We start from the raw sequence: 55444 nt of genomic DNA, 5'->3' as shown, positions 1-55444 counted from the left end.
CCGTGCTCGCCGAACTCGCCAAGGGCATGGGCGGGACGGGCGGGACGGGTGGCGGGGACCACTCCGGGCACAGCATGCCGGGCATGACGGGCATGACAGGCATGACGGGAAGCGCCCCCGCCACCGGCCCGTCGCGCATGCTGATGGGTGCCCGCAGCGAGCTGCTCGGCGGTGACGCGGGCGATGTCGCGCATCCGTTCCACCTGGTCAACGGCCGCCTGCCCGCCGCCCCCGAGACCTTCGCCGCCAAGCCCGGCGACCGCGTCCGCATCCGGCTGATCAACGCGGGCGGCGACACCGCCTACCGGGTCGCGCTCGGCGGCCACGAGCTGACGGTCACCCACACCGACGGCTTCCCCGTCGAACCCGCCACCGCCCAGGCGCTGCTGCTCGGCATGGGCGAGCGCTACGACGTGCTGGTCACCGTCAAGGACGGCGTCTTCCCGCTCACCGCCCTCGCCGAGGGCAAGAACGCGAGTGCCCTGGCCGTGCTGCGCACCGGCGGCGGCGCCGCACCGGAGGCTTCCGTGCGCCCGTCCGAGCTGGACGGGCGGCTACTGACCGCCGACCGGCTCAAGGCCCACGCGAGCGTCCGCCTCCCGGCCAGGCAGCCGGACCGCACGGTGCGGCTGGAGATGACCGGCGGCATGGCCGGGGCCGACTGGGCGTTCAACGGCCGCCGCTACGACCCCGCGCAGCGCTACCCGGTGGCGGCGGGGGAGCGGGTGCGGCTGGAGTTCCGCAACGCGACCGACATGTGGCACCCCGTCCACCTCCACGGGCACACCTTCGCGCTGCCGGGCGACGGCCCGCGCAAGGACACCGCGATCGTGCTGCCGGGCGCGACGCTCGCCGTCGACTTCGACGCCGACAACCCGGGCCTGTGGATGGTGCACTGCCACAACGTCTACCACGCGGAGACGGGCATGATGACGGTCCTCGGTTACCGGGCGTGACGATCTGACCCCCCGGGGCGGGAGCACCCTGCCCCGGGGCCGGTCCTGACGTGAATCTCACTGACGTTTTCTTAACGCGGGGTGATGACGTCTCCTTAACGCCGGTCGCATAGCCTGTCGCACTGCCGTCGTTCGACGGCTTTTACGGGGCCTTTAAACAAGAGGTGCAAGGTGGTTTCGTCGGGTTCGACGGACACGACGACGGCGGAACCGTCGTCGGCGCGCATACGCGTTCGCAACTGGCTGCTCGAGGACGTGAGCGCGGAGAAGCCCGCGCCGAAGTCCCGGCGGACCGCGGGCGGCACGGAGCCGGGGGACTCCGCCGCCCACACCGAGGCCGAGGCGCACGGCGGACACACCGGACAGCGCTGGTGGCGGGTCATGTGCCTGACGGGCCTCGACTACTTCTCCACCCTCGGCTACCAGCCCGGCATCGCCGCCCTCGCCGCGGGCGTCCTCTCGCCGATCGCCACGATCGTGCTGGTGATCGTCACCCTGCTCGGCGCGCTCCCGGTCTACCGGCGCGTCGCCCAGGAGAGCCCGCGCGGCGAGGGCTCGATCGCGATGCTGGAGCGGCTGCTCTCCTTCTGGAAGGGCAAGCTGTTCGTCCTGGCCCTGCTGGGCTTCGCGGCGACGGATTTCCTGATCACCATCACCCTCTCCGCCGCCGACGCCAGCGCCCACCTGGTGGAGAACCCGCACCTCAACAGCCTGCTCGGCGACAAGCAGGTGGTGATCACCATGGTGCTGGTCGCGCTGCTCGGCGCCGTCTTCCTCAAGGGCTTCAGCGAGGCGATCGGCCTGGCCGTCTTCCTCGTCGGCGCCTACCTGGCGCTCAACGTGGTCGTCGTCGCCGTCGGCCTCTGGCAGATCCTCCAGGCCCCGCACGTGGTCACCGACTGGACGGACGCGCTGACCGCCCAGCACGGCAACCCCGTCATCATGGTCGGCGTCGCCCTGGTGACCTTCCCGAAGCTGGCGCTCGGCCTGTCCGGCTTCGAGACCGGCGTCGCCGTGATGCCGCACATCGAAGGGGACCCGGACGACACCGACGCCAAGCCCACCGGCCGCATCCGCGGGGCCCGCAAGCTGCTCACCACCTCCGCGGTGATCATGAGCGTCTTCCTGATCTGCACCAGCTTCATCACCACGCTGCTCATCCCCGCCGACCAGTTCAAGCCGGGCGGCGAGGCCAACGGCCGCGCGCTCGCCTTCCTGGCGCACGAGTACCTGGGCGGCGCCTTCGGCAGCGTCTACGACCTCTCCACCATCGCCATCCTCTGGTTCGCCGGCGCCTCGGCCATGGCGGGCATGCTCAACCTGCTGCCCCGCTACCTGCCGCGCTACGGCATGGCCCCGCACTGGGCGCGCGCCGTGCGCCCGATGGTGATCGTGCTGACCCTGATCGGCTTCCTGGTCACCTGGATCTTCGACGCCGACGTGGACGCCCAGGGCGGCGCGTACGCCACCGGCGTGCTGGTGCTGATCAGCTCGGCGGCCATCGCGGTGACCATCGCCGCGCACAAGAAGGGCCAGCGCGGCTGGACCGTCGGCTTCGGCGCGATCTCCGCGATCTTCCTCTACACCACCGTGCTCAACGTGATGGAGCGCCCCGACGGCCTCAAGATCGGCGCCTGCTTCATCGCCGGGATCATCCTGGTCTCGCTGCTCTCCCGGCTCCGGCGGGCCTTCGAGCTGCGCGTGACGAACGTGGTGCTCGACGAGGTGGCGGAACGTTTCGTCAGGGACTACGCCCACCGGCCGCTGCGCCTGATCGCCAACGAGCCCAGCAACCGGGACGTCGCCGAGTACCGCGACAAGATCCGCCAGATCCGCGCCGACAACGACATCCCCGGCGAGGACGACCTGGTCTTCGTCGAGGTCACCGTCCGTGACGCCTCCGACTTCGAGGCCGAGCTGACCGTGCGCGGCGAGGTCCTGCACGGCCGCTACCGGGTGCTCACCCTGGAGAGCTCCAGCATCCCCAACGCGATCGCCGCGCTGGCGCTCACCGTCCGGGACCGTACGGGCCAGCAGCCGCACCTGTACTTCGAGTGGACGGAGGGCAACCCCTTCGCCCAGTTCCTCCGCTTCTTCCTCTTCGGGCAGGGCGAGGTCGCGCCGGTCACCCGCGAGGTGCTGCGCGAGGCCGAGCCTGACCGCAGTCGCCGCCCGCGCGTGCACGTCGGCTGACGGCCCGCCACCCTGGCCCCCCGGGCCCGTCCGGTCTCCTCGACCGGGCGGGCCCTCCGCCTTTTCACTACGGATGTAGTGCCACTACATCCGTAGTTCCGCCCCTGCGGGCGGGGCGGGACTACTCCAGTAGTGCCACTACTGGAGTAGTCCCGAGGCCCGCCCGCAGGGCGCCGGCGGCTGCTAGGGTGACGACTCGACAGGACCGACCGTCTGGACGGTCCGACGTAGGCGAATCGGGTGGGGACCCATGAGGGATCAACTGCTGGACGCGGTCGAGAGGCTGCTCGTCCGGGGCGGCGTGGACGCCGTACGGCTGGACGCGGTGGCCGCCGAGGCGGGGGTGAGCAAGGGCGGGCTGCTGCACCACTTCCCGAGCAAGCGGGCGCTGGTGGAGGGCGTGGTCGGTCGGCTGGCCGACCGCTTCGAGGCGGTGCTGCCCGGGCCCGGGGCGCCGCCGGGGGCGTTCGCGCTGGCCTGGCTGGACGCGACCATCCCGCCCGAGTCCCCCGCCGGGGACACCAGCGGCGTCGACCAGGTGCCCGTCGCCCTGCTCGCCGCCGCCGGCGGTCCCGAGGTGCTGGACGGGCTGCGCGAGCGGTACGCGCGCTGGCAGCGGCGGCTGGAGGAGGACGGGCTCGACCCGGCCACGGCCACCCTGGTGCGGATGGCCGTCGACGGCTGGTGGTCGGCGCGACTGCTCGACCTCAGCCCGCCGCACGACGCACTGCACCGCGAACTGCGGGCCCTGATCGTGGAGCTGGTGCGCCGTGGCAGCTGAGCACGGCGGGTGCGTCCTGCGGTTCACCAAGGTGTCGATGGCCCTGACCGACCTCGGCTTCCTTGCGTACTGGGCGGTCACCGTGACCGCCCTCCTCCCCGCCCGGTACGCGTACCGGGACTACGACGATCCGATCCTCGCCGACTGGAACTACTCGTTCCTGCCGCTGGACCTGCTCGCCAGCCTGACCGGGCTCGCCGCCCTGCTGACGGCCTGTCGGGGCGGGCGCGCAGCCGTCCGGCCGCTGATGCTGATCTCGCTGGTCCTCACCAGCACCGCCGGGCTCCAGGCCCTCGCCTTCTGGGCGCTGCGCGGGGACTTCACGCTCAGCTGGTGGGCGCCGAACCTGTTCCTGCTGCTCTTCCCGCTGCCGGGGATCGTCCACCTGTCCCGGCGCGACCTGGGCTGGTCGGCGCCCTGATGGTGCGGCCCGCTGACGGCGCGGCGCCCTGACGGTGCGACGCCGCCCGCGCCCGTCCAGGGCCCGGGCGTGGGCGGCGTCCGACGGAGCCGGTTCGACGGATCCAGTTCGACGGAGTCAGTTCGACGGCGGGACGCGCAGGACGAGACCGGGCCGGATGAGGTCCGGGTCCTCGCCGACGGCCGTCCGGTTGAGCGCGTAGAGCGCCGGCCAGCCGCCGGGCACGCGCAGGGCGGCGGCGAGGTCGGTGAGGGTGTCCTCCTCGCGGACGGTCCACCGGCCGCTCGCCTCGGCCGGTGCCGGTGCCGGTGCCGGTGCCGGGGCGACTGGGGCAGCCGCGGCGGCGGGCGGAGGCAGGACCGCGTCCCGGCCGTGGTCCCGGGTCGCGCGCACCCCGCAGACCGGCCAGGGGCTCAGCCCCCGGCGCCCGGCCAGGCGCTGGGCGATGTCGATCTGCTCCTCGCGGCTGGCGAGGTCGGCGCGCGGCGCGTAGTCCAGCCCGCCGTTCTCGCGCCAGGTCGGGGCGTCGAACTGGAGGCCCCCGAAGTAGCCGTTGCCGGTGTTGACGTGCCAGTCGCCGCTGCTCTCGCAGGCCGCCACGCTCTCCCAGTCGTACGGTCCGCCGCGGTGTCCACCACCGGTCCCGCCGGTCGGCCCCCCGCCGTCGCCCCCCGGGGGTGCGGCGTGGGCCGCGGGGGCGGCGAGGACCACGGCGATGGCGCACAGCGCGGTGGGGAGGAAGCGGCGGCGGAAGCGAGCGGTGGGAGGCATGGGCGGCTCTCAGATGAGGGGACAGGGCTTGCGCCGTCCGGAGGCGGCGCACTCCCACCGACGCACGCCGGGCCGGGCGCGCCGCCGACGACACGTCCGACAGGTCACCCGTCCGGCCGCCCGGGACCACCCCGCCGGCCCGCGGCCATCCGGCCGCACCGCATGCCGCCTCCATGCCGCCTCCAAGCCGCCGCCGTGCCGGAGTCACTCCGACTCCATGTCAAGGAGACAGGCCACCGTTCAACTACCGTTCGCCGTAAGCACGGTCGGGATTGGTCCGAATGTGCGATCCGACTGGGAGCCTCCTCGGCGTTTATCGGAGCACAGGAGGCAGCAGTGGTGGCACAACCTTCGCGTAGAACGGTCCTTCGGACGGGTACGGCGGTCGGCGCGCTCGCCGCGATCCCCGCGTCCACCCTCCTCTGGACGCAGCCCGCCGTCGCCGGCACGCCCGGCCCGGAGCAGATCCACCTCCAGTGGGGCGACGAGCCCTCCCGTCAGATGACCGTCTCCTGGGCCACCGCCGCCACCGTGCGGCGCCCCCGGGTCCGCATCGGCACCCCGCGCACCGGCGCCGGGCGCAGCGTCGACGCCCGCAGCCGCAGCTACGTCGACGGCCTCAACAAGGTCGAGACCTTCACCCACCACGCCCGCCTCGACGGGCTCACCCCCGACACCACCTACGTCTACGAGGTGCTGCACGACGGCGCCGAGCCCGTGCGCGGCACCTTCCGCACCGCGCCCGCCCGTGGCCGCGCCGCCTTCCGGTTCACCAGCTTCGGCGACCTCGGCACCGGCGACAACGTGTTCAAGAAGTCCTCGATCCACGGCAACGCCGCCGTGCGGCAGGTCGAGCAGTTCGCCCCGCTGTTCCACCTGCTCAACGGCGACCTCGCGTACGCCAACAACAACCCGCAGCTGCAGCCGCAGGCGTGGAACGCGTTCATGAACAACATGGGCAAGTCCGCCGCGAACCGCCCGTGGATGCCGGCCCCCGGCAACCACGAGGTCGAGGCCGGCGGCGGCGACCTCGGGTACGCCTCCTACCGGACGCGCTTCGAGCTGCCCGGCAACGGCACCCGCGACTTCTGCGGCAACTGGTACAGCTTCCAGGTCGGTTCGGTGCTGTTCGTCAGCCTCGACGGCAACGAGATCGTCGTCGAGGACGACGCCAGCCTCGACCCGGCCACCGGCCAGTCCATCTACATCAGCGGCTACAGCGCGGGCGCCCAACTGCGCTGGCTGGAGCGGGTGCTGAAGCAGGCCCGGCGCGGCAGCTCGGTCGACTGGATCGTCGTCAACCTGCACCAGTTCGCGATGTCCTCCTCCGCCGCCAGCCACGGCGGCGACATGGGCCTGCGCGAGCACCTGCTGCCGCTGCTCGACCGCTACTCCGTCGACCTCGTCCTCGCCGGCCACGACCACGACTACGAGCGCACCCACCCCGTGCGCGGCACCGAGCCGGGTGGCCTGCTCACCCCGGCCGTCGTCGACGACGAGCTGCGACAGATCGACGCCTCCGAGGGCACCGTCCACCTCATCCTCGGCGGCGGCGGCACCGCCGGCCACGACGACGTCTACCTGCCCGCCGACGCCGACGGCGTGCGCGAGGCCACCGTCCGCACCCAGCGCCTCACCTTCAAGGCCGACCCGGACGCCAAGGAGAAGGCCCACTGGTCGGCGGTGACGGACCCCGACACCAAGTACCCGTACGGTGTGGCCGTCTTCGACGTCGACCCGGGCCTCGTCCCCGGCGGGCGGACGACGATCACCGTCTCCTACTACCACTCGGTGCCCGCCACCGCCGCCAACCCGGTGCCGGCGCCGGTGCTCTACGACAGGTTCACCCTCTACCGCGACCGCAGCGACGGCTGGTCCGAGGACGACGACGACCAGGGCGAGGACGAGCGCTCCGGCGAGCGCGCCAAGGTCGGCGCGGGTCGCTGACGGCTCGTCGGTTCCTCAACTTCCGCCCCGCCGCGCGAACTTGCGCGGCGGGGCGGCATGCTTGGCTGGGAACACCCGGCCGAGAGGGGAGGCCGGCATGGGGGCGGAACGCGTCGAGCGGGCGCTCGCCGTCCTCGGCCTGGAGGCCGGCCGAGGGCGGACGGGAAGGCTTGTACCCCGGGCGGGGCGGGTTGGCAATGCGTCGATCGGCGTAGGACAGGGCGCCGGTGGGCGGGTGAGAATTCTGACTGGCATGTGCACGCCACATGCCTTTGCACGGAGCACACGGAGCACACGGAGCACTCCCACCCCACTCAGAAGGTTGGAAGCGATGATTCTCCGCGCCACTACCCGCAAGCTCCTCCTCGCCGGCCTCGCGCTCGCGCTCGGGACCGCCCCGCTGGTCGCGGTGCCGGCCCAGGCCGACACCGCGACCGTGACCGTCACCGCCGCCGCCTCCGCACTGCGGCCGGTGGACCCGATCACGGCCTCCACCGTGCTGTTCGGGCTCAGCCCCGACCGCAGCGGTGTCTTCAGCTGGAACGGCGCCACCTGGACGCAGGTCGGCGGCCCGGCCGCCACCATCGTCTCCGGCGGGGGCGCGCTGGTCGCCACCAACCCGTCCAACGGCGATGTCTACACCTACGACGGCAGCTCCTGGGCGCGCATCGGCGGCCCGGGCCGCGAGTTCGCCATCGACGGCAGCCGCCACCTGTACGGGCTCAGCCCCGACGGCAGCGGCGTGTTCCAGTGGCAGGGCGGCACCAACTGGATCCAGATCGGTGGCCCCGCCGCCCACATCGTCGCTGGCGGCGGCGACACCCTGATCGCCACCAACCCCACCACCGGCGACGTCTGGCGCTACACCGGCACCCCCTCCAACTGGACCCGCATCGGCGGCCCCGGCGCCCAGTTCGCCGTCGACGGCTCGGGCACGGTCTACGGCCTGACCCCGGACCGCAACGCCGTGTACCAGTGGCAGGGCGGGACGAACTGGACCCAGATCGGCGGCCCCGCGAGCAACCTCGTCGCGGGCGGCGGCAGCTTCCTGCTTGCCACCAACCCCGCCACCGGCGACGTCTGGCGCTACACCGGCACCTGGGCCCGCATCGGCGGCCCCGGCGCGGAGTTCACCGTCGACGGCGCCGGCACGGTCTACGGCCTGACCCCGGACCGCAACGCCGTGTACCAGTGGCAGGGCGGCACCAACTGGACCCAGATCGGCGGCCCCGCCGCCTGGCTCGCCGCCTCCTGACCGCCCAGCTTCCTGAACGCCCCGCACCCTGAACACCCCGGGCCCGCCGCGCAGTCGACACGCGGCGGGCCCGGTGAGGTTCAGGGCTGCCGGGGCCGGCCCGGCGCGGTGTTGATGAGGCAGAGGAGGGAGCCGGGGCGGACGGCGGTGTCCTCGTCGGCGATGACGGCGATGACGACGCCGGTGACGGGCGAGCGGATGTCGACGGCGTCCTCGTCGGCGGTGATCCTCAGCAGTGGTTCGCCCGCTTGCACGGTCGAGCCGTTCCCGTGGTACCAGACGGCGACCCTCAGCCGGCTGCACCCGACGAACCTGGGGAGCCACACCGGGAACCTGTTCGTCAGGATGGCCGGCCTCAAGGGTGTCTGCTGGGGTCCGGAGTCGGTTCGAGCCCGAGTGACCGCTCTGCGGTGGGCGGAGGCCGGTGCGGCGGCGTTGACGGTCGGCGCGGGCTCGGCCGCCGGTGGGGTGCTCGCGCGGGTGAGGGTGGCGATCGTCTCGGTGACGGTCGGCCGGTCGCCGGGCGTCTTGGCCAGCAGCGCCGCGACCAACTGGTCGACTTCGGCGGGGACTTCGGCCCGGATGGACCGCAGGCTGCGCGGCACCTCCTCCAGGTGCCGGTGCATCAGCGCCCACACCTGCCCGCCGGTGGCGCGGAAGGGCGGTGCCCCCGTCAGCAGGGCGTGGAGGACGCAGCCCAGCGCGTACAGGTCGCACCGGGTGTCGATGTGCCCGCCGCGCCACTGTTCCGGGGCCATGTAGAGCGGGGTGCCGATCGGCTGGCCCGTGGTGGTGAGCGCGGCGGTGGTGTCGGCGGTGCGGGCGATGCCGAAGTCGCAGATCTTCAGCCGGCCTCCGGTGGTGAGGAAGAGGTTGCCGGGCTTGAGGTCGCGGTGGACGACGCCCTGCGCGTGTGCGGCGGCGAGGGCTTCGGCGGCCTGTCGGGCGAGGGCGAGGGCCTGGTCGACGGGCAGGCCGTCCGGCGCGTCGGCCAGTACGTGGGCCAGGTCGCGGCCTTGGAGGAGCTCCATCACGATGAACAGCCGGCCGTTGTGCCGTCCGACGTCGTGCACCACGGTGATCCCCGGGTGCTGGAGCCGTGCGCCGATCGTCGCCTCGCGCTGGAAACGCTGGAGCGTCTCCTCCGTACTGCCGCCGTCGGGCAGCAGCTTCAGGGCGACCGCGCGGCCGAGCAGGACGTCGTGGCCCCGCCACACCTGGCTCATGCCGCCGCGCCCGAGGCGCCCGTCCAGCCGGTATCTCTTGGCGAGGTGGTCGCCCTCCCGCACAGTGCCTCCTCGCGGACGATGCCACCATTGTGCCGGTCAACAGCGGTGACGGAGAGGCAAGTTCACCGGTTCCCGGCATCGGGTTTCAGGCGGGCAGGATGCGCGCGAGGTGGTAGCGGAGGACGGCGGTCGCGTCCTCGGGGGTGCGCTGGCCGAGGAGGACGCTGAGGCCGAGGCCGGCGGAGGTGGCAAGGAGCAGGGCGGCTTCGTGGCCGGGGTCGAAGGAGGCGTCGGCGGGGCGGGCAGCGGTGAGTCGGGCGGCGGTGAGTTGGGCGGTGAGGAAGGCTTCCATCTCGTCCGGGGCGGCGAGGGGGCCGAGGGTGGGGTCGGTGACGGAGAGCACCGCGTACTCGGTGTAGATGAGGTGGAAGGCGCGGCTCTCCTCGGTGGTGGGGACGGCTTCGAGGAGCACGGCCTCGATCACGGAGCGCGGCGAGGCGGCCGAGCCGGTGCTGCGCAGGCGGTGCTGGATGCGTTCGCCCATGCGCGCGCCCAGGCGGGTCATGGCGGCGAGGAGCAGTTGTTCCTTGGTGTCGAAGTAGTACTGGACGAGCCGCACGGAGACGCCCGCCTCCACGGCGACCGACCGCATGGTGACGGAGTGCAGGCCGCTGTCCGCCGCCGAGCGCAGCAGGGCGTCGATGATGTGGGCCCGCCGTTCCTCGTGATCCACCAGCTTCGGCATCGGGTTCCCTCCGGATGTTTTTGTGGTACAACCATATCATCAAAACCGGGAGGGATCATGACCAGGACCAGCGTCGGACACTTCGTCAGCGAGGCTTCTCGCACGAAGTTCCTGGAGGCGTACGACCGCGCGATGGAGCTGTGGCCGAGCCCGCGCGAGGAGCTCGACGTCGAGACCGCGTACGGGACGGTGCACGTCCACCGCTACGGCGCGGCGGCCGGCGAGCCGGTCGTGCTGCTGCACGGGCACGCCGGGCACCCGTCCAACTGGTACCCGCAGGTCGCGGCGCTGGGGGAGCACCACCCGGTGTACGCGGTCGACACCCTGGACGACCCCGGGCGCAGCGTCCAGCGCGTCGTGGCCGCAGGCTCGAAGGAGAACGCGGCCTGGCTCGGCGAGGTCCTGAGCGGCCTCGGGCTGGAACGCGTGCACCTCGTGGGCGTCTCGTACGGCGGGTGGCTGGCCCTGAACCAGGCGATCCACGACCCCGGGCGCCTCGCCGGCGTCACGGCCCTCGACCCGGGCGGGATCGAGAAGGTGCCCGCCCGGTTCTACGCGCACATGGTGGGCGGGCTGTTCGGCATGCTCGCCCCGAAGCGCTACCGCCCGGCCCTCGGGCGGCTGTTGGCGAACCCGGCGCTCAGCGCGCCGCCCGAGATGATCGCCCCGCTGATGCTCGCGATGCGCGGCTACAAGCCCGCCTCGCGACCGGCCGCGCGGCCCTTCACGGACGAGGAGTTGGCCTCGATCGCCCTGCCGGTCCTGGTGCTGGTCGGCCGCCGCAGCGCGCTGCTGCGCCCGCGTCAGGTGGTGGAGCGGGTGACGAGGCTCGTCCCGGGCGTACGGGCGGAGACGGTGGAGCGCGCCGGGCACGGGCTGAACCTGGAGCGGCCGGAGCTGGTCAACGAACGGCTGCTGGCCTTCACCGCCGGGCGTTGACGCGTCGCGCAGCCGCCGTCGACGCCCCGTACCTGGGCTTCCTCGGGGCCTACGTCCTCTGCTCGGCGCTCACCTGGGCGGTGTGGCTGCGGCGGCGGTGGGCACGCCCGTACGACGCCGTGCGACGCCCGTACAGCGCCCGTACGACGATCGGACGGCCCGGCGCGCGGCAGCCGGGCCGTCCGGTTAGCGTCGGCGCAACACGTCCCCTGACCCCGGAGGTCGCAGTGCAGCGCTGGATCACCCTCACGCTCCTCACCGCCTCCCTCGCCGGCCTCGCCGCCCCCGCCCGGGCCACGGAGGACCCGCCCCCGGCCGCCACCAGCGTCACCCTCGGCGAGGCGCGGATCGACCCCAAGGTGCCCGGAAAGGTCCGGGTCGAGGTCGACTACCTGTGCACCGTCGCCGACGAAGCCCGCTCCCTCACCGTCTCCGTCGAACAGAAGGACCCCCAGGACACCTCCTCCATCGGCTTCGGCTCCAGCCGCACCGCCGAGACCGACATCCTCTGCGACGGCACCCCCCAGCACCGCCAGATCGCCGTCCAGTCCAAGACCGTCAACTGGATTCCCGCCACCGACGCCGTCCTCACCGCCACCGTCACCAACATCGGCGCCACCCCACCCGCCGCCGCCGACGCCCGCCGCACCAAACTGACGGGCCCCTGACCCCACACCCCCCGCCGCTGCTCGGGTCTGGCCCTTTGTTCTACACTGCTGTAGAACATTGGCCTGCAGGTGATCGGCGAACGGGGACGCAGCATGGACAGGCCGCTTCGACTGCCGCAGCAGGACCGGGCCGACTTCGAGACCGAGCTCGGCCGGGCGCTCGCCGGCCCGCAGGTGCGGGCGGCGTTGCGGGAGGGTGGCGACGACGGGCACGGCGTCGAGCGGCTGCGCCGCAGCGCGCGCGAGAACGCCGAGTTCGTGCTGGCCGCCGCCGCACCCGAGTACGAGCGTTACGCGACGCTGCGCGCCGACGCGGACGCGGTGTCGCGGCTGCCCGTGGACGCGCCGGGCGGGGGCCGGGTGTCGGGCCTGTGGGGCGTGGTCGGGGTGATAGTGCCGGTCATCGCGGGGGCCGCCGCCGTGATCTTCCTGCTGGTCGGGTACGCGATGGGCCTGGCCGAGGACCTGGAGGTCCTCGGGGGCGCCCTGGTGGCGGCCGGCTGGATCGCGGCGGCCGTGGCGGCGGTGGGGCTCCTGGTGGGCGGACTGGGCCTGCTGAACACGGCCTCCCGGGCGAGGGCCGACGAGGCCGGCGAGGCCGCCGAGGAGACGGGCGGAGCGGGCGAGTTGGTACGGGCGCGCGACGAATGGCGGCTGGCACTGGCCGAGCGCGGCCTGCTGCCGTACCTGGTGGCCCAGGCCGGCAGCCTCCCCGACCGGCGCCGCTGAGGCGACGGGTGTCGGACCGGCGCCCCGCCTCCGCCCTCAGTCCCGGGCCGCCTCGACCAGCAGCTGTGCCACGGCCAGCGGGATGCCGAGGCGGCGGGCGATCCAGGGGGCGGGCCGGCCGGCACGGGCGAGTATCCAGGCGGAGTACAACTGGCCCAGCTGGGGCGCGTGTTCGGTGAGGAGGAGGGGGCGGACGGCGTCCATGGGGAAGTCTTCGAGGGCGCGGGCGCTGTAGTCGCGGCCGTTGGGGCCGGGTGGGGGCAGGGGGAGGGGGCGGCGGGTGTCGAGCCAGCGGTGGAGGAGGACGGCGGCGGCGACGAGCAGGCCTGTGGCGGAGGCGGCGACCAGGAAGGCGCCGATGACCGGGCGCTGGTCCTCCTCGGCGAGGGTGAGGGCGATCTCCTCCGTCAGGAGCAGTCCGAGTGCGCTGATCAGCGCCAGTGCTTCGCCGGGCCGTGGTCGGAACCGGGATGTGGACATACGGGACCTCTTCCTCGGCCGGCGTGCCGGTGGCTGCGGACGGGTTCGGCGACTCACCTCCGGTACAACGGCCGTGGGCGGCCGGGGGCACGTGGAGACACGTGGGGAGTTGACGCGGCGTCAGAATGGATGGAAGGGTGCGCCCGGGCCCGGTGCTGCGCCTCCGAACAGCATAGCTCCGGGGCGCCATGAGCTCGACAGTCGTGTAGAGGTTCGGCCGGGCGGGAGGGCCGAAACCGTGGGCGTGGTCCACCCTGGTAGGGGAGGCCGGACGGATGGGACTCACCAGCCACAAACTGATCGCCCTGGTGGCGCTGCTCGCGGTGCTCACGGTGCTGGGCACGCTGTGGGTCTGGCCCCGGCTGGCCGTGCGCAGCTGGCCCGCGATGTTCCTGCGGCTGGGCACGGTGCTGGTCACCCAGGTGGTGCTGTTGGCCACGCTCGGTCTCGCCGTCAACGACTACTTCGTGTTCTACAGCAGCTGGTCGGACCTGATCGGCCGCGAGCACGGTGCCGCCGTGATCCAGGGCGCGGGTGCGGGCGCCCCGCCCGGGGTGCAGGTGCTCGGTACGGCGGAGGTGACGGGCGCCGGGTCCGTGGGCCGCGATCCGGCGCAGGTGGGGCGGCTGGACCGGGTGCGGCTGCCCGGCACGACGACGGGGCTGAGCACCGACGGCTACGTCTACCTGCCGCCGCAGTACTTCCAGCCCGGTTACGAGGGGCGGCACTTCCCGGCGGTCCTGGCGCTCACGGGCTTCCCCGGGGACGCCGCCAACCTGGTCGGCAAGCTCCGCTACCCCGCGCACGAGCTGGACCTGCTGCGCCAGGGGGCGATGAAGCCGACCGTCCTGGTGCTGATGCGCCCCTCGCCCTCGATGCCCCGCGACAGCGAGTGCGAGGACGTCCCGGGCGGCCCGCAGGCGCAGACCTACTTCGCCACCGACGTGCCCGCCGATCTGCGCGCCTCCTACCGGGTCCTCGACGGCGGCCGGGGCCTGGGCATGATCGGCGACTCCACCGGCGGCTACTGCGCCGTCAAGCTCGGCATGACGCACCCGCAGACGTTCGGTGCCGTGGTGTCCCTGTCCGGCTACTTCCGGGCGGCCGAGGACCTGACCACCGGGGACCTGTTCGCGGGCAGCGCCCAGCGGCGCGAACTGGCCGACCTGAACTGGCGGTTGGCCCATCTGCCGATGCCCGCGCTGTCCGTCCTGCTCGCCGACAGCAAGCAGGACGGGAGCACCTACGCCGACTCGCGCGCGTTCGCGGCGGCGGCCCGTCCGCCGCTGGTCGTCGAGCAGGCGACGGTGGACAGCGGCGGCCACAACTTCACGACCTGGAACCGGCTGCTGCCGCCCTCGCTGAGCTGGCTCAGCGCGCACCTGGGCGACCCGGCGTGAACCGGGAGCCCGGGCCCGGCGGGTGATGCCGGCCCCTCAGCGGGCCAGCAGTGGCAGGGGAGCCCCGGTGCGGGCGGGCAGTTCGAGCCGGGTGAGCAGCGCCGAGGGCGACACCTCGACCACCCGGCAGCCCGCGCGGTGGCGGCAGTGCCGGGCGACGGTGCTGTGGCGCAGCCGGTCGAGGCGCCGGCGGGTGGCGGTGCCGATGACCAGCAGGTCCTGCGGGCCGGTGACGGCGGAGACGAGGGCGTGCCCCGGGTCGGCGTTGACGACGACCGGGTGGATGACCAGGCCGGAGGGGAAGCCGCCGTAGGCCTGTTCGAAGGCGACGTCGAGGCGGCGGCGGGCGGCGTGCTCCAGTTCGCGCAGGGGGCGCAGCCCGTCCCGTTCGCCCGCCGTCCACGCGGCGACGGGCACCAGGACGGCGTCGTGGCGGGCCGCCTCGCCGACGGCGTGGTAGAGGGCGGCCAGACTGCTCAGTGATCCGCTCAGGCCGACGATCACTCGGGTGGTCCCGGTCATGGCCGTTCGCCTCCGTCTCTCCGGCGCGCTCTCCGGCGCGCGTTCTCCGGGTCGGTGCTCCTCGCTTCGGATGACTCCAGTGAACCCCGGAACGCCCCCGTCCGTACCGGTGCTGACACCACCATGACGCCGTCCGCACACTTCTTGACGGCCCCCTGACACCGGCGGGAAGGGGGTGTGTCAGGGGGGCGTCAAGGGACGGCCCCGATCCGTAGACCCTGCGTCAAGGCGCGCGCCGAGCGGCCCCGGGCGCGCTCCACTGGGAACGGAAGCGCCCCGCACCCAAGGAGCCCGCCATGACCACCGCCACCGTCACCGCCGCCGACCGCCTGCCGGCCCGCGCCGTCCGTCTGGTCCCCGCCGCACCCGCCGGACCGTCCGTCCCCGAGGACACCCACGACCGCGCCACCGACCGCGCCACCGACCCGGAGCCCGACCGGGCCCGCACCCGCCCCGCGCACTGCCGCTTCGCCCTCCACTTCGAGGACTGACCCCACCGCCCGCCGCCGCCCACCCCCCGGAGAACCCGACATGACGCAACTGATCGCCCCGCCCGCCCCCGCCGACGCGCTGGGCGGCCCCTGGCCCGCCTCCGCCCGATCCGGGCCGTCCGGCGAGGTGCTGGTCGGCGGGGTCGGACTGGCGGAGGCCGCCGAGCGGTTCGGCACCCCGCTGTACGTCCTGGACGAGGCGGAGGTCCGCAGCCGCGCCCGCGCGTACCGGCGCGCCCTGCCGCACGCCGAAGTCCTGTACGCCGCCAAGGCGTTCCTGTGCAGCGCGATGGCCGACTGGGTCGCCGAGGAGGGTCTGGGCCTGGACGTCTGCTCCTCCGGCGAGCTGTGGCTGGCCGTCTCGGCGGGCTTCCCGGCGGAGCGGATCCTGCTGCACGGCAACGCCAAGTCGCCGGAGGAGCTGCGGCTGGCGCGCCGGCTGCGGGTCGGGCGGATCGTGATCGACGGCCCCGCCGAGATCGCCCGGCTGGCGGCCCTGGTCGCGGCCGACGTGCCGCAGAAGGTACTGGTCCGGGTCGTGCCCGGCATCGCCGCCGGGCACCACGCGGCGGTGCGGACCGGTGTGGGCGGGCAGAAGTTCGGCTTCTCCGTGGAGGGCGGGGACGCGGCCGACGCGATCGCCCGTGTCCTGGACCAGCCGGGCCTGGAACTGGTGGGCCTGCACTGCCACTTGGGCTCGCAGATCACCTCCGCCGAGCCGTACCTCCAGGCCGTCGACACCCTGGTGCGCCTGCTCGCCCAGGTGAGGGACCGCCACGGCGTCGAGCTGCCCGAGCTGGACCTGGGCGGCGGGCACGGCATCCGCTACCTGCCCGGTGACGAGGAGCTGGACCTGGCCGCCTTCGCCGTCGGGCTCACCGACCGCCTCGCCGTGCGCTGCGCCGAGGCGGGCCTGGAGGTGCCGCGCCTGATCGTCGAGCCGGGGCGGGCGATCGCGGGCCCGGCGGCCGTCGCCGTGTACCGGGTCCTGTCGGTCAAGCACACCGCGGACGGGCACGGCTTCGTGGCCGTGGACGGCGGCATGAGCGACAACCCGCGCCCCGCGCTGTACGGCTCCCCGTACGCGGTGCGCCCGGTGGGCCGCCGCTCGGAGGCGGGCACGGTCCGGGTGGACGTGGTCGGCCGTCACTGCGAGGCGGGGGACGTGCTGGTGCGCGACGCGGTGCTTCCGGCGGACCTGCGCCCGGGGGACCTGCTGGCCGTTCCGGCGGCTGGCGCGTACCAGCTGTCGATGGCGTCCGGCTACAACCTGGTGGGCCGTCCGGCCGTGGTGGCGGTGCGGGACGGGCGGGCGCGGCTGCTGCTGCGGCGGGAGACGGTGGAGGATTTCCGGCAGCGGGAGGTCGGGCGGTAGGGTCCATTCCGTTTTCGGACCGTTGCGTGATCGGGACGAAGCGGGGGGAAAAAGAGGAACGTCCCGTCACACGAAAGCATTACTGTCTCACCATGATTCGAATGACCCGTGTTGGTGCCGTCGCGCTCGTCGGTGCCTCCGCTTTCCTGCTCACCGCCTGCAACGACGACGCCAAGAGCGACACCGCCGCCCCGACCTCGGCCGCCGCCGCGCCCACCAGTGCCGCTGCCGCCGCCCCGACCACCGCCGCCGCGGCTCCCACCACCGCCGCCGCCGCGCCCACCACCCCGGCGGCCACCGCGGCCCCGGCGGGCGGTGCCGCCGGCACCAACACCGTGGTCATCACGGGCAAGGGCGGCGCCACCTACACCTTCGCCGAGGTCAACTGCCTGGGTGCCAAGGACACCAGCGGCAAGCTGGTGCTGACCGGCGAGAACAAGACCGGCGCCAAGAAGCTCGGCCTCATCGTCACCTTCGACGGCGCGGGCAAGATGGGCATGGTCCTGACCGAGGGCGAGGACGCCGGCGCCACCGTCTGGACCGCCCAGAGCGCGGTCGGCGCCTCGGCCAGCCGCACCGTCGACACGGTGAAGTTCACCAACCTGCCGGCCGCCCAGATGACGGGCGCCACGGGCACCGCCAGCGGCTCCTTCAAGTGCGAGAGCCAGGACGCCCTGCTCTGACCCTCACCGGTCGCGCAGCGACCGAGGCCGTGTCTTTCGGCTCACGCCGCGCGGGAGGTCGGTTCGTCCGGCCTCCCGCGCGGCCGCGTGTCGTCACCCCGGGTGTCCCCGAGGAGCGGACTTACCCGTTCGGGTGAACTGTCGGGCCGCCGCTTCGTCTACGCTCGGTCGACCCGGCAAGCTGGGCCCGCCATCCACCTCCGGAGAGGGAGAGCCAGCCGATGACGCGTGCACTGGTCGTGGTCGACGTGCAGAGGGACTGCTGCGAGGGCGGAAGCGGTCCCGTGGACGACGGGGCCGAACGGGCCCGGGCCATCGCGGAGTTGGTCCGGCTGATCCAGGGGCCCGGGCGGGAGGGCTGGACCAGGGTGGTGGCCGGCAGTGACGGCACCGACTTCCATCCCGCGTTCGCGACCGCCGTCGAGGCCGGAGCCGTCGACGAGGTGTTCCTCCACGGCGTCCGCAGCGCCTCCCCGAGCGGTTTCGAGGGCTACTCCGAGGACGGCACCCCGCTCGCCGACTGGCTGCACGACCGGGGCGTGGACGCGGTGGACATCGTCGGCGCCGCGGTGGACCCCTGCGTGAGGGCCACCGCCCTGGACGCCGTACGGGCGGGCTTCGCCACCCGCGTCCCGCTCGACCGCACGGCCGGCCGCGCCCCGCACGGCACGCTCGCCGCGATCGGCGAACTCGGGGACGCGGGAGTGGAGTTGACGGGAACTCCGGCGGTCGCCGCCGCGTTCTGAGCCGGGCCGGACCACGGCAGACACCTCACCCGTCGAAGCGCCGCCACTCGAACCCGCGGTCGGCCAGCGGCGTCAACACGGCGCGGTGAAGAGCACCGAAGGTGACGAGGGCCTCCCGCCCCTCCCCGCTGACGCCCGCGATCAGCCCCGGCCCCACGTGGAAGCGCACCGCGTAGTGCGCCGGCAGGTGCGGGCTCAGCGGGACGGGCCGCAGCAGCCGTAGCAGCGGGGCCAGCAGAGCGGCCGGCGCGTTCGACGTCCAGGCTTGGTACGGCGCCGAGTTGACCGCCTCGTACAGGGTGAACTGGAGCAGGAAGCGGCTCAGCGGCTCCGCCTCGACGCCGCTCTCCGGCTCCCCGTACGGGTCCTCGCCGTGCCAGGTGTGCCACACCCGGGGGTCGGCCTTGGCGGGGCCCTCCGGCGGCCAGGGGACGGACCAGTCCATCCCGCCGTCGTGCCACTCGGCGAACACCAGCCGGCCCCCGAGCGGCCCGGAGGCGCGGCGCGGGCGCTCCAGCACCGGGTCGGTGAACTCCAGCAGGGCCGGGCGCAGCCGCGCCAGCCGGTGGAAGGCCTCCAACGCGGGTGGCACCGGGCCGAGTTCGGGCGCCTCCCGGGTCGAGTCGCGGGCCGAGTCGCGGGCCGAGTCGCGGGCCGCCCCATGGGCCGTGTCACGGGCCGTTTCACGGGCCGGATCACGGGCGGGGAACCAGCCGAGGGCGAAGGACTCCAGTGCCCGCAGCGGCACCGCCTCCACCTCGTCCACCCAGTCGACGTCGGGCGTCGGCCCGGGCGCCGGCACCGGCCGGACGAGGTCCAACAGGGCCCGGCCGAGCGGGCGTTCGAGCCGGAGGGTGACCCAGGCGAACGCGGGAGGCTCGGTCTCGGCCCGCGCGGCGACGGCCCGGCCGAGCGGCAGGCAGGCCCCGTCGAGGCGGACGTAGGCGTGGATCGGCAGCTCGGCGGTGTGGACGAACCGCGGGTGCAGCCCCGTCACCGGCGTGCCGCGCAGCACCACGGTGGCCGCGTCCTGCACGCCCTCGCGCCAGGGGCCGTGGTCCCCGGCCTCGACCAGGACGACGGTGGCGTCCGCCCCGGCCGCGATCAGCGCCGAGCCCAGTTCGTACCGCTGGGCCCCTTCGCCGGCGACGGACAGCGCGGCCGCCTCGGTGATCGGGGACGGAAGGGTCGTTGTCATGCCGAGCAGAGTAGCGCCGCGCCGGGATGCGAAACGGCCGCTTCGACGGTTCGGCCACGGGCCGTCGTGGAGGGGGTGCAGGCGCGGCCTCCCGGCCGCGGGGGCGGTCTTGACGGGGGACGGGGCGCTGGCGTTTGCTGTCTCCCGCCCCGTTGGAACCTGTTCGGTTCTGGGCTTTTTTGTGTGTTTGAACGCTCGCGTGACCTGCTTGACGCTCCGCCAGGCGCTCACCCGCTTCGCGCTCCACCCCGCGTTCCACCCCCACGTACCACCCGTCCCGCGCCGTTCCGTAGAGAGGAATACAATGTCACACCTTTCTCGCCGCGACCTGCTCCGATCCTCCGGAGCGGGCCTGCTCGCCCTGGCCGCCGGCGGCGCCCTCGCGGCCTGCGGCTCCGGTTCGGACGGCGGCTCCGGCGGGGACGCCGAGACGGGCACCGTCACCGTCTGGTCCTGGGCTACGGCCGCCGCCGCGCTGCGCGCCGTCGTCCCCGCGTTCGAGAAGGACAACCCGGGGATCAAGGTCGAGGTCCAGGACATCGGCGAGCCCGCCATCTGGGACAAGATCACCGTGGGCCTCGCGGCCGGCGGCCAGGGCCTCGGGGACGTGCTGCACATCGGCGGCGACTACCTCCCCGGGTACATGGACAAGTTCCCCGCGGGCCTCGCCGACCTCTCCGCCCTCGGCGCGGACGCCCACCGGGACAAGTTCGCCAAGGGCGTCTGGCCCGTCGTCATCGGCAAGGACGGCCGCGCCCGCGCCCTGCCCTGGGAGACCAACCCGCTCGGCTTCTTCTACCGCAAGGACTACTTCGACAAGGCCGGGATCGATCCCACCACGTTCGCCACCTGGGACGACCTCCTCGCCGTCGCCGACCGCTTCAAGGCCGCCAACCCCGGCGTCGCCCTCCTCGAGCTCAACAAGGCCGCCAGCCCCGACCCCGACCTGGACTTCCTGCAGTCCCTCATGCAGCTCCAGGGCGCCTTCTACTTCGACCTCCAGGGAAGGATCACCCTCGGATCCGAACCCGCCGTCCGCGCCCTGACCATCGTCAAGCGCCTGGAGGAGGCCGGAGCGATCATCGACGCCCCCGGCGCCCACGGCTGGGTCGACCTGATGAAGGCCGGCAAGTTCGCCGTCTCCCCGATGCCCGCCTGGGCCGCCCACTACTTCGAGGCCAAGTTCCCCGACCAGAGCGGAAACTGGCGTCTGGCCGCACCTCCGGCCGTCACCCCGGGCGGAAAGCGCACCGCCCTGGTCAACTCCACCCACCTGGCCGTCGCCGCCTCCAGCCCCCGCCGCCGCGCCGCCTGGAAGTTCGTCGAGTACGCGCTCACCCGGCCAGCCTCCGTCAACGCCATGTTCACCGCCGGCGGCGTCTTCCCCGCCCTCACCGCCGCCTACGCCGACCCGATGTATTCCAGGCCCAGCGACTACTACGGCGGCCAGCCCGTCCTGAAGACCTTCGCCGACCTCGCCACCGCCGGCGGCGACCCCACCAACTTCTCCGGCGACTACGCCCGCGCCCTCAAGCTCGCCAGCGACGCCCAGGTCAAGGTCCTCCTGCGCAAGGCCGACCCGGCCGCCGCCCTCCAGGACGCCGCCAAGCAGCTCGCCCAGCAGACCGGACGCACCACCGCATGACCGCCACCATCCCGCCCGCCACCGCCGGAAGAGCCCCCGCCGCGCGCACCGCCCGCCGGAGGCCGGCCCGGTGGCGGCGCACCGCCCTGCCGTACCTGCTCCTCGCCCCCGCCCTCCTCACCTTCGCCGTGTTCAAGGCGTACCCGGTCGTCGACTCGCTGCTGCTCTCCTTCACCACCGCGCCCGGCGGCCCCGGCCAGGGCGACGGCCTCGCCAACTACCGCCGCCTGCTGGACGATCCGCTGTTCTGGACGGCCCTGCGCAACACCGGCGAGATGCTGGTCGTCCAGGTGCCGCTGATGCTCGGCCTCGCCCTGCTCGCCGCCCTCGGCCTCAACACCGCCCTGGTGCGCTGGCGCACGGTGTGGCGCCTCGGCGTCTTCATGCCCGCCGTCACGGGCCTGGTCGCCACCGGCGTGATGTTCTCCTTCCTGCTGCGCACCCGGGACGGCGCCGTCAACCACCTCCTGGAGGCCGTGGGCCTGCCAGCCGTCGACTGGCTCGGGCAGCCCTTCTGGGCGCGGATGTCCGTCGTCCTCGTCCTGACCTGGCACTACACCGGCTACAACGCCGTCATCTACCTGGCCGGGCTGCAGTCCGTCCCGCGCGAGCTGTACGAGGCCGCGATGGTCGACGGCGCCGGACCGCTGCGCCGCTTCACCGCCGTCACCGTCCCCGCGCTGCGGCCCGTCCTGCTGTTCACGGTCGTGCTCTCCACCATCGGCACGCTTCAACTCTTCGACGAGCCGTACGTGTTGACCGGCGGCGGCCCCGACAACGCCACCCTGACCGTCTCGATGTACCTGTACCAGAACGGCTTCCGCTACTTCGACTTCGGCTACGCCTCCGCCATCGCCTACGCGCTCACGCTGCTGGTGTCGGTGCTCGGCGCGGCCCAGATGCGCCTGATGGGGGAACGCGACCGATGAGACGGAGCAAGCTGCGCGGCTGGCCGCTCACCTTCCTGCTGGCGGGCGTCACCGGCCTGTCCGTCGCGCCCTTCACCTGGCTGCTGCTCTCCACCACCCGCAGCGAGAACGAGATCTTCGACTGGCCGCCCGCCCTGACGCCCGGCGGCAGCCTCGGCGACAACCTCAGCCGGCTCGACCACCGCATCGCCCTGCCGCGCGTCCTCGGCAACTCCCTCCTGGTGGCGGGCACCCAGACCCTCGGCGCCCTGGTCGTCGCGCTGCTCGCGGGCTACGCGTTCGCCAAGTTCCGCTTCCGGGGCCGGAGTCTGCTGTTCGCGCTGCTGCTGTCCACCCTCGTGGTGCCCGAACAGGTCATGCTGGTACCGCTGTTCAAGATGATGATGAGCTTCGGCCTGCTCGACACCTACCAGGCGCTCATCCTGCCCGGGCTCTGTGTGCCCTTCGCGATCTTCCTGATGCGCCAGGCGCTGGGCAGCCTGCCCGACGAACTCCTCGACGCCGCGAGGGTCGACGGCGCGGGGGAGCTCCGGGTGCTCTGGAGCGTGGTCGTCCCGGTGATGCGGCCGGTGCTGGCGGCCCTGGCGATCTTCCTCTTCCTCGGCTCCTGGAACCAGTTCGTCTGGCCCCTGGTCGCCCTGCGCAGCCCGCAGATGCACACCCTGCCCGTCGCCCTCGCCACTCTCCAGGGCAACCAGAACGCCACCGACTTCGGCGCGATCCTCGCCGGGACGGCGATTTCCACCCTGCCGATGATGGTCCTCTTCCTGGTCCTGCAACGGCAGTTCATCTCCGGCCTGCTGGCCGGCGCCACGAAAGGCTGAGCATGACCGAGCCGATCACGACCGACCCGATCACGCCCGAGCCAGGTACGACCGACCCGAGCACGACCGGGCCGAGCACGAGCGGGCCCGACGGCATCGACGGCACCGACGTCTGGGAGCCGCACGCCCCCGCCCCCGCCGACGGACTGCGCCCGCTCTACGCCGAGGGGCTCGACCTGCGGGTCGGTGGCGGCGCGGCCACCGCGCGGGCGGTCGCGGACGGCGTCGCCGAGGTGAGCGCCGAGGGCCCCGGCCCGGTGCGCATCGAATGGCGGCTGCCCTGCGTGGACGCCACCGCCCTCTGGACGCCCGAGCCGCGCGGCACCGGCTGGCTGCCCGCCGCCTGGAGCGCCCCGCGCCGTACGGGCCTGGCCGCCGGCGCCCCGATCGCTGCCCTGGTCGGCACGGGGGACGTCGCCGTGTGCGCCTTCGCCGCCGACCGGCCCGACGTCCTGGCCGGGGCCGGAGTCGTCGAGGAGAGCGGCGAGTTCCGCTTCTGGGCGCAGGCCGAAGGCCGGCTCACCGTACGGATCGACACCTCCCGCCGCCACTTCGCCCGCTGCCTCGCCGACCTCACCGCCTGGTGGGGCGACACCCGTACCGCCCGCATCCCCGATGCGGCCCGCCTGCCCGCCTACTCCACCTGGTACGCGATGCACCAGGACGTCACCCCCGCACGCGTCGAGGCGCAGGCCGCGCTCGGCAAGCCGCTGGGCCTGGACGTCCTCATCGTGGACGACGGCTGGATGACCGCCGACCGCACCCGCGGCTACGCCCACTGCGGCGACTGGGAGCCCGTCTCCCTGCCCGACACCGCCGCGCACGTGCGCCGGGTGCGCGACCTCGGCGTGCGCTACCTGCTCTGGTACGCGCTGCCGTTCATCGGCACGGACAGCGCCGCCTACCGCAAGCTCGACGGCTACGCCCTCGCCGAGGAACCGCACCTGGGCGCGATCGTCGCCGACCCGCGCTACCCCGAGGTCCGCGAGTTCCTCACCGACCGGCTCGCCCGCGCCGTCGAGGAGTGGGGCGCGGACGGGCTCAAGATCGACTTCATCGACCGGTTCGCCCGGGCGGACGCGCCCCCGGCCGGCCCGGAGGCGGACTGCGCGAGCGTCGACGAGGGCGTGGAACGCCTGCTCGCCGGCATCCGCCGCCGGATCACCACCGCGAACCCCGAGGCGATGGTCGAGCACCGCCAGCCGTACACGGGCCCGGGCCTGTGGCCGTACGTCACCATGGTCCGCGCCACCGACTGCCCGCTCAGCCCGCAGGAGAACCGGCAGCGCACCGTCGACCTGCGCCTCGCCTCCGGGCCCGTCCCCGTCCACTCCGACATGCTGATGTGGCACCCGGCCGAGCCGCCGGAGCAGATCGCCTGCCACCTGATCAACGTGCTCTTCGCCGTCCCCCAGGTCTCCGTCGACCTCGCCGCGCAGAGCGAGGCGCAGCGCGAGGCGCTCGGCTTCTGGCTCGGCGTCTTCCGCGAGCACCTCGCCACCCTGCAGCTGGGCGAGCTGCGCCCGGCCCGGCCCGACCTCGGGTACCCGCTGGTCACGGCTGCCCGGGAGGGGACGCGGGTGGTGGCCCGGTACGCGGCGCTGCCGGTGGACGCCTCCGGCGGCTGGCACACCCTGCTGGTGGCCAACGCCGACGCCGACCCGGAGGTGCGGCTGACGGGCGGGGGCGGGGCGGCGGAGGTCACCGTGCGGGACGCCCGGGGGCGGGTCCTGCGGGAGGGCGAGGTCGAGCTGGCCCTCACCGGGACGATCCCGGTGCCGAGGGGAGGGCTGCTGACCGTGCGCCGGCGCTGAACCCGGTCGTCGTCACTGACCGGGGTCAGGACCCGGCCGGGGCGACGATCAGCTCGCCGACCAGCCGGGCGGCCGCCTCCCGCCGCTCGGCCGGGAGCCCGTCGTCGGTCACCAGGACGTCCAGCTGGTCCAGCGTCGCGAAGGAGGCCAGCCCGACCGCCTCCCACTTGGTGTGGTCGGCCACCACGACCACCCGGCGCGCGGACTGCAGGAAGCTGCGGTTGGTCTCCGCCTCGCCCAGGTTCGGGGTGGTCAGCCCGGTGTCGGCGGAGAGGCCGTGGCAGCCGAGGATCAGCAGGTTGACGTGCAGCGAGCGGATCGCCTGGTCGGCCACCGGCCCGACCAGCGCGTCCGAGGGCGTGCGCACCCCGCCGGTGCGGATCACCGTCGCGGTGGCGGGGGCGCCGTCCTCGTCCGGCTGTTCGAGCAGCTCGGCGATCCGCAGCGAGTTGGTGACCACGGTGAGCCCCTCGACGGCGCGCAGGTGCCGGGCGACGGCGTAGGTGGTCGTCCCGGCCGCCAGCGCGACCGCCGAACCGGGCGGGACGAGCGCGGCCGCAGCCCGGGCGATCGCCTCCTTCGCGGGCAGCTCCCAGCTCGCCTTGGTCTCGAACCCGGGCTCGCGGCTCGCCGGGGCCTCCGTCCGCACGGCGCCGCCGTGCACCTTGTGCACCAGGCCCCGCCGGGCCAGCGCGTCCAGGTCCCGGCGGACGGTCATGTCGGACACGCCCAGCTCCCGGACCAGCTCGGTCACCCTCACCCCGCCGCGCATGCGAACCTGCTCCAGGATCAGTGCACGGCGCTGCTCGGCGAGCGGTTGGGCGCTGTCGGTCATCGGAGACCCTCCTCGGTGCTTTCCATGTTCTGTCTTGATGGATAATGTTCGGGATTGTAGCTTTCCGCTGATCATCGGCCGACGGGTGACCGTCGAGTGACCGTCGAGGCGTCACGCAGAGGAAGAAGACCATGCGCGGGACGATCCTGCCCCAGCCCACCCCCACCGCCAGGACCGAGACCACCCTCGCGGACGGCCGACGGCTCCTCTACTACGACCGGGGCGCGCCCGTACCCCGCGAGACCGTCGACCGGCGGCCCCTCGACCCGCCCTCCCACGGCTCCGAGGTGCGCCTCGACCCGGCCACCGGCGACTGGGTCACCATCGCCGCCCACCGCCAGGCCCGCACGTACCAGCCACCGGCCGAGGAGTGCCCGCTCTGTCCCTCCCGCGACGGGCGGCTCAGCGAGATCCCGGCGGAGGACTACCAGGTCGCAGTCTTCGAGAACCGCTTCCCCTCCCTCGCCGGACCGGCCGCCACAGCCGCGCCCACAGCCGTGCCATCAGCCGTGTCCGCTGCGGATGAGCTGTGGCGCAGCGGCCCCGGCGCCGGCCGCTGCGAGGTCGTCTGCTTCACCGCCGACCACGACGCCTCCTTCGCCGACCTCACCCCCGCCCAGGCCCGGCTCGTCCTCGACGCCTGGACCGACCGCACCGCCGAACTCTCCGCCCTGCCCGGCGTCCAGCAGGTCTACTGCTTCGAGAACCGGGGCGCCGAGATCGGCGTCACCCTCGCCCACCCCCACGGCCAGATCTACGCCTTCCCCTTCACCACCCCCCGCACCGCCAAGGCGGTCGCCCGCGCCGCCGAGCACCGCGCCGCCACCGGCCGCAACCTCTTCGAGGACCTCCTCGCCGCCGAACGCGCCCACGGCGAACGGGTGGTGCTCGCCGGAGAGCACTGGACGGCCTTCGTCCCCTTCGCCGCCCGCTGGCCCTACGAGGTGCACCTCCACCCCCACCGCCGGGTGCCCGACCTCACCGCCCTCGACGAGGAGCAGCGCGCCGAATTCCCGCACCTCTACCTGGAGTTGCTGCGCCGCTTCGACCGCCTCTTCGGCACCGGCCGCACCCCGTACATCTCCGCCTGGCACCAGGCCCCCCTCGCTCCGGCCGTCGGGGGGCCGGAACTCGCCCTGCACCTGGAGCTGTTCACCATCCGGCGTGCCGCCGACAAGCTCAAGTACCTGGCCGGCGTGGAATCCGGCATGGACGCCTTCGTCAACGACGTCACCCCCGAGGACGCGGCCCGCCGGCTGCGGGAGGCCACCGCATGAACAGCTTCACCGACCTCTACGGCCACGCCCCCGAGGGGGAGTGGGCCGCGCCCGGCCGGGTCAACCTGATCGGCGAACACACCGACTACAACGGCGGGTTCGTCCTGCCCATCGCCCTCCCGCAGACCGTCCGCGCCCAGGCCCGGCGTCGTCCGGACGGACTGCTGCGGCTCTGGTCCGCCCAGGGGAAGGGCCCGGTGCGGGAGTTGTCCGTCGCCGAGCTGGCCCCGGGCGCGGTCCCCGGCTGGGTCGCGTACCCGGCCGCCGTGGTGTGGGCCCTGCGCGAGGCCGGGTACGAGGTCGGCGGCGCCGACCTGCGCCTGGACAGCGACGTGCCCTCCGGCGCCGGGCTCTCCTCCTCCGCCGCCCTGGAGTGCGCGGTCGCCGCCGCGTACAACGACCTGTACGGGCTGGGCCTTTCGGCGCCCGACCTGGCCCTGATCGCCCAGCGCGCGGAGAACGCCTTCGTCGGCGTCCCCTGCGGGATCATGGACCAGATGGCCTCGATGTGCTGCCGGGAGGGCTCCGCGCTCTACCTGGACAGCCGCGACCTCACCGGCCGCCAGGTCCCGATCGACCTCACGGGGGCGGGGCTCGCCCTGCTCGTCATCGACACCCGCGTCAAGCACGACCTCGCCGACGGCGCCTACGCCGCCCTGCGCGCCGGTTGCGAACGCGCCGCCGCCCTCCTCGGCCTGCCCGCCCTGCGCTCCCTCGCCCCCTCCGACCTGCCTGCCTCCCTGCCTCGACTCCCTGACGAACTCCGCCCCCTGGTCCGCCACGTCGTCACCGAGAACGCCCGCGTCGAGACCGCCGTCGCCCACCTCGACACCGGAGACCTCACCGCCCTCGGCCCCGTCCTCACCGCCGGCCACGCCTCCCTCCGCGACGACTACCGCGTCTCCTGCCCCGAAACGGACCTCGCCGTCGAAGCCGCCGTCACCGCCGGCGCCCACGGCGCCCGCATGACCGGCGGCGGCTTCGGCGGCTCCGTCATCGCCCTGGTGGACGCCCCCCGGGCCCCCCACGTCGCCACCGCCGTCACCACCGCCTTCCGCCACGCCGCCTTCACCCCACCCCACACCCTCACCGCCACCCCCGCCGCCGGCGCCCGCAGGCTCTCCTGACGGGACCTTCGGATCCCAACCCGCGTGTGGCGAGGGCGGGTTGATCATTGACAGGTTCACTCTCACGAGTGATTGCCGATGCTGCGCATACTGACCGACACTCGAAGTGTTCGGAGAGCCCGAAGGCTCTCCCGGCGCAAGGAGTGACGCCATGACCGCAGTCGAATCCTCCGCCTCCGGGCTGCCGCAGATCTCGGGCGGCTCGCACCCCGACAGCACCGACCACCAGGGCCTCGCGATCGGCGGTAACGTCGGTGCCGTGTGGCGGGGTTGGTGGACGTGGACCCCGTCGCACGGGGTGTTCAACCTGCAGATCCCGTGGAACGTGATCGGGGTCGACTCGAGCGTGGTGATCACCGCCTCGGAGATCGACGCCAATGGGCACCGGTTCGTGGGGGCCGCCGCCCTCCAGGTGTCGAGCATCGCCCCCGCGAACGGGGTCGTGACCTTCAAGATCAACATCGACTGGGGCAGCTCGCTGCCGATGCGTACCGACGTCGTGGTCTTCAACTGACCTCGGGCGTCTTAGAGGAGAAGAGGGGCACCCGCCGCGTGGCGGATGCCCCTCTTCTTCCCGTTGCTCGGGCACGAGGCGGCGCGCGAGGTGATGACGCGGTTACCGTACGACGAGACCGCGAAGGTCGGATGATCGCCACGCGATCACCTGCTCGGCGCGGGAGGGTCTCCGACGCGGCCTCAGGAGCCCTTCGGGCGCGACCACCTGAGGCTGACCCGCAGGAAGAGCAGCGCCAGCGCCGAGAGCCCTGCGGCCAGCCCGTAGACCGCGCCGGCGCCGGAGCCGAGCGTCGCGCCGCCGAGTACCGAGCCCAGGCCGATGCCCGCGTAGATGCCGGAGGAGTTGAGCGAGACTACCAACGGCGCCTCCTGCGGGGCGACTTCGATCAGCCGGTGCTGCTGCGGCGGGGTCTGGCACCAGCAGCCCGCGCCCCACAGCAGGACCAGCAGGCCGACCAGCGGGACGGCCTCGGTGTCAGCGACGTCGGTGACGTCGGTGTCGGCGGCGAGCCGGGCGAGCCAGGCCAGGCCGCCGAGGGCGAGGGTCATCACCGCGTAGCCGGCGGTCAGGACGGCGGAGGAGCCGAAGCGGTCGGTCGCCCAGCCGGAGGCGAGGTTTCCGGCCACCGCGCCCAGTCCGTACAGGAGGAGCATCCACAGCACGGAGTGCTCGGGCACGTGGACGGCCGTCAGCACCGGGACGCTGTAGGCGTACGCGACGTACCCGGCGGCCATGCCGAGCACCGTGAGCGGCAGCACAGTGAGGACGGCCGGGCGGCGCAGCACGGCGAGCCGGGTGCGCAGCGGCACCCGGGGGCTGCCGGGCACCGGCGGCATGACCAGGCTCAGCACGGCGGCGACGAGCAGGCACAGGCCCGCGACGGTGGCCAGCGCGGTGCGCCAACTCGACCAGTGGCTGGCCGCGTTGCCCAGCGGCACGCCGACGGCGGTGGCGACGGTCAGCCCGCCGACCACCACCGCCAGGGCGCGGGCGCGCTGGCCGGGGCGGACGAGGGAGGCGGCGGCCGCTCCCGCATTGGGTGTGTAGGAGGCGGCGCCGGCGGCCGCGAGGACGCGGGTGGCGAGCAGGGCGGCCATCGAGGGGGCGAGTGCGGAGCCGAGGTTGGCCAGGCCGAGGACGGCGAGGGCGGCGATCAGCACGGTCCGGCGGGGGAGCCGGGCGAGGAGGGTGGCCAGGACGGGGGAGAGGACGGCGTAGGCGGCGGCGAAGACGGTGACGGACCAGCCGGCGGTGGCGGTGGTGGTGCCCAGGTCCTCGGCCATGGGCGGGAGGAACCCGGCGACCACGAAGGCGTCGGTGCCGACGGCGAAGGTGCCGAGGGCGAGGACGAGGGTGGCGGAGAGCCCTGCGGGGGAGGCGGTTGGGGTGGGCTTAATCGAGACATTGGACATCCAGGTTCTCCCGAGAACTCGGTGCCGGGGCGTGGTCGACTACGGAAGTGGTGTCACTACGGAAGTAGTGCCACTACAGAAGTAGTTCAGGTGCGGAGGTGGTTCAGGTGCGGAAGTAGTGCCGCCGGGTCCGCTCCGCGGCGCCGGCGGGTGCGGCGGCCATCAGGTCGGCCACCGTCTGGGCGGCGAGTTCGCGGCGCCAGGCGAGTTCGGCCCTGCGCATCGCGGTGGCGACGCCGCAGGGGTGGCGGAAGTCGCCGCCGGCCGCCGCGGCGCCCTCCGTGCGCTGCCGGATCTCGGTGCAGCGGAACGCCTCCTCCGTGCCCTCGATGGCGGTGACCACGTCCATGAGCGTGATCAGCTCGGGGGCCCGGCCCAGCCGGAAGCCGCCCTTGGCCCCGGGGGTGGAGGTGAGGATGCCGGCCCGGACGAGCGCCTGTAGGCGCTTGGTCAGGTAGGCGGGCGGCAGGTCGAACCAGGCCGCCAGCCGGGCCGTGGGTACGGGGTGCTCGTCGCCCAGCCAGGCCAGGGTGAGGCAGCAGTGCAGCCCCCACTCGACGCCTTCGCCCATCCTCATAACCAGGACACTACACGTCCTGGTTCACCGCCGGAAGACCGGAGGGGCCGTGCGGCGACTGCCCGCCTCCGTCAGCCCGCGCAGGCCGGGCAGAGCCCCCGGTAGGTGACCTCGGCGCCCGAGAGGGCGAAGCCGAAGCGCTGCTCGGAGGGCAGCTCGGCGAGCGGGTCGCCCGTCGGGTGGACGTCGCGGATGGTGCCGCAGCCGGTGCAGATCAGGTGCTGGTGGGGGTGGTGCGCGTTGGGGTCGTAGCGCTTGGCGCGCCCGTCCGTGGAGACCTCGATGATCTCGCCCAGGGTGACCAGCTCGCCGAGGGTGTTGTAGACCGTCGCCCGGGAGATCTCCGGCAGGTGCACGGCCGCCCGGGCGTGCACCTCGTCCGCGGTCAGGTGGACGTGGTCGCCGTCCAGGACCTCGGCCACGACACGCCGCTGGGAGGTGAGGCGCCAGCCGCGCCCGCGCAGCCGGTCCAGCAGGTCACTCATATCGGTTCACCTATTCAGGTCAATGGGAAGAACGGATTTTACCAACGGAGTCCGAGGTCATCCGGTTCCCGACCGGATAAGGGTTTGGTGTCGTTCTTGACCTGGATTACGTCCATCGTAGGATCGGCTCCGGCGATAGCCTAGGTAGCAGGTAAGACAAACGTGATCCGCCTTGTAGGGAAGGATTCCCATGTCTGACAACCACGATGCAACCGGCGAGGCGGCGAAGGCGGAAGGCTGCCCGGTGAACCACGGGCGGGCCCCGCATCCCACCCAGGGCGGCGGGAACCGCCAGTGGTGGCCCGAGCGGCTCAACCTCAAGATCCTCGCGAAGAACCCCGCCGTGGCCAACCCCCTCGGCGGCGACTTCGACTACGCGGCCGCGTTCAAGGTCCTCGACCTGCCCGCCGTCAAGCGGGACATCCAGGAGGTGCTGACCACCTCCAAGGACTGGTGGCCGGCCGACTTCGGGCACTACGGCCCGTTCATGATCCGCATGGCCTGGCACAGCGCCGGCACCTACCGCATCAGCGACGGCCGCGGCGGCGCCGGCGGCGGGCAGCAGCGCTTCGCCCCGCTCAACAGCTGGCCCGACAACGCCAGCCTCGACAAGGCCCGCCGGCTGCTCTGGCCGGTGAAGAAGAAGTACGGCCGCGCTCTCTCCTGGGCCGACCTGATCGTCCTCACCGGCAACGTCGCCCTCGAAGGCATGGGCTTCGACACCTTCGGCTTCGGCGGCGGCCGCGTCGACGAGTGGGAGCCCGACGAGGACGTCTACTGGGGCCCCGAGACCACCTGGCTCGGCGACGAGCGCTACACCGGCGACCGCGAGCTGGAGAACCCGCTCGCCGCCGTCCAGATGGGCCTCATCTACGTCAACCCCGAAGGCCCCAACGGCAACCCGGACCCGATCGCCGCCGCCCGCGACATCCGCGAGACCTTCGCCCGGATGGCCATGGACGACGAGGAGACCGTCGCGCTGATCGCCGGCGGCCACACCTTCGGCAAGACCCACGGCGCCGGCCCGGCGGACAACGTCGGCCCCGACCCCGAGGCCGCGCCGATCGAGCAGCAGGGCCTGGGCTGGAAGAGCACCTTCGGCACCGGCGTCGGCGGCGACGCGATCACCAGCGGCCTCGAGGGCACCTGGACCGCCACCCCGATCACCTGGGACAACAGCTTCTTCGAGACGCTGTTCGGCTACGAGTGGGAGCTCACCAAGAGCCCCGTCGGCGCCAACCAGTGGAAGCCCAAGGACGGCGCCGGCGAGGGCACCGTCCCGGACGCCCACGACCCGTCCAAGCGCCACGTGCCGATCATGCTCACCACCGACCTGTCGCTGCGCTTCGACCCGGTCTACGAGCCCATCTCCCGGCGCTTCCTGGAGAACCCGGCGGCCTTCGCCGACGCGTTCGCCCGCGCCTGGTACAAGCTCACCCACCGCGACATGGGCCCGGTCGTGCGCTACCTCGGCCCCGAGGTCCCCGCCGAGCACCTGCTCTGGCAGGACCCGCTGCCCGCCGTCACGTACCAGCAGATCGGCGCGGCCGAGGTCGCCGACCTCAAGCGCCGCATCGCCGCCACGGGCCTGTCCGTCTCCGAGCTGGTCTCCACCGCCTGGGCGGCCGCCTCCTCCTACCGCAACAGCGACAAGCGCGGCGGCGCCAACGGCGGGCGCATCCGGCTGCAGCCGCAGATCGGCTGGGAGGTCAACGAGCCCGACCGCCTCGCCGGCGTGCTGCGCGCCCTCGAGGGCGTCCAGCAGGAGTTCAACGCCCAGTCCGGCGACGTCCAGGTCTCCCTGGCCGACCTGGTGGTGCTGGCCGGCGGCGTCGGCGTCGAGCAGGCCGCCCGTGCGGCGGGCCTGGCCGTCGAGGTGCCGTTCGCGCCCGGCCGCGTGGACGCCCCGCAGGAGCTCACGGACGTCGAGTCCTTCGCCGCCCTGGAGCCCAAGGCGGACGGCTTCCGCAACTGGGTCGGCAAGGGCAACCGGCTCCCGGCCGAGTACCTGCTGCTCGACAAGGCGAACCTGCTGAACCTCAGCGCGCCCGAACTGACCGTCCTGGTCGGCGGCCTGCGCGTGCTGGGTGCCAACCACCAGCAGTCCTCGCTCGGCGTGCTCACCGACACGCCCGGCGTGCTGACGAACGACTTCTTCGTCAACCTGCTGGACCTGGGCACCAGTTGGAAGGCCACCACCGAGGCGTCCGACACCTTCGAGGGCCGGGACGAGTCGGGCGCGGTCCGCTGGACCGGCAGCCGGGCGGACCTGGTGTTCGGCTCCAACGCCGAACTGCGGGCCGTGGCCGAGGTGTACGCCTCGGACGACGCCAAGGAGAAGTTCGTGACGGACTTCGTCGCGGCCTGGGTCAAGGTCATGAACGGGGACCGGTACGACCTGGTGTGACCCCGGCTCGATCCGGCCTGATCCGGCTCGATCCGGATCGATCCCGGCTCGATCCGTGACGGCGGGAGCCCCCGACCGAGGGCTCCCGCCGTCACGGCGTGTCAGCGGCCGTTTCAGCTGTCCGACGAGCCCACGCTCACCAGCCCCGTCTCGTACGCCGCGACCACCACCTGGGCCCGGTCGCGCAGGCCCAGCTTGGCGAGGATGCGGGCGACGTGCGTCTTCACCGTCGCCTCCGACAGGCCCAGCCGGGCGGCGAGTTCGGCGTTGCTGAGCCCGCGCGCGAGCAGCGTGGTCACCTCCAGCTCGCGCGGGGTGAGCGTGGCCAGCTCCCGGTGCGGGGCCGAGGCCGCGTCGGGCCCGGTGTCCGGGCGGGCGAAGCGCTCGACCAGCCGGCGGGTGATCGCGGGGGCGAGCAGCGCGTCCCCGGTGCGCACCAGGCGGACGGCGGCGGCCAGGTGCTCGGGGGTGACGTCCTTGAGTAGGAAGCCGCTCGCCCCGGCGGCCATCGCCGCGTACACGTAGTGGTCCAGGTCGAAGGTGGTCAGCATGATGATCCTCGGCGGCTCCTGCCCCGCGGGCGCGGGGTCGGCGAGGATGCGCCGGGTGGCCTCCAGCCCGTCCAGGCCCGGCATCCGGATGTCCATCAGCACCACGTCCGGCCGGGTGCGCCGCACCGCCGCCACGGCCTGCTCGCCGTCCTCGGCCTCGGCCGTCACCTCGATGCCCTCGGACTCCAGGATCAGCCGGAACCCGGTACGGACCAGGGCCTGGTCGTCGGCCACCACCACGCGCAGCATGCTCACGAACTCTCCAACGGGATCAGGGCTTTGACGCGGTAGCCGCCGCGGGTGCGGGGGCCGGTGTGCAGGGTGCCGCCGTAGACGGCGAGGCGTTCGCGCAGGCCGAGCAGGCCCCGGCCGTTGCCGGTGGAGGCGGCGCCGGTGCGGCGGCCGCCGGTGTCGGTGACCTCCACCCGCAGCCGGTCGGCGCCGTACTCGACCGTCACGCGGGCTTCGGCGCCGCCCGCGTGCTTGACGGTGTTGGTCAGGGCCTCCTGGACGACGCGGTAGGCCGCCAGCCCGACCCCGGGCGGGACGGGCCCCGGCTCGCCGCGGACGGTCAGGGTCACCGGCAGACCGGCCCGCCGGACGCCCTCGACCAGGGCGTCGAGCCGGTCGAGACCCGGCTGCGGGCTCAGGTCCGCACTGCCCGCAGGGTCCTCCCCCGAGCCCGCCTCGATCGTCAACAGGCCCATCACGTGCCGCAGTTCGGTCATCGCCGCGCGGCCTCCGGCCTCCACCGCGGCCATCGCCTCGCGGGCCCGGTCCGGTGCGGTGTCCAGGATCTTGCGGGCGGCGCCGGCCTGGATCGTCATCATGCTCACGTTGTGGGTCACCACGTCGTGCAACTCCCGGGCGATGCGCGCCCGTTCGAGCTCCACCGCGCGCTCCAGGGCCGCCAGCTGGGCACTCTCCAGATCGGAGCGCCGCTCCCGCTCCTCCTCCACCCGGCGCCGCCACATCCGCAGCTCCCAGGCCACCGCGAACACCGGCACCAGCACCAGCACGGCCATCACGCCGTTGGGGAAGTGCGGCAGCTTCGCCGCCGTGAACAGCAGGACCAGGGCGGCGGTCGCGGCGGCCAGAGCGGACAGCACCGGCCAGAGGCGGCGCCCGTACGCGGCGGCACTGTACGCGGCGACGATCACCGCCTCGCCCATCGTGTACGCGATGTCCTCGGAGGTGTGCCGCACCAGCAGCGCGCCCGCGACCACCGCCACCAGCACCGTCAGCGGGTAACGCCGCCGCAGCAGCAGCGGCAGCGGCACGAACGGGACCAGCAGCCGCAGCCCCTGCCAGGACGCCTCCTCCGGTCCGTGCGCGATCGAGGCGTAGCGGCCGGCGACCGCCGCCAGGAACAGTGCCACGGCCGCGTCGAACGCGAGGCCGCGCGCCGTCACGGGCCGGGGCGCCGGGGCCCTTTCGGGGTCGGGGCGGACGGCCTCCAGCAGCCGCCGCACCGTCGGGTGGTTGATCACCGGGACATTGTGGCGGCCCGACCGCGCCCGGCACAGCCCGGCGGGCGGCTGCGGCCCGTACACCCGGTGACTACATCGCGGGGATGACGGCGCGCGGCGTACCTCCGGCGCGGTACGGAATCTGCCGACGGCGGCGGACGCGGGCGCGGGCCGTCCGTCCGTACCTTCGTCCCCGTCAGGTCGAGTCGAGTCAGGACGAGACGCGTCGAGACGGGCCGGGACGGGCCCGTAGCAGCTGAGGAGCGGGGACATGAGCAGCGAGCCGGTGATCGAACTGAGCGGCGTCAGCCGCCACTACGAGGGGGCGCGGGCGGCCCTGGACGGGGTGTCGCTGACGGTGCGGGCAGGGGAGTCGGTGGCCGTGCTCGGGCCCTCCGGCAGCGGGAAGTCGACGCTGCTCAACCTGGTGGCCGGGCTGGACCGGCCGAGCGCGGGCACGGTGACCGTCGCCGGGACGCGGGTGGACCGGCTCGGCGAGGCGGGTTCGGCGCGCTTCCGGCGCGGGACGATCGGCATGGTGTTCCAGTTCTTCAACCTGCTGGACGACCTGACGGTGGCGGATAACGTGATGCTGGCCGGGGAACTCGCCGGAGTCCCGCGCGGCGAGGCCCGGCGGCGGGCGGGGGAGCTGCTGGAGTCGCTCGGCATCGAACGCCACGCCCGCGCCCACCCCGGGCGGCTCTCCGGTGGGGAGCGCCAACGCGTCGCGGTGGCCCGGGCGTTGATGAACGACCCGGCGCTGCTGCTGGCGGACGAGCCGACCGGGGCGCTGGACTCCGCCTCCGGCGAGGACGTCAAGGAGCTGCTGCGCGAGCTGCACCAGGACGGGCAGACGATCCTGCTGGTCACCCACGACCTGGCGCTGGCCCGGGACTGCGCCACCCGCACGGTGCGGATGCGCGACGGCCGGGTGGAGTCGGACTCGGCGGCGGACCCCTCGCCGGGCACCGCCGAAGCGGACCCTGCGGCGGGCTCCTCGGTGATCGCGGCATGAGCCCGCTGGGAAGGGTGGTCCGCGCCGGGGTGCGCAGGCGGCGGACACAGACGGTCGCGGTGGGGCTGGCCGCCATGGTCGCCACCACCTGCTCCGTGCTGGGCGGTTCGCTGCTGGTCGCCTCGCAGGCGCCCTTCGACCGGGCCTTCGACGGGCAGCACGGCGCCCACCTCACCGCCCGCTTCGACGGCTCCCGGGCGAGCGCCGAGCAGCTCGCCGCCACGGCCCACGCGCCCGGCGTGGCGCAGACGGCGGGCCCGTACCGCACCGTCACCGTCGACCCGGAGCCGGTCGCGCCGAAGGTGCCGGTCCCGGCCGGGATGTCGATGGCGCCGATGACGGTCGCCGGCCGGGCCCAGCCCGCCGGAGAGGTCGACAACGTCACCCTGGACCAGGGGAGTTGGCCGAAGGAGCCGGGCGAGGTGGTGATCGACCTCGGGTACCGCGACCTGAACGTGGACCTCGGCGACCTCCTGCGCCTGCCCGGCCTGCCGGGCGCGCCCACCCTCAGGATCGTCGGCTTCGCCCGGTCCGTCAGCCGCACCGCCGACGCCTGGGTACGGCCCGAGGGCCTCGCCGCCCTCACCGCGCCGGGCACCACCCCCGGCTACGAGATGCTCTACCGCTTCACCGACGCCTCCACCACCGCCGCGATGGACGCCGACCGCGCCGCCGTGGCCGCCGCCGCCCCCGCCGGGGCGCTGGCCGGCGCGCAGTCCTGGCTCGACGCCAAGCAGGGCTCGGACCGCAACACCGCGCTGTTCCTGCCGTTCATGGTCGCCTTCGGCCTGCTGGGCCTGGCGATGTCCGTCCTGGTCGCGGGCAACGTGGTGGCCGGCGCGGTCGGCACCGCCACCCGCAGGATCGGCGTACTCAAGGCCCTCGGCTGCACCCCCGCCCAGGTGGTGCGCGCCTACGTCGCCCAGGCGCTGCTCCCGGCGGGGATCGGCACCGGGCTGGGGGTCGTGGCGGGCAACCTGCTGACGATCCCGGTCCTCGCCACCACCGGCCGGCTGTACGGCACCAACGCCTCGGCCCTGTCCCCCGGGGTGGACGCGGCCGTCGCGGGCGGAACCCTCGCCCTCGTCGCCCTGGTCGCCTGGGCGGCCGCCGCCCGCGCCGGACGGCTGCGCACCGTCGACGCGCTGGCCGTGGGCCGTACGGCGGGTGCCACCCGGCGCGACGCCCTCGCCCGGCGGGTGGCCGCGCTGACCGCCCGGCTGCCGCTGCCACGGCCGGTGGGCCTGGGCCTCGCCCAGCCGTTCGCCCGCCCGGCCCGCGCCGCCGGGATGCTCGCGGCCGTGCTGTTCGGCACGGCCGCGGCGACCTTCGCGGTGGGCATGGGCGGCACGATGTCCTGGGTGCAGGGGGCCAAGAACCACGGCACCGAGGGCGTGGTCGTCCATGCCGTCCGTCCGCACGGGCCGCCCGAAGCGTCGTCGTCGACGCCCCCGCCGGACCCGGCCGCCGTGAACGCCGCCGTGAACTCCGCCCTGGCCGCCCAGCCCGGCACCGGCGCCTCCTACGGCATCGGCACCGAGGACGTCCTCGTCCCCGGGGTCGCCGGGGCCACCACCGTCACCGCCTTCGCGGGCGACTCCTCCCGGGCGGGGTACAAGATGGTCTCCGGCCGCTGGTTCCAGGGCCCCGGCGAGGCCGTCGCGCCCTCCACCTTCCTCACCGAGGCCGGGCTGAAGGTCGGCGACCGGGTCGGCTTCACGGCCCACGGGCGGACCGTCACCGTCCGCCTCGTCGGCGAGGTCTTCGACCCGCACACCCAGACCGACGAGCTGCTCACCGACGCCGCGAGCTACCCGGCCGGGACGGCGCCCGCGCCGTACCAGTGGTTCGTCGAGCTCAGGCCCGGCACCGACCAGGCCCGCTACACCGCCGCCCTGAGCGCGGCGCTCGCCCCGCAGGGCCTGACCGCCGGAGAGCCGGAGACGCACTCGGCGGACTCCATCCTGGCGCTGAAGTCCCTCACCGCGACGCTGACCGCCTTGCTGGTCCTCGTCGCCGGGCTCGGGGTGTTCAACACCGTCGTCCTGGAGATCCGCGAACGCACCCGGGAGATGGGCGTCACCAAGGCCCTCGGCATGACCCCGGCGCAGACCGCCGGCGTCGTCCTCTCCTCGGTGCTGCTGGTCGGCGCCGTCGGCGGAGCCGTCGGCCTGCCCGCGGGGCTGCTGCTGCACGGGCTCACCGTGCCCGCCATGGGCCACTCCGCCGGGCTGAACTTCCCGGCCGAAGCCCTGGACGTGTTCGGCACCCCGCTGCTGACCGCCCTCGCCCTCGGCGGGGTGCTGATCGCCCTGCTCGGCGCCCTGCTCCCGGCCGTACGGGCGGCGCGTTCGCGGACGGTGGACGCGCTGCGGGCGGAGTAGGCCGCGTGCCGGGGCTTGGCGGGGCGGGAGGCGGGTAGGCGACCCGAAGGGGGGACGCCACCCGCCTCCCCGTCCGTGGAGCGATCATGCGGTTCGAACTCCTCAACCCGAACTCCGCCTACCCCCGCGCGACGCTGGTCGACCCGCCGCCGAACGGCTACCTGCACCTGGCCGGCGCGGTGGCCCCGCCGAGCGGGCCGCCCCTCGTCCGGACCGTCCCCGCGCGCAGCGCCCTGCTCGACCGGCTCAAGCCGCTGGCCACCGCCCTGCAGGGGCACCCGGCGGTGCGGCGGGTCACCGTCTACCGGGCGCTGGTGGTGCCGCCGGCCGGCGGCTACGCCCGACAGCCGCAGTTCCACCAGGCGCGCTTCGACGTCGCCGTCCTCGTCGAGACCGACACCCCCGAGGACCTCGGCCCGGTCACCGGGGGCGAGGCGTACGGGGAGCTCCGGGCCACCCTCACCGCCGCCGCCTCCGACACCCACGAACTGCGGGCGCGCTGCACCCGCTCGCTCGGCGCGGTGGACCACAGCCGGGCGGGGCTCTTCCTGTTCAACCACTTCGTCGCCGAGGACCGCGCGGTGGCGCTGGAGCTGTGGGACCACCTGGCCGGCTGGTACGTCCGCAAGACCGGGCTCGACAACTCCACCCTGCTCGAACCGCTGGACGGCACCGACTCGGACTACGTGTTCGTCAACCACGCCCGCTGGGACACCAGCGCACTGGGGCTGCTGCTGCGGCAGGTGAGCCGGCCGAGCTTCCGGGGGTACGTGCAGCAGAACCTGCTGGTCAACCGGGTGGGCACGATGCCCGTGCTGTACCGGATGACCTGAGGGTGGTGGGGTGGGAACTACGCCGGTAGTGGCACTACGGAAGTAGTGCCACTACCGGCGTAGTGCTAGCCCTTCTCCGCAGCCTCCTCCGCCGCCTTGACCTCCTCGGCGAAGGCGTCCGCGTCGAGCCGCTCCACCGAGGCCCCGTGCTTCGCGGCCAGCTCGTCCGCCGGCTCGGGGGAGTGTTCGACGGCCTCCAGGGCGATCAGCGCCCCGCCGTCCGGGACGCGCGGGGAGAGCACGATCAGGGCCGCGCCGCCCTCGGTGGCGGCGCGCTCCTCGGCGGCGTTGCCGAGCGCCGCGCCCGCGGCGAAGCCGAGCAGCACGCCGACCGGGCCGCCGAGCAGCCCGACCAGGCCGCCCAGCACGCCCGAGCCGACGGTGGCCACACCGGCGCCCTTGGTGTAGGTGTCCTCGACCTCGAGCAGGCCCTCGGTGCTGCGCTCCATGGCCGCCGCGAACCGCAGGCCGGGCAGGTGCCGGGCTTCCTCGAAGGCCGGGCGCCAGCCGGTGGCGTCCGGGAAGGTCAGCAGGACGACGTGGTGGCGGTCGCTCATCGGACTCCGATCGGGCCGGGGCAGGGGTGGATTCCATCCTGGCCCGCCGTGCCCGGCGCGGCCACAGGAGGCGGGTGCTGCCCCGGGCCGGACCGTTCAAACGTGAAGGCCGGGTCATGGCTGTCGTATCACCGGGTTTCCGGCCAGGTGTACGGCGCCCGGCGGCGACGGCGGCACTCCCCGGCGGCCGCCGTGACAGGACGCCGGGCAGGTCGAGGGTGGTGGAGGGGCGCTAGTTCGATCGTGGCCGAAATCCTGTACGGCCCGCGGCGTGACCCTGGTGCGCCCGGTGGGGCGGTGCGAGTATCCGGCGCGGCACGACCGTGCCGGTACCGACCGTCTGAAGGAGGCACCATGCAGCCCACGGCCGACCAGGTCCGCGCGCTCAGGGACGAGGACTTCCGGCTGACCCTCGCCCAGGGAGGCGAGGCCCACCCGGCCGGCGACCTCTCCGACGAGCTGTACGTGACCGCCGCCGTCAAGTCCGGTACCTGCGGCGGCTGGAGCAGCTGCGCGCACGTCTGCAGCTTCTGAGCCGGGAGGATTCGACATGCCGACCACCACCGCGCAGGTCCGCGCGCTCCGGGACGAGGACTTCCGCCTCGGCCTCGGCACCGGCCAGGGCGCCCACCCCGCCGGCGACCCGGCGGACGAGGTGTACGTGAGCGCGGGCAAGCAGCTCAACACCTGTGAGTACCCGTCCAGTTGCTGGCGGATGTGCAGCGCCTACTGAGCCCGCACACCCGGCGGTGCGTGCCCGGCGGGCCGCACCGCCGGACCCGCATCCGGCGCCGATCGGCGTGATCGGCGCGATCGGCGTGATCGGCACCGATCGGCGCGTCCGGCACCGATCGGCGCGTCCGGCACCGATCGGCGCGTCCGGCAGAGAACAGCGCATCCGGCATCGAACAGGAAGGCCGCCCCACCCGTGGTCGACACGTCCGCACTCCGCCGCGCCGCCGTCCGGGCCCTCCCGCTCGCCGCCCGGGGAACCGCCCCCGCCGGTTCGGGGACGGACCGGGACCGGGAGCGCGCACGGCGGGTCCTCGACCGCTGGCGCGCCCAGACGCCCTTCGACCGGCCCGGCTGGTTCGACCGCCGGCTCGCCGCCGACGGCCTCGACCAGGCCGGGCTGCTGGCCCTGCTCGCCGAGAGCCCGGACTCCCTCGCCGACCGCCTCGCCACCCCCGAGTGGGCCGTCCGCCTCGCCGACGCCTTCGAGGCCGGGCACATCCTCGACGTCCCCGAGGACCACGCCTTCGCCCGGATCGCCTCCCCCGCCCTCGCCGCCGCCCGCGACCGGCTGCGCGCGGGCCTCGCCGCGCTCCCGGCCCTCGCCCCGCTCGGCACGCCCGAGGAGCTGGCCGCCCTCGTCCTGCCCGCGCTCACCGGGGCCGCCCACGCCAGTGCCGTCCGCACCGTCATCACGGAGCTCCACATCGCCCGCCTCGGCGGCGAGTTGACCGGCGACACCCCCGAGGCGCGCTACCGCGACTTCCTCGACCGGCTCACCGCACCCGACCGGTCCGTCCGCCTCCTCGCCGACTACCCCGTGCTCGCCCACCGCCTCGCCACCGGCGCCGACCAGTGGGCCGACACCTGCCTCACCCTCTACCGCCGCCTCGCCGCCGACCTCCCCGCCCTCACCGCCACCTTCGCGGGCGGCCGCCCGCCCGGCCGCCTCGCCGAACTCGCCACGGGCCTGGGCGACCCCCATCGGGGCGGCGCCACCGTCAGCTGCCTGCGCTTCGAGGACGGCACCCGGATCGTCTACAAGCCCCGCCCGCTCGGCGCCGAGACCCACTTCCAGCACCTGCTGCACTGGCTCAACCCCAAGCTGGCCCTGCCGCTGCACGACCTCACCCACCTCGGCCGCGACGGCTACGGCTGGGTCGCCTTCGTCACCGCCGAACCGGCGCGCGACGACGCCGAGTTGAGCGCGTTCTACCACCGCGCCGGGGCGCTCGCCGCCCTGCTGTACGTCCTCGACGCCGTCGACTGCCACGCCCAGAACCTCCTGGCCGTCCGCGACCAGCCCGTCCTGATCGACCTGGAGGCCGTGCTCCACCCCGACCTGCCCGAGCCCGAGAAGGACCTCTCCCGGGCCGAACGCCTCGCCCGCTACCAGGCCCGGCACTCGGTGCTGCGCTCCGGCCTGCTGCCCGAACGGATGTGGGACGAGGGCAACGGCGGCGCCGACCTCTCCGCCCTCGGCTGGGACCCGGACAGCCTGCCGCCGCGCCCCGCGCCCGTGCTCGTCGACCAGGGCACCGACCAACTCCGGCTGGAGTACCGGCGCATGCCCGTCCAGGCGCCCGGAAGCCGCCCCGTCCCTGCCGGGCAGAGGCTCCGACTGGCCGACCACGTCGAGGAGTTGGAAGCGGGCTTCACCGAGGCGTACCGGCTGCTCGCCGACCACAAGGCCGAAGTGCGCGCGCTGGTCCGGGCGTTCGGACCGGACGAGACCCGGATGCTGCGCCGCGACACCTTCGAGTACCGCAGCCTGCTCGCCACCGCCTGCCACCCCGACCTGCTGCGCGACGGCCTCGACCAGGACCGCCACCTCGACCGCCTCTGGGCCCTCGCCGCCTGGGAGGAACACGCCCTCGCCTACCTCGACCACGAACGCGCCGACCTCTGGCGCGGCGACGTGCCCGTCTTCACCATCCGCCCCGACGGCACCGAGGCCCGCACCGGCACCGGCGCCGCCGTCCCCGGAGCCACCGACCGGCCGGTGCTCGACCTCGCCCTCGCCAAGGTCGACGCCCTCGGCGAGGAGGACCTCGCCCGCCAACTGCGCCTGCTGCGCCTGTCGGTGACCACGGCGGACGGCGCCCGCGAACCGCGCCGCTCCCCGGCCGCGGTGGCCTCCGCGCCCCGGGAGTCCGGCACCGAGAAGCTGGCCGAACGGGCCCTGGCGAAGGCCGTCGAGGCTTCCGGCCTGCTCCTCGGCGAGGCGTTCCGGGGCGAGGCCGACCTCGCCTGGGTGGGCCCCAACTGGACCCCGCCCGGCCGCTGGGCACCCGCCGAACTCGGCCCCGACCTCTACAGCGGTACGGCAGGGGTCACCCTCTTCCTGCACCAACTCGCCCTCGCCACCGGCGAGTCCGGACACCGCTCCGCCGCCACCGCCGCCGAGACCACCCTGCGCCATCAGGTCCGCCGCCGGGCCGACCGCCTCGGCGGCGGCCTCGCCGGGACGGGCGGCGTGCTCTACGCCCTCGCCCAACTCGCCGCCCACCAACCGGACTCCGAGCTGGAGGAGCTGGCCGAGGCGGTCCTGCGCAGGGTCGCCGCCACAGCAGCCGAGGACGAGTACCACGACCTCGTCGCCGGAAACGCCGGCACCATCGGGGGCCTGCTCGCCTGGGAGGCCGTCCGCCCCGGCCCCGCCGTCACCGACGCCCTCGCCGCCTGCGCCGAGCGCCTGGCCGAGGCCGCCCTCCCGCACCCCGAGGGCGGCGTCGGCTGGCTGCCCGCCTCCCTCGCCGGCACCGTCACCCGCCCGCTCGCCGGGTTCGCCCACGGCGGCTCCGGCATCGCCTGGGCCCTCGCCCACGCCGCCCACCGCCTCGGCGAGGCCCGCCCCGCCGAACTCGCCCTCGCCGCCGTCGCGTACGAGCGCACCCTCTACGACGCCGGCGCCCGCAACTGGCGCGACGTCCGCGAGGACGGAGGGCCCGACGCCCCCGGCTACCCCGCCCTGTGGTGCCACGGCGCGGCCGGGGTCGCGCTCGCCCGCACCGAACTCGCCGAGCTGCTGCCCCAGGCGGCCGAAGCCCTGCTCGCCGAACGCGACACCGCCGCCGGGACGGTGCTGCGCGAGGGCTTCGGCTCCAACTTCTCCCTCTGCCACGGGGACCTGGGCAACCTCGACACCCTCCTCCTCGCCGGCCCCGCCTGGCGCCGCCCCGCCCTGGCCCGGGCGGGGGCCACACTGGACGCCCTCGACGACCGGGGCTTCGTCTGCGGCCTCCCGCACGGCGCCCACAGCCCCTCCCTGATGGTCGGCCTGGCGGGCATCGGCCACGGCCTGCTGCGCCTGGCCGCGCCGGAGACCACCCCGGCCCTGCTCAGGCTGGAGCCCCCGCGCTGACCGAGAGACCGGTACGGAATCGAACATCGAGGACCCTCCCGATGATCGAAAGCCACCAACCCGCCGTCCCCGACACGGAATCGCCCGGATCGAGTGAGACCGGTGAAGACACGCCGGGAGGCCCCGCGCCGCGCTGCCAGGATCGGGGTCCGCACCGGCGGCCCTGAGCTCCCGTCGACCAACTCCCGTCGTCCCTCGGGCGATCAGGGCTGCCCGCGTGCGGACCCGCCCCGGCCGCGAGGCCGCCGTACCAGGGAACAGGGAGCACTGTGTCCGAGCAGATCGTGCGTTCCGAGAAGGCCGAGAACCCCGACAAAGCCGAGAATCCCGAGCACCCCGCGCAGCCCGAGGACGAGAAGGGGCAGGAGGAGGAGCTGCGCCTGCGCTACCCCGGCGACCGCAGGGCCGCCGCGGCCGCCTCCATGTCCGCGAGCGCGATGATGCGCCGCCTGCCCCACCTGGTGCGCCGCGCGCTGGGCCTGGCCTGGGCGGCGGACCGCACCTCCACCGCGCTGCTGCTGGTCTGCCAGGCGCTCGCCGGAGTCTTCGGCGCGCTGGCGCTGTACGCCACCACCGGCACGCTGAACGCCCTGCTGGTCGCCGGGCCCGTCACCGACCACCTGCGCACCGCCGCGCCCTCGCTAGCGCTGCTCACCGCCTCCGCCGCGCTGCGCGCCGTCCTCGGCATCGCCGTGGTCGGCCTCTCCGGCCGGGTCTCGCCCAGGATCACCCGGGAGGCGGAGCTAGGCCCTCTCTTTCGGATCTTGCCGGGCGGGCGCCGCCGGGGCACGCACCTCGCCGGCTTCTCGTCAGTCGCCGATGCTCCGCATCTACTCCCTCCTCGGCACCGCCGATGCACGCACCCCAACGCCGCCCGCTCATCCGACAACATCCGAAAGAGAGGGCCTGGCCCTGATCGCCGCCGGGTGCGAGGCCGAGCTGGAAGCCTACGACGAGCCCGCCTACAACGAGCAGTGGGAGGCGGCGGACCGGGGCTCCTCCACCACCCCCGACCTGCTCTCCACCGCCCAGGACGTGATCGCCTCCACCGTCTCGCTGGCCGCCGCCGCGGGCGTGCTGGCCACCCTGCACCCCTGGCTGGTGCCGCTGCTGCTGCTCGGCTCGGTGCCCACCGGCGTCGGGGCCGTGCGCACCGCCCGCATCCACTACCTGGCGGCGGTCACCACCAACGAGGAGCGCGGCGCGCTGCGCGTCTACCGCTGGTTCCTGATCGACAAGACCCGGGCCGACCAGGTGCGTTCGGACCAGGTGCCGCCCTTCCTGATGGCCAAGTACCGCCGCGCCGAGGCCAAGATCGTCGCCGCCTCCGACCGCGCCACCCGGGAGGCCACCAAGGTCTCGCTGCTGGCCGCCCTGGGCACCGGCGCCGGCAGCGCGCTGATCTGGGGCGCGCTGCTCTACCTGGTCGCGAGCGGACGGATCGACCTGGCCGCCGCCGGCACCGCCACCTTCGGCCTGCGCACGGCCGCCACCGGGCTGCACGGCCTGGTCGGCAACGGTGCCCGGCTCTACCGGATGGGCCTCTACCTGGATGACTACTTCACCTTCCTCGACGAGGCCGGCGGTCACCGCATCCGGCGCGGCTCGGTGGTGCCCGCCGCCCCGCAGCGCGTGGAGGTGCGCGACCTGGTCCACGCGTACCCGGGCGAGCAGCAGGAACCGGCCCTCGCCGGGGTGAGCATGAGCCTGCGGGCCGGGGAGATCGTCGCCGTGATCGGGCAGAACGGCAGCGGCAAGTCCACCCTGCTCAAGCTGCTCTCGGGCCTCTACCTGCCGCAGTCCGGCCGGATCACCTGGGACGGCGTGCCGGTGGAGGAACTGGACGCGGACGGCATGTGGTCCCGGGTCGCCCGGGTGCCGCAGGAGTTCGCCCGCTGGCCGCTGGGCGCGGCCGAGAACGTCCACCTGGGCCACCTCACCGACCAGGTGATGGCCGACGTCGAGCGGGCCGCCGCCCGTACGGGCTTCGACGAGATCGTCGCCCGGCTGCGCTCGGGCTGGCGCACCCTGCTCGCCCAGGGCTGGTGGGGCGGCGCGGAGTTGAGCGGTGGCGGCTGGCAGCGCGCGGCCGTGGCCCGGGCGCTGTACCGGACGGTCCGCAGCCCGGGCCTGCTGATCCTGGACGAGCCGACCTCCGACCTCGACCCGCGCGCCGAGCACCGCATCCTGCACGCGCTGCGCTCCCTCGCCCCGGGCCGGATCACGCTGCTGGTCACCCACAACATCGCCAATGCGGCGGTGGCGGACCGGGTGATCGTGATGGACCGGGGCCGGATCGTCCAGACCGGCACCTGGGCGGAGCTGGCCGCCCGCCCGGACGGGCTGTTCCGTGAACTCCTCGACCTCCAGCGGGACCGGGGCGTCCCCGCCCAGCGGGGGACGGCGGACTGAGCCGCGGGGCGGGCGGCCACCACGGCCGCCCGCCCCGTACCGTCAGTCCCGTACCCTCGGCCCCGTGCCGTCAGCCGCTGGTCAGGGCGGTGCGCAGGGCGGTGCGCAGCAGCGGCAGCAGCCGGTCCCAGTGCCGCCGCAGCCCGGCGGCGTCGAAGACGTCGGTGTCGGCCATGGTGAAGCCGTGCTGGGTGTCGGGGTAGATCTCGGAGGTGTGGTCGACGCCCGCGGCCTTGAGGGCCAGGTCGAGCTCCTGGAGGGCCTCGGGCGTCACATCCCCTGCCGCGTGCCCGAAGTGGGCCTTCGCGGTGAGCCGCTCGAAGGTCTCGGGCCCGTCCGCCGCCACGGGGGCGTGGAACGCGGCGACGGCCGCCACCCGCTCGGGGTGCGCGGCGGCCGCGCGTACGGCCACGAGGCCCCCGAAGCAGTAGCCGGTCACCCCGACGGGGCCGGGCGCGACCTCGGGCCGTGCGGCCAGGAACCCGAGGAACGCCTCGGCGTCGGTGAGGGACTGCTCCCGGGTGTGCGTCATGATCAGCGGCATCACCCGGGCGACGACGGCCTCCCGCTCCTCCCCGCCGATGTAGGAGGGGATCTCGATCACCGGCGTGGAGCCGGCGCGGTGGAGGTAGTTGGGCACGAGCACGTAGTACCCGTGCGAGGCCAACTCCTGGGCCATCTCCCGGATCACGGGCCGGATCCCGAAGGCGTCGGGGTACATCAGCACCCCGGGGTGCCGCCCGCCCCCGTCCGGGAAGGCGGCGAACGCGTCGGCCGGGCCGTCCGGGGTGGGGATCTGCAGCGTGGTGGTGGGCATGGAGGTCTCCTGTCGTGGTGGATGCGTGGAACCGTGGTCCAACACGACGAAGGAGGAGCCCGAGCCGCCGTCAACGGAGTGCCGGGTCGCCAGTTCGTGAGTGGCGCAAGGCCGTCCCGGTCGTCATGACCGCCAACCTAGCCGAACGGGCGGCGCCGACGCCAAGGGATTTCTCGGCCGACGGCGGCCGGTGGCGGAGAGCGGCAGGCGACAATGGCGGTCATGGAGCTGAGGATCGAGGCCACGGATCTGCCCGGGCGCACCTGTGTCGGCGGGCCGGGGTTCCCGGCGTACGAGGATGTGCACGTCGCCGTCCAACGGCGGGGCCGCCCGGCCGAGTTGCTGGACCCGCAGCCCGGGGACGCGGCCTCGGCGCGCTGGGCACTGGAGTGCGAGGTGAAGCGGTTGCCGGACGGTCGTCCGGACGTCACCGGACGGTACGTGCAGGGGGCGCCGGGCGGGCGGTTCGTCTATCTGAGCTGGGTGGGGGCCGAGGTTGCGGGGGAGGGGCGGTCGATGTTCCGGCGGGCGAAGCTGATGCTGGAGGCCGTGGACCGGGAGACCGTGGAGGCGGCGGCGGTGAGCGGTCTGCTGGTGGCGCGGCTCGGGTTGACGGACGTCAAGGGGCATCCGCTGTGCGCGGCCGTGCGCCCGCCGCTGGTCGTCTGGCGGGCGGGGGAGGAGGAAGGGGAGGGGGCTGGGGAGGAGACAGGGCAGGAGACAGGGGAGGGCCCCGCGTAGCAAGTACGCGGGGCCCCTTGCGCGTTGGGATCAGTTGTAGGTCGTGGTGACGGTGACCCCGTTGAAGCCCTGCTGCCCGTACAGGCTGAAGTACACGTAGCCCGCGGGCGGGTTGGTGATGGTGAGGGTCTCGGCGTTGCCCGAGGTGGCGGACTTCGCCTGGTAGGCCGAAGTGGTCGCCCAGGTCGGGCCGTTGTAGTACAGGTCGGCGTTGCCGGTGCCGCCGGTGGTGGTGATGGTCAGCTGCTTCACGCCGGCGGGCAGGTTCAGGAAGCTGTAGCTGTAGTTGCCGGTGGTGGCGGCGACGTTGTCGCGGCGGCAGTTCTTGTCGTAGGTGCGGGTGTCGGCCGCGCTGCACAGCGGGGCCTGGTCCACCGGCAGGGAGCCGCAGTTGTCGGCGGCGCAGGCCTTCAGCCAGGTGGCGAAGTCGGCGTCGTAGGAGGTGCCGATGGTGGTCTTGAGCAGGGTGCGGGCACCGGCCCAGTCACCGACGCGGTACTTGGCGAACAGCGCGGTCATGTCCTGCGGGTGCGACTGGAGCATGTAACGAACCGCCAGGTAGCCCCAGTTGTAGGTGCGGACCTGGTTGGAGTTGGCGTAGGTGGTGTCGAACAGGTCGCTCAGCTTGTAGGTGTTCAGCCCGGCCTGGGCGACGGCGGCGTCGTAGTGCACGCCCCGGTAGCTGTAGTTGACGTACTCGGCGATGCCCTCCACCCACCAGATGGTCGGGGTGCTGGTGCCGGCCTCGAAGTCGCCGTACATGTCGTAGCGGCCGTCGAGGTAGTGGGTGTACTCGTGGTTGAGGTTCCAGATCTGGAACGTCGGGCGCAGCCAGGACGCCTGGTGGGCGATGAACCGGGCCTGGTTGCCGGCCTGGTCGGGGCGGCCCTCCTCGTAGTCGCCGCCGTTGTCGACGTCGATGCCGTACATCTCCCAGGCGTAGAGGCTGTAGTTGTAGTAGTCGTCGAAGGCGACGACCTCGAGGCTGGTGTTGCGGTCGTTGGCGACCGGCCCGTTGTCCTTGACGATCTTGTGGAAGAACGCGTCCTGGTTGATCAGGCTGGTGCAGGTGTCCGCGAACTGCTGGTCCGTCATGCTCTGGGAGCGGATGCTCAGGTTCGCGTTGCAGACGTGGTTGTTGGTGAGCACGAGCGGCACCAGCTTGGCCGGCAGGTCACAGGTGCCGTAGTAGGAGCAGTTGCCGGTGTCCTTCTTCTCCGTGAACCAGAGCAGGTTCATGGTGAGCGGACCGGTCTTGCCGACCAGCGGGTAGCGGTTGATCAGGTCCTTGACGACCGGGCGGCCCTGGGCGCGCAGCACGGGGTCGGCGACGTAGTTGCCGAGGTCCATGCCGATCTTGGTGACGATGTCGCCGCCGTCGATCACCGCGCTGTTGCGGGTGACGAAGGAGGAGATCGAGGTCGCGAAGGACGGGTCGGCCGCCAGCGCGGCGGTGAACTCGGGGAGTTCGAAGCCGCGGGAGATGACGGTCTCGGTGTTGCTGACGGCGGCGGTCATCGAGGCGGGCCAGGAGGTGGTCCAGTCGCCGAGCAGCCGCTTGACGACGCCGGTGTAGCGGGCGTTCTCCCGGGCGCTGTCGATCAGGGTGACGGCCTCGGCGAAGGTGGCGCCGTTGGCGTCGGTGACGTCCTTGCTGTGCGGGGCGGCGAAGAAGCCGTCGAGGGCGCCGCGGATGGCGCTCTGGAGGCCGGTGCCGTACGTGCCGACGGCGTCGGCGTTGTTCCACTGGACGTAGTAGCCGGCGCGCAGGAAGTACACCAGCTGGCCCGCGGAGGTGGAGTTGTCGCCCGGGTACGTGGCGGCGGTGTCGCGCAGCGCGTTGGCGACCGTCACCATCTGGGCCTCGTTGAACGCGGCCTTGGCGTCGTTGCCGGTGAGCTGGAAGAGGGTGTTGACGCAGTCCAGGCTGGAGGACTTGATCTGCTGGACGAGCGCGGCGCCGGTCTTGCCGGTGAATCCGGACGCGTCGCAGGTCGTGGCGGCGGCCAACTGCCGTGACGCGACGTGCTTTCCGGCGGCGCTGCCCGCGGCCGGGGCGTTGTGCTTCGCCTGGGCGTCGGAGGCGAGCGGGCGGGCGTCGCGCGGGGTGTCCGGGGACTTGGGGACGGGGATGGAGCGGGGCGTGGCCGTGGGGGACTTGGCCGCGGTGGGGGAGGGGGAGGAGGGGGTGGGGGTCGCGTGGGCCTGGGGTGCGAACAGGCCGGCTGCGAGGAAGAAGGCGGCGCCGAGCGCAGGGAGTCTGCGCGCGTTCGCCTTCGCTATGCGAGAGGGACGCATGGGTGGGGGCCTCCGGAGGCCGTCGTGGCCGTGGGGTTGGGGGCACGGCCGTTAAATGTGTGACATGTAAAATGGCACATGGTGCACGGCTACGGGAAGGCCCTGGACGGCATCGGTTTGTCATCGATCGACAGATCCGCCGAAAGATCCACTGACAGGTCCGCCGAAAGGCCCGCGGACGGATCCACCGGCGGATCCACGGACGGATCCGCCGAAAGATCCACTGCGTGGGGCGGAATACGCAGGAGCCTGCTATTCGTTCTTGCAACCCATACGCAATAGTGTGAGACCTGGCACGATCACGACCGTTCAACCAGCCGAAAGGGGCCGTGTCCTGATGGGCACCTACACGCTTCCCGACCTCCCGTACGACTACTCCGCGCTGGAGCGGGCGATGTCGGCCGAGATCCTGGAGCTGCACCACTCCAAGCACCACGCCGCGTACGTCAAGGGCGCCAACGACACCCTGGAGCAGCTGGCCGAGGCCCGCGACAAGGAGCAGTTCGGCGGCCTGGTCGGGCTGCAGAAGACCTTCGCCTTCCACCTGTCCGGCCACGTGCTGCACTCGCTGTTCTGGCAGAACCTCTCCCCGGAGGGCGGCGAGCGCCCCGAGGGCGAGCTGGCCGACGCCATCACCGAGCACTTCGGCAGCTTCGAGGCGTTCAAGAAGCAGCTCTCGACCGCCACCACCGGCGTCCAGGGCTCCGGCTGGGGCATCCTCTCCTGGGAGCCGCTCGGTCAGCGCCTGATCGTCGAGCAGGTCTACGACCACCACGGCAACGTCGGCCAGGGCAGCACCCCGCTGCTGGCCTTCGACGCCTGGGAGCACGCGTACTACCTGCAGTACCGCAACGTCCGCCCGGACTACGTCACCCGCCTGTGGGACGTCGTCAACTGGCAGGACGTCTCCGAGCGCTTCGCGGCGGTCAAGTCCGCCTGAGGCCCTGACCCGTCGGTGCCCCGGACCGGTCGGGCGGTCCGGGGCACCGGCGCGCGTGGCGCGGGCGGGGGCCGCGCATTGACCCGTATGGTTGACGTTGCACACGGCCGCCTCACCGCCGCGAAGTCCGGGCGTCACCTGGAGTTCGCCGGACGGTCGTGCACGGTCCCTACGCTCGGGCCACCGCCGGTGACCGGCCGTCGCCGGTCGTACACGGTCGTGTCCGGCCGCCGGACCACTCCGCCGCCGAGCGGTCGCCGACCCCGCTGCCGGCCCCGCTGTCGACCCGCCGAGCGAAAGGTCCTTGATGGCCCCGCGTCTGTCCGTCGTCGTCCCGATCTACAACGTCGAGCGCTACCTGCGGGAATGCCTCGAATCGATCGCGGCGCAGACCTTCGACGACTTCGAGTGCGTCATGGTCGACGACGGCTCCACCGACGACGGCCCGCGCATCGCCCGGGAGTTCGCCGCCGAGGACCGGCGCTTCCGGCTCGTGCGCCAGGACAACCAGGGCCTCGGCGCCGCCCGCAACACCGGCTGGCGCCACCTCACCCCCGGCACCGACTACCTCACCTTCGTCGACAGCGACGACGTCGTGCCCGCGCACGCCTACCGTCTGATGATCAGCACCCTCGACGAGACCGGCTCCGCCTTCGCCACCGGCAACGCCATGCGCCTGCGCACCACGGGCCTCAGCCCCTCCCACGGCCACCGCCGCCCCTTCCGCGAGACCCGGCTGCGCACCCACATCAGCGAACTGCCCGCCCTCGTCACCGACCGCACCGCCTGGAACAAGGTCTACCGGCGCTCCTTCTTCGACGCCGCCGGCATCCTCTACCCCGAGGGCATCCTGTACGAGGACGCCCCGGTCAGCGTGCCCCACCACTTCCTCGCCGACCACGTCGACGTGATCTCCGAGCCGATCTACCACTGGCGCGTCCGCGAGGACGGGGATCTGTCCATCACCCAGAAGAAGACCGACCCGCGCGGGGTCGTCGACCGCGTCCGCTCGATGGAACTCGTCCGCGAGTGGCTCCTCGCCCGGCCCGAGCCGAAGTTCACCGAGTACCTGCGGGCCTACGACCACAACTGCCTGGTCGAGGAGATCCCGATGTTCTTCTGGTCCGTCCCCGACGGCGACCGCGCCTACCGCGCGGCCTACCAGCGCAACGTCAGCCGCCTCGTCGAGGCCATCGGCCCCGAGCGCGTCGCCGAGCTGAACGGCCGGCTGCGGCTCAAGTACCGCCTCACGCTCACCGATTCGATGGGCGGCTTCGTCGCCGTCCAGCGCGCCCACCGGTTCGCCCGGCGCGCCCGTAAGGCCGTCCGCCGCTGACCCGGTCGGGTCGGCGCGCCGCCTTGGTCAGGGCTCCCTGGTGGAGCTGAACCGGGCCCGGTACTCGCTCGGGGTGGTGCCCAGGTGGCGGGCGAAGGCGCGGCGGAGGGTCTCGTCGCTGCCGAGGCCGCTGAGGCGGGCGGCGGAGGTGACGCCGTGCCCGTCCAGGAGCAGCTGCTGCGCGCGGTCGAGGCGGACGCGCTCCACCCAGCGGGCCGGGGTGGTGCCCAGCTCCGCCTGGAAGAGCCGGCTCAGGTGCCGGGTGCTGACGGCGGCCGCCGCCGCCATCGCGGGCAGGCCGTGGTCGGCGGCCGGGTCGGCCAGGACGGCGTCGGTGAGGGTGCGCAGCAGGCCGCTGCGGGCGGGCGGGGTGGCGAGCGCGGTGGAGAACTGCGACTGCCCGCCCGGGCGTTGGACGAAGACGACCAGTTCGCGGGCCGCGCCGCGCGCCGTCTCGGCGCCGAGGTCGTGCTCGACGAGCGCGAAGGCGAGGTCGATGCCCGCGCTGATGCCGGCGCTGGTGTGGAAGCGGCCGTCGGCGAGGTGCAGGGCGTCCGGTTCGACGCGCACGCGCGGGTGGCGCAGTGCGAGGGTACGGGCGTGGCGCCAGTGGGTGGTGGCGCGGCGCCCGTCGAGGAGGCCGAGCGCGGCGAGGACGAAGGCGCCGCTGCACACGGAGGCGACGCGGCGGGCCCGCCCGGTGAGCCGTGCCGCGGCGGCGAGGAGTTCCTCGCCCGGGCCCTCCGTGGCGAGGTGGTCGGCGCCGGCGATCACCAGGGTGTCGAAGGGGCCGGCGCCGTCCGGTGCGGTGGTGGCGCCGAGGACGACGCCGTTGGAGGCGGTGACGGGCCCGCCGCCGGGGGAGACGAGCACCGTCTCGTACGCCCGGGCCACGTGCAGGACCTCCAGGGGCCCGCTGACGTCGAGCAGCGTGACGCCGTCGAAGACGAGGAAGGCGACGCGGCGCTTCATGTCCCGATCCGTGGGGTGTGTGTCTGTACGGACATGGCCCGAGCCTACGCCGCCGGGCGAGGGTGGAGGTGCCGAGATCGCCCGTGAGAGCCCGTTCGAAAGGACCCCACCGCCATGACCGAGACCGTCGCCGGCGTCCGCATCCCCGACAGCGCCCTGGCCCGCGAGGCCACCGAGCTGGTACGGGACGCCGCCTCGCCGCTGCTGTTCGACCACTCGCGCCGGGTGTTCCTGTTCGGCGCCCTGCGCGGCGCCGAACAGGGGCTCGCCTACGACCCCGAACTCCTCTATGTCGCCGCGATGTTCCACGACCTGGGCCTGACCGAGCGCTACGGCCGTACCGACCAGCGCTTCGAGCTCGACGGCGCCGACGAGGCCCGCCGCTTCCTCCGGGCGCAGGGCCTCGACGGCGAGCCCGTCGACCGGGTCTGGACGGCCATCGCCCTGCACACCACCCCCGAGATCCCGCTGCACATGGCGCCGGAGGTCGCCCTGGTGCTCCGGGGCGTGGAACTCGACGTGCTGGGCCTCGGCTACGACGCCCTCACCGAGGAGCAGCGCGCCGCCGTGGTCGCCGTCCATCCGCGCCCGGACTTCAAGAACCGGATCCTGGAGGCGTTCACGGCGGGCGTGCAGGGCCGCCCGGACACCACCTTCGGCAATGTGAAGGCGGATGTGCTCGCCCACTTCGTCCCCGGGTTCGTGCGCGGGGACTTCGTCGAGGTGATCAAGGGGTCGGCCTGGCCGTCCTGACCGCTCCACGGCATTCTCAGGCCAGGTCGTGCAGGCGGCGGATCGGGCTGGCGAAGAGGATCGCCGGGCTCGCGATCCCGGCCACGGCGACCAGCAGCAGCGCCGTCCGGGTGCCGAACGCCTCGGCGGCGGCCCCGGCGGCGACGGCGCCGACCGGGATGGCGCCCCAGGAGACGAACCGTACGGTGGCGACCACCCGGGAGAGCAGCTCCTGCGGGGTGTGCGCCATGCGGTGGGTGCGGGTGACGATCGCGGTCACCACCACGCCGCCGGAGAACCCGGCGTTGCCGAGGGCGAACACCAGCGTCGCCCAGCCGGAACCGGCCTGCGGGAGGAGCAGCAGGAACACCGTCGCCACGACCGCCGCCCCGCACAGCGCCCGGGCACTGCCGTACCGCGCCACCACGCGCGGGGTCAGGGCGGCGCCGACGACGCTGCCCAGCCCGCCGGTGGCCATCAGCGCGCCGACGGCGGCCGCGGGCGCGTCGAGGGTGCGGACCAGGAACACCGGGGTGAGCGCCATCAGGCCGCCGCAGACGAAGTTCACGGCGGTCGCGTCCGCCAGGCAGGGCCTGATCACCGGGTGCCCGGTGACGAACCGCCAGCCCTCGCGGACCTGGTCGCGCATGCCCGGACGGTCCTCGGTGCGCTTCTGGCGCTCCCCCGGCGGCAGGCTGCTGAGCAGGGCGGCCGAGGCGACGAAGCTCACCGCGTCGAGCAGCATCGAGGCCGCGCCGCCGACGAGCTGGACCAGCACGCCGCCCAGCGACGGCCCGGCCGTCTCGGTGGCGGCGACGCTGCCGGACATCAGGCTGTTGCGGGCGGTGAGCTGCTCCTTGGGGACGATCGACGGCAGGAAGGTCATGTTGCCGACGTCGAACAGGACGCTCGC

At 73.8% G+C, this 55444-nt stretch carries 51 protein-coding genes (2 of these 51 only partly in view); 33 read left to right on the top strand and 18 right to left on the bottom strand.

Features of this window, described 5'->3' with window-relative positions; all coding sequences use genetic code 11:
- The 4 genes from ACIBCA_RS29815 to ACIBCA_RS29800 all read left to right on the top strand — a co-directional run.
- On the top strand, window positions 1–956 hold the 3' portion of the coding sequence (locus tag ACIBCA_RS29815; RefSeq protein ID WP_396286121.1) for a multicopper oxidase family protein. The gene continues 634 nt to the left of window position 1, outside the view; 956 of the gene's 1590 nt are visible here — the last part of the coding sequence; its start codon lies off the left edge, out of view; the stop codon is at window positions 954–956.
- A 171-nt stretch (window positions 957–1127) separates the two neighbouring features.
- Window positions 1128–3149 carry an amino acid transporter gene (locus tag ACIBCA_RS29810; protein WP_396286120.1) on the top strand — a complete coding sequence of 674 codons (2022 nt, stop codon included), beginning with the start codon at window positions 1128–1130 and terminating at the stop codon, window positions 3147–3149.
- A gap of 250 nt (window positions 3150–3399) precedes the next feature.
- Complete coding sequence (locus ACIBCA_RS29805) at window positions 3400–3930, top strand: TetR/AcrR family transcriptional regulator (protein ID WP_031071525.1); 531 nt, start codon at window positions 3400–3402, stop codon at window positions 3928–3930.
- Window positions 3920–4351, top strand: a complete 432-nt coding sequence (locus ACIBCA_RS29800) for a DUF5360 family protein (RefSeq protein ID WP_396286119.1) — start codon at window positions 3920–3922, stop codon at window positions 4349–4351. Before ACIBCA_RS29805 ends, ACIBCA_RS29800 begins: the two co-directional genes overlap by 11 nt.
- Before the next feature lie 117 nt (window positions 4352–4468).
- Here ACIBCA_RS29800 and ACIBCA_RS29795 read toward each other — a convergent pair whose 3' ends face one another.
- The gene (locus ACIBCA_RS29795; RefSeq protein ID WP_396286118.1) at window positions 4469–5122 is read right to left on the bottom strand and encodes a transglycosylase family protein; all 654 of its coding nucleotides are present in this window, start codon (window positions 5120–5122) and stop codon (window positions 4469–4471) included.
- A gap of 339 nt (window positions 5123–5461) precedes the next feature.
- On the opposite strand from ACIBCA_RS29795, the gene ACIBCA_RS29790 reads away from it, so the two are divergent.
- Entirely contained in the window at window positions 5462–7069 is a 1608-nt protein-coding gene (locus ACIBCA_RS29790; RefSeq protein ID WP_396286117.1) for a purple acid phosphatase family protein, read from the top strand.
- Window positions 7070–7400: 331 nt separating this feature from the next.
- Window positions 7401–8324 carry a hypothetical protein gene (locus ACIBCA_RS29785; RefSeq protein WP_396286116.1) on the top strand — a complete coding sequence of 308 codons (924 nt, stop codon included), beginning with the start codon at window positions 7401–7403 and terminating at the stop codon, window positions 8322–8324.
- Window positions 8325–8404: 80 nt separating this feature from the next.
- On the opposite strand, the gene ACIBCA_RS29780 is transcribed toward ACIBCA_RS29785, so the two are convergent.
- A complete protein-coding gene (locus tag ACIBCA_RS29780) occupies window positions 8405–9613 on the bottom strand; it encodes a protein kinase (RefSeq protein ID WP_396286115.1) in 1209 nt (402 codons plus the stop codon).
- A gap of 85 nt (window positions 9614–9698) precedes the next feature.
- Window positions 9699–10298, bottom strand: a complete 600-nt coding sequence (locus ACIBCA_RS29775) for a TetR/AcrR family transcriptional regulator (RefSeq protein WP_396286114.1) — start codon at window positions 10296–10298, stop codon at window positions 9699–9701.
- A gap of 57 nt (window positions 10299–10355) precedes the next feature.
- Here ACIBCA_RS29775 and ACIBCA_RS29770 point away from each other — a divergent pair, with 57 nt between their 5' ends.
- The 3 genes from ACIBCA_RS29770 to ACIBCA_RS29760 all read left to right on the top strand — a co-directional run bounded on the left by ACIBCA_RS29770 (window position 10356) and on the right by ACIBCA_RS29760 (window position 12634).
- Window positions 10356–11237 carry an alpha/beta fold hydrolase gene (locus ACIBCA_RS29770; protein ID WP_396286113.1) on the top strand — a complete coding sequence of 294 codons (882 nt, stop codon included), beginning with the start codon at window positions 10356–10358 and terminating at the stop codon, window positions 11235–11237.
- Complete coding sequence (locus tag ACIBCA_RS29765) at window positions 11234–11905, top strand: hypothetical protein (protein ID WP_396286112.1); 672 nt, start codon at window positions 11234–11236, stop codon at window positions 11903–11905. Before ACIBCA_RS29770 ends, ACIBCA_RS29765 begins: the two co-directional genes overlap by 4 nt.
- A gap of 93 nt (window positions 11906–11998) precedes the next feature.
- On the top strand, window positions 11999–12634 hold the full coding sequence (locus ACIBCA_RS29760) for a hypothetical protein (protein ID WP_396286111.1): 636 nt from the start codon (window positions 11999–12001) through the stop codon (window positions 12632–12634).
- Between the two features lie 36 nt (window positions 12635–12670).
- On the opposite strand, the gene ACIBCA_RS29755 is transcribed toward ACIBCA_RS29760, so the two are convergent.
- Window positions 12671–13114, bottom strand: a complete 444-nt coding sequence (locus ACIBCA_RS29755; protein WP_396286110.1) for a hypothetical protein — start codon at window positions 13112–13114, stop codon at window positions 12671–12673.
- 275 nt (window positions 13115–13389) lie between these two features.
- Between ACIBCA_RS29755 and ACIBCA_RS29750 the strand changes: the two genes are divergently transcribed.
- The gene (locus tag ACIBCA_RS29750; RefSeq protein WP_396286109.1) at window positions 13390–14514 is read left to right on the top strand and encodes an alpha/beta hydrolase; all 1125 of its coding nucleotides are present in this window, start codon (window positions 13390–13392) and stop codon (window positions 14512–14514) included.
- 36 nt (window positions 14515–14550) lie between these two features.
- Here ACIBCA_RS29750 and ACIBCA_RS29745 read toward each other — a convergent pair whose 3' ends face one another.
- Window positions 14551–15036: a universal stress protein gene (locus ACIBCA_RS29745; protein WP_396286108.1), complete on the bottom strand. Its 486-nt coding sequence runs from the start codon at window positions 15034–15036 to the stop codon at window positions 14551–14553.
- A 296-nt stretch (window positions 15037–15332) separates the two neighbouring features.
- Between ACIBCA_RS29745 and ACIBCA_RS29740 the strand changes: the two genes are divergently transcribed.
- The 4 genes from ACIBCA_RS29740 to ACIBCA_RS29725 all read left to right on the top strand — a co-directional run bounded on the left by ACIBCA_RS29740 (window position 15333) and on the right by ACIBCA_RS29725 (window position 18331).
- Window positions 15333–15527 (top strand): hypothetical protein, encoded by a 195-nt coding sequence (locus ACIBCA_RS29740; RefSeq protein ID WP_396286107.1) that lies wholly within the window; start codon window positions 15333–15335, stop codon window positions 15525–15527.
- Between the two features lie 40 nt (window positions 15528–15567).
- Window positions 15568–16902, top strand: a complete 1335-nt coding sequence (lysA, locus tag ACIBCA_RS29735) for a diaminopimelate decarboxylase (protein ID WP_396286106.1) — start codon at window positions 15568–15570, stop codon at window positions 16900–16902.
- 101 nt (window positions 16903–17003) lie between these two features.
- The gene (locus ACIBCA_RS29730) at window positions 17004–17585 is read left to right on the top strand and encodes a hypothetical protein (RefSeq protein WP_396286105.1); all 582 of its coding nucleotides are present in this window, start codon (window positions 17004–17006) and stop codon (window positions 17583–17585) included.
- A 221-nt stretch (window positions 17586–17806) separates the two neighbouring features.
- Entirely contained in the window at window positions 17807–18331 is a 525-nt protein-coding gene (locus ACIBCA_RS29725) for an isochorismatase family protein (protein WP_396286104.1), read from the top strand.
- Window positions 18332–18356: 25 nt separating this feature from the next.
- Here the strand turns inward: ACIBCA_RS29725 and ACIBCA_RS29720 are convergent, their stop codons facing one another.
- The gene (locus ACIBCA_RS29720; protein ID WP_396286103.1) at window positions 18357–19529 is read right to left on the bottom strand and encodes a hypothetical protein; all 1173 of its coding nucleotides are present in this window, start codon (window positions 19527–19529) and stop codon (window positions 18357–18359) included.
- A 304-nt stretch (window positions 19530–19833) separates the two neighbouring features.
- Between ACIBCA_RS29720 and ACIBCA_RS29715 the strand changes: the two genes are divergently transcribed.
- From ACIBCA_RS29715 to ACIBCA_RS29700, 4 genes are read left to right on the top strand one after another with little or no spacing between them, the layout of a single operon-like run.
- Window positions 19834–21174 carry an ABC transporter substrate-binding protein gene (locus ACIBCA_RS29715; RefSeq protein WP_396286102.1) on the top strand — a complete coding sequence of 447 codons (1341 nt, stop codon included), beginning with the start codon at window positions 19834–19836 and terminating at the stop codon, window positions 21172–21174.
- Window positions 21171–22103, top strand: coding sequence for a carbohydrate ABC transporter permease (locus ACIBCA_RS29710; RefSeq protein ID WP_396286101.1), 933 nt, complete (start codon window positions 21171–21173; stop codon window positions 22101–22103). The genes ACIBCA_RS29715 and ACIBCA_RS29710 overlap by 4 nt, the downstream gene beginning before the upstream one ends.
- Window positions 22100–22927: a carbohydrate ABC transporter permease gene (locus tag ACIBCA_RS29705; protein ID WP_396286100.1), complete on the top strand. Its 828-nt coding sequence runs from the start codon at window positions 22100–22102 to the stop codon at window positions 22925–22927. Before ACIBCA_RS29710 ends, ACIBCA_RS29705 begins: the two co-directional genes overlap by 4 nt.
- Window positions 22928–22929: 2 nt before the next feature.
- Window positions 22930–24741, top strand: coding sequence for a glycoside hydrolase family 36 protein (locus tag ACIBCA_RS29700; RefSeq protein WP_396286099.1), 1812 nt, complete (start codon window positions 22930–22932; stop codon window positions 24739–24741).
- A gap of 25 nt (window positions 24742–24766) precedes the next feature.
- Here the strand turns inward: ACIBCA_RS29700 and ACIBCA_RS29695 are convergent, their stop codons facing one another.
- A complete protein-coding gene (locus ACIBCA_RS29695) occupies window positions 24767–25576 on the bottom strand; it encodes a DeoR/GlpR family DNA-binding transcription regulator (RefSeq protein ID WP_396286098.1) in 810 nt (269 codons plus the stop codon).
- A gap of 131 nt (window positions 25577–25707) precedes the next feature.
- Between ACIBCA_RS29695 and galT the strand changes: the two genes are divergently transcribed.
- The 3 genes from galT (at window position 25708) to ACIBCA_RS29680 (ending at window position 28494) form a co-directional block, all read left to right on the top strand.
- A complete protein-coding gene (gene galT / locus ACIBCA_RS29690; RefSeq protein WP_396286097.1) occupies window positions 25708–26853 on the top strand; it encodes a galactose-1-phosphate uridylyltransferase in 1146 nt (381 codons plus the stop codon).
- Window positions 26850–27980 carry a galactokinase gene (gene galK, locus ACIBCA_RS29685; RefSeq protein ID WP_396286096.1) on the top strand — a complete coding sequence of 377 codons (1131 nt, stop codon included), beginning with the start codon at window positions 26850–26852 and terminating at the stop codon, window positions 27978–27980. Before galT ends, galK begins: the two co-directional genes overlap by 4 nt.
- Window positions 27981–28131: 151 nt before the next feature.
- Entirely contained in the window at window positions 28132–28494 is a 363-nt protein-coding gene (locus ACIBCA_RS29680; protein ID WP_396286095.1) for a hypothetical protein, read from the top strand.
- Window positions 28495–28676: 182 nt separating this feature from the next.
- Here the strand turns inward: ACIBCA_RS29680 and ACIBCA_RS29675 are convergent, their stop codons facing one another.
- The 3 genes from ACIBCA_RS29675 to ACIBCA_RS29665 form a co-directional block, all read right to left on the bottom strand.
- Complete coding sequence (locus ACIBCA_RS29675) at window positions 28677–29909, bottom strand: MFS transporter (RefSeq protein ID WP_396286094.1); 1233 nt, start codon at window positions 29907–29909, stop codon at window positions 28677–28679.
- 103 nt (window positions 29910–30012) lie between these two features.
- On the bottom strand, window positions 30013–30486 hold the full coding sequence (locus tag ACIBCA_RS29670; RefSeq protein WP_396286093.1) for an RrF2 family transcriptional regulator: 474 nt from the start codon (window positions 30484–30486) through the stop codon (window positions 30013–30015).
- 71 nt (window positions 30487–30557) lie between these two features.
- Window positions 30558–30971 (bottom strand): Fur family transcriptional regulator, encoded by a 414-nt coding sequence (locus tag ACIBCA_RS29665; protein WP_396286092.1) that lies wholly within the window; start codon window positions 30969–30971, stop codon window positions 30558–30560.
- A 190-nt stretch (window positions 30972–31161) separates the two neighbouring features.
- Here ACIBCA_RS29665 and katG point away from each other — a divergent pair, with 190 nt between their 5' ends.
- Window positions 31162–33378 (top strand): catalase/peroxidase HPI, encoded by a 2217-nt coding sequence (gene katG / locus ACIBCA_RS29660; RefSeq protein WP_396286091.1) that lies wholly within the window; start codon window positions 31162–31164, stop codon window positions 33376–33378.
- A gap of 113 nt (window positions 33379–33491) precedes the next feature.
- Here katG and ACIBCA_RS29655 read toward each other — a convergent pair whose 3' ends face one another.
- The gene (locus tag ACIBCA_RS29655) at window positions 33492–34178 is read right to left on the bottom strand and encodes a response regulator (protein WP_396286165.1); all 687 of its coding nucleotides are present in this window, start codon (window positions 34176–34178) and stop codon (window positions 33492–33494) included.
- Window positions 34179–34180: 2 nt separating this feature from the next.
- Entirely contained in the window at window positions 34181–35419 is a 1239-nt protein-coding gene (locus ACIBCA_RS29650; RefSeq protein ID WP_396286090.1) for a sensor histidine kinase, read from the bottom strand.
- Window positions 35420–35669: 250 nt separating this feature from the next.
- Here ACIBCA_RS29650 and ACIBCA_RS29645 point away from each other — a divergent pair, with 250 nt between their 5' ends.
- From ACIBCA_RS29645 to ACIBCA_RS29635, 3 genes are all read left to right on the top strand, one after another.
- On the top strand, window positions 35670–36413 hold the full coding sequence (locus ACIBCA_RS29645; RefSeq protein ID WP_396286089.1) for an ABC transporter ATP-binding protein: 744 nt from the start codon (window positions 35670–35672) through the stop codon (window positions 36411–36413).
- Window positions 36410–38797: an FtsX-like permease family protein gene (locus ACIBCA_RS29640; RefSeq protein WP_396286088.1), complete on the top strand. Its 2388-nt coding sequence runs from the start codon at window positions 36410–36412 to the stop codon at window positions 38795–38797. Before ACIBCA_RS29645 ends, ACIBCA_RS29640 begins: the two co-directional genes overlap by 4 nt.
- An 86-nt stretch (window positions 38798–38883) precedes the next feature.
- Window positions 38884–39630 (top strand): hypothetical protein, encoded by a 747-nt coding sequence (locus tag ACIBCA_RS29635; RefSeq protein ID WP_396286087.1) that lies wholly within the window; start codon window positions 38884–38886, stop codon window positions 39628–39630.
- 65 nt (window positions 39631–39695) lie between these two features.
- On the opposite strand, the gene ACIBCA_RS29630 is transcribed toward ACIBCA_RS29635, so the two are convergent.
- On the bottom strand, window positions 39696–40187 hold the full coding sequence (locus ACIBCA_RS29630) for a histidine kinase (RefSeq protein WP_396286086.1): 492 nt from the start codon (window positions 40185–40187) through the stop codon (window positions 39696–39698).
- Between the two features lie 354 nt (window positions 40188–40541).
- On the opposite strand from ACIBCA_RS29630, the gene ACIBCA_RS29625 reads away from it, so the two are divergent.
- The 3 genes from ACIBCA_RS29625 (at window position 40542) to ACIBCA_RS29615 (ending at window position 44283) form a co-directional block, all read left to right on the top strand.
- Window positions 40542–40721 (top strand): hypothetical protein, encoded by a 180-nt coding sequence (locus ACIBCA_RS29625; protein ID WP_396286085.1) that lies wholly within the window; start codon window positions 40542–40544, stop codon window positions 40719–40721.
- Window positions 40722–40737: 16 nt separating this feature from the next.
- The gene (locus ACIBCA_RS29620; RefSeq protein ID WP_396286084.1) at window positions 40738–40920 is read left to right on the top strand and encodes a hypothetical protein; all 183 of its coding nucleotides are present in this window, start codon (window positions 40738–40740) and stop codon (window positions 40918–40920) included.
- Between the two features lie 195 nt (window positions 40921–41115).
- Entirely contained in the window at window positions 41116–44283 is a 3168-nt protein-coding gene (locus ACIBCA_RS29615) for a type 2 lanthipeptide synthetase LanM family protein (RefSeq protein ID WP_396286083.1), read from the top strand.
- A gap of 385 nt (window positions 44284–44668) precedes the next feature.
- Here the strand turns inward: ACIBCA_RS29615 and ACIBCA_RS29610 are convergent, their stop codons facing one another.
- Window positions 44669–44938, bottom strand: a complete 270-nt coding sequence (locus ACIBCA_RS29610) for a hypothetical protein (protein ID WP_396286082.1) — start codon at window positions 44936–44938, stop codon at window positions 44669–44671.
- Window positions 44939–45102: 164 nt separating this feature from the next.
- Between ACIBCA_RS29610 and ACIBCA_RS29605 the strand changes: the two genes are divergently transcribed.
- Window positions 45103–46695, top strand: a complete 1593-nt coding sequence (locus ACIBCA_RS29605; RefSeq protein ID WP_396286081.1) for an ATP-binding cassette domain-containing protein — start codon at window positions 45103–45105, stop codon at window positions 46693–46695.
- A gap of 70 nt (window positions 46696–46765) precedes the next feature.
- On the opposite strand, the gene ACIBCA_RS29600 is transcribed toward ACIBCA_RS29605, so the two are convergent.
- Complete coding sequence (locus tag ACIBCA_RS29600) at window positions 46766–47512, bottom strand: dienelactone hydrolase family protein (protein ID WP_396286079.1); 747 nt, start codon at window positions 47510–47512, stop codon at window positions 46766–46768.
- 222 nt (window positions 47513–47734) lie between these two features.
- Here ACIBCA_RS29600 and ACIBCA_RS29595 point away from each other — a divergent pair, with 222 nt between their 5' ends.
- Window positions 47735–48253 (top strand): DUF5990 family protein, encoded by a 519-nt coding sequence (locus ACIBCA_RS29595; RefSeq protein ID WP_396286078.1) that lies wholly within the window; start codon window positions 47735–47737, stop codon window positions 48251–48253.
- Window positions 48254–48283: 30 nt separating this feature from the next.
- Here the strand turns inward: ACIBCA_RS29595 and ACIBCA_RS29590 are convergent, their stop codons facing one another.
- Window positions 48284–50551, bottom strand: coding sequence for a M9 family metallopeptidase (locus ACIBCA_RS29590; protein ID WP_396286077.1), 2268 nt, complete (start codon window positions 50549–50551; stop codon window positions 48284–48286).
- Window positions 50552–50888: 337 nt separating this feature from the next.
- Between ACIBCA_RS29590 and ACIBCA_RS29585 the strand changes: the two genes are divergently transcribed.
- Window positions 50889–51491 carry a superoxide dismutase gene (locus ACIBCA_RS29585; RefSeq protein WP_031071611.1) on the top strand — a complete coding sequence of 201 codons (603 nt, stop codon included), beginning with the start codon at window positions 50889–50891 and terminating at the stop codon, window positions 51489–51491.
- Window positions 51492–51798: 307 nt separating this feature from the next.
- The gene (locus ACIBCA_RS29580) at window positions 51799–52827 is read left to right on the top strand and encodes a glycosyltransferase family 2 protein (protein ID WP_396286076.1); all 1029 of its coding nucleotides are present in this window, start codon (window positions 51799–51801) and stop codon (window positions 52825–52827) included.
- A gap of 27 nt (window positions 52828–52854) precedes the next feature.
- Here the strand turns inward: ACIBCA_RS29580 and ACIBCA_RS29575 are convergent, their stop codons facing one another.
- Window positions 52855–53799, bottom strand: a complete 945-nt coding sequence (locus ACIBCA_RS29575) for a GlxA family transcriptional regulator (protein ID WP_396286075.1) — start codon at window positions 53797–53799, stop codon at window positions 52855–52857.
- A gap of 114 nt (window positions 53800–53913) precedes the next feature.
- On the opposite strand from ACIBCA_RS29575, the gene ACIBCA_RS29570 reads away from it, so the two are divergent.
- Window positions 53914–54552, top strand: a complete 639-nt coding sequence (locus tag ACIBCA_RS29570) for an HD domain-containing protein (protein WP_396286074.1) — start codon at window positions 53914–53916, stop codon at window positions 54550–54552.
- Window positions 54553–54568: 16 nt separating this feature from the next.
- Here the strand turns inward: ACIBCA_RS29570 and ACIBCA_RS29565 are convergent, their stop codons facing one another.
- Window positions 54569–55444 carry the 3' portion of an MFS transporter gene (locus tag ACIBCA_RS29565; protein ID WP_396286073.1) on the bottom strand. Its footprint extends 369 nt past the window's final position, so 876 of the gene's 1245 nt are visible here — the last part of the coding sequence; the start codon falls outside the window, past its right edge — the gene reads right to left on this strand; the stop codon is at window positions 54569–54571.

Origin of the sequence: Kitasatospora sp. NPDC051170 (assembly GCF_044455705.1) — a bacterium.
Taxonomy (GTDB): Bacteria; Actinomycetota; Actinomycetes; order Streptomycetales; family Streptomycetaceae; genus Kitasatospora.
Note: the sequence above shows the minus strand (reverse complement) of the source record. Positions and strands in the feature narration are given on the sequence as shown.

Coding starts and splice junctions, on each gene's coding strand:
- ACIBCA_RS29805 (WP_031071525.1), top strand. CDS start 3,400: ATGAGGGATCAACTGCTGGACGCGGTCGAGAGGCTGCTCGTCCGGGGC.
- ACIBCA_RS29795 (WP_396286118.1), bottom strand. CDS start 5,122: ATGCCTCCCACCGCTCGCTTCCGCCGCCGCTTCCTCCCCACCGCGCTG.
- ACIBCA_RS29785 (WP_396286116.1), top strand. CDS start 7,401: ATGATTCTCCGCGCCACTACCCGCAAGCTCCTCCTCGCCGGCCTCGCG.
- ACIBCA_RS29775 (WP_396286114.1), bottom strand. CDS start 10,298: ATGCCGAAGCTGGTGGATCACGAGGAACGGCGGGCCCACATCATCGAC.
- ACIBCA_RS29770 (WP_396286113.1), top strand. CDS start 10,356: ATGACCAGGACCAGCGTCGGACACTTCGTCAGCGAGGCTTCTCGCACG.
- ACIBCA_RS29760 (WP_396286111.1), top strand. CDS start 11,999: ATGGACAGGCCGCTTCGACTGCCGCAGCAGGACCGGGCCGACTTCGAG.
- ACIBCA_RS29755 (WP_396286110.1), bottom strand. CDS start 13,114: ATGTCCACATCCCGGTTCCGACCACGGCCCGGCGAAGCACTGGCGCTG.
- ACIBCA_RS29750 (WP_396286109.1), top strand. CDS start 13,390: ATGGGACTCACCAGCCACAAACTGATCGCCCTGGTGGCGCTGCTCGCG.
- ACIBCA_RS29745 (WP_396286108.1), bottom strand. CDS start 15,036: ATGACCGGGACCACCCGAGTGATCGTCGGCCTGAGCGGATCACTGAGC.
- ACIBCA_RS29740 (WP_396286107.1), top strand. CDS start 15,333: ATGACCACCGCCACCGTCACCGCCGCCGACCGCCTGCCGGCCCGCGCC.
- lysA (WP_396286106.1), top strand. CDS start 15,568: ATGACGCAACTGATCGCCCCGCCCGCCCCCGCCGACGCGCTGGGCGGC.
- ACIBCA_RS29730 (WP_396286105.1), top strand. CDS start 17,004: ATGACCCGTGTTGGTGCCGTCGCGCTCGTCGGTGCCTCCGCTTTCCTG.
- ACIBCA_RS29725 (WP_396286104.1), top strand. CDS start 17,807: ATGACGCGTGCACTGGTCGTGGTCGACGTGCAGAGGGACTGCTGCGAG.
- ACIBCA_RS29720 (WP_396286103.1), bottom strand. CDS start 19,529: ATGACAACGACCCTTCCGTCCCCGATCACCGAGGCGGCCGCGCTGTCC.
- ACIBCA_RS29715 (WP_396286102.1), top strand. CDS start 19,834: ATGTCACACCTTTCTCGCCGCGACCTGCTCCGATCCTCCGGAGCGGGC.
- ACIBCA_RS29710 (WP_396286101.1), top strand. CDS start 21,171: ATGACCGCCACCATCCCGCCCGCCACCGCCGGAAGAGCCCCCGCCGCG.
- ACIBCA_RS29705 (WP_396286100.1), top strand. CDS start 22,100: ATGAGACGGAGCAAGCTGCGCGGCTGGCCGCTCACCTTCCTGCTGGCG.
- ACIBCA_RS29700 (WP_396286099.1), top strand. CDS start 22,930: ATGACCGAGCCGATCACGACCGACCCGATCACGCCCGAGCCAGGTACG.
- ACIBCA_RS29695 (WP_396286098.1), bottom strand. CDS start 25,576: ATGACCGACAGCGCCCAACCGCTCGCCGAGCAGCGCCGTGCACTGATC.
- galT (WP_396286097.1), top strand. CDS start 25,708: ATGCGCGGGACGATCCTGCCCCAGCCCACCCCCACCGCCAGGACCGAG.
- galK (WP_396286096.1), top strand. CDS start 26,850: ATGAACAGCTTCACCGACCTCTACGGCCACGCCCCCGAGGGGGAGTGG.
- ACIBCA_RS29680 (WP_396286095.1), top strand. CDS start 28,132: ATGACCGCAGTCGAATCCTCCGCCTCCGGGCTGCCGCAGATCTCGGGC.
- ACIBCA_RS29675 (WP_396286094.1), bottom strand. CDS start 29,909: ATGTCCAATGTCTCGATTAAGCCCACCCCAACCGCCTCCCCCGCAGGG.
- ACIBCA_RS29670 (WP_396286093.1), bottom strand. CDS start 30,486: ATGAGGATGGGCGAAGGCGTCGAGTGGGGGCTGCACTGCTGCCTCACC.
- ACIBCA_RS29665 (WP_396286092.1), bottom strand. CDS start 30,971: ATGAGTGACCTGCTGGACCGGCTGCGCGGGCGCGGCTGGCGCCTCACC.
- katG (WP_396286091.1), top strand. CDS start 31,162: ATGTCTGACAACCACGATGCAACCGGCGAGGCGGCGAAGGCGGAAGGC.
- ACIBCA_RS29655 (WP_396286165.1), bottom strand. CDS start 34,178: ATGCTGCGCGTGGTGGTGGCCGACGACCAGGCCCTGGTCCGTACCGGG.
- ACIBCA_RS29645 (WP_396286089.1), top strand. CDS start 35,670: ATGAGCAGCGAGCCGGTGATCGAACTGAGCGGCGTCAGCCGCCACTAC.
- ACIBCA_RS29640 (WP_396286088.1), top strand. CDS start 36,410: ATGAGCCCGCTGGGAAGGGTGGTCCGCGCCGGGGTGCGCAGGCGGCGG.
- ACIBCA_RS29635 (WP_396286087.1), top strand. CDS start 38,884: ATGCGGTTCGAACTCCTCAACCCGAACTCCGCCTACCCCCGCGCGACG.
- ACIBCA_RS29630 (WP_396286086.1), bottom strand. CDS start 40,187: ATGAGCGACCGCCACCACGTCGTCCTGCTGACCTTCCCGGACGCCACC.
- ACIBCA_RS29625 (WP_396286085.1), top strand. CDS start 40,542: ATGCAGCCCACGGCCGACCAGGTCCGCGCGCTCAGGGACGAGGACTTC.
- ACIBCA_RS29620 (WP_396286084.1), top strand. CDS start 40,738: ATGCCGACCACCACCGCGCAGGTCCGCGCGCTCCGGGACGAGGACTTC.
- ACIBCA_RS29605 (WP_396286081.1), top strand. CDS start 45,103: ATGCTCCGCATCTACTCCCTCCTCGGCACCGCCGATGCACGCACCCCA.
- ACIBCA_RS29600 (WP_396286079.1), bottom strand. CDS start 47,512: ATGCCCACCACCACGCTGCAGATCCCCACCCCGGACGGCCCGGCCGAC.
- ACIBCA_RS29595 (WP_396286078.1), top strand. CDS start 47,735: ATGGAGCTGAGGATCGAGGCCACGGATCTGCCCGGGCGCACCTGTGTC.
- ACIBCA_RS29590 (WP_396286077.1), bottom strand. CDS start 50,551: ATGCGTCCCTCTCGCATAGCGAAGGCGAACGCGCGCAGACTCCCTGCG.
- ACIBCA_RS29585 (WP_031071611.1), top strand. CDS start 50,889: ATGGGCACCTACACGCTTCCCGACCTCCCGTACGACTACTCCGCGCTG.
- ACIBCA_RS29580 (WP_396286076.1), top strand. CDS start 51,799: ATGGCCCCGCGTCTGTCCGTCGTCGTCCCGATCTACAACGTCGAGCGC.
- ACIBCA_RS29575 (WP_396286075.1), bottom strand. CDS start 53,799: ATGAAGCGCCGCGTCGCCTTCCTCGTCTTCGACGGCGTCACGCTGCTC.
- ACIBCA_RS29570 (WP_396286074.1), top strand. CDS start 53,914: ATGACCGAGACCGTCGCCGGCGTCCGCATCCCCGACAGCGCCCTGGCC.